51 protein-coding genes and 2 pseudogenes (2 of these 53 cut by a window edge) are annotated in these 55,853 nt (G+C 66.7%); 35 read left to right on the top strand and 18 right to left on the bottom strand.

The genetic code is table 11. The features are described from left to right. Positions 1-144 carry the final stretch of an NUDIX domain-containing protein gene (locus VSR34_RS23450; RefSeq protein ID WP_028209597.1) on the top strand. The gene continues 261 nt to the left of window position 1, outside the view, so only the last 144 of its 405 coding nucleotides appear in the window; its start codon lies off the left edge, out of view; it ends in the stop codon at positions 142-144. Here VSR34_RS23450 and VSR34_RS23445 read toward each other — a convergent pair. Next, positions 141-1,310, bottom strand: a complete 1,170-nt coding sequence (locus VSR34_RS23445; RefSeq protein ID WP_342963681.1) for a pyridoxal phosphate-dependent aminotransferase — start codon at positions 1,308-1,310, stop codon at positions 141-143. The two genes, VSR34_RS23450 and VSR34_RS23445, sit on opposite strands and share 4 nt — an antisense overlap. Positions 1,311-1,643: 333 nt before the next feature. Next, entirely contained in the window at positions 1,644-2,639 is a 996-nt protein-coding gene (locus tag VSR34_RS23440; RefSeq protein WP_028209599.1) for a LacI family DNA-binding transcriptional regulator, read from the bottom strand. A 326-nt stretch (positions 2,640-2,965) separates the two neighbouring features. On the opposite strand from VSR34_RS23440, the gene VSR34_RS23435 reads away from it, so the two are divergent. Continuing rightward, positions 2,966-3,799, top strand: coding sequence for an isocitrate lyase/phosphoenolpyruvate mutase family protein (locus tag VSR34_RS23435; protein ID WP_028209600.1), 834 nt, complete (start codon positions 2,966-2,968; stop codon positions 3,797-3,799). A 13-nt stretch (positions 3,800-3,812) separates the two neighbouring features. Here the strand turns inward: VSR34_RS23435 and VSR34_RS23430 are convergent, their stop codons facing one another. Continuing rightward, positions 3,813-4,775 carry a LysR family transcriptional regulator gene (locus tag VSR34_RS23430; RefSeq protein WP_081715794.1) on the bottom strand — a complete coding sequence of 321 codons (963 nt, stop codon included), beginning with the start codon at positions 4,773-4,775 and terminating at the stop codon, positions 3,813-3,815. Between the two features lie 103 nt (positions 4,776-4,878). Between VSR34_RS23430 and VSR34_RS23425 the strand changes: the two genes are divergently transcribed. After that, complete coding sequence (locus tag VSR34_RS23425) at positions 4,879-5,574, top strand: NAD(P)-binding domain-containing protein (RefSeq protein ID WP_028209601.1); 696 nt, start codon at positions 4,879-4,881, stop codon at positions 5,572-5,574. A 241-nt stretch (positions 5,575-5,815) separates the two neighbouring features. On the opposite strand, the gene VSR34_RS23420 is transcribed toward VSR34_RS23425, so the two are convergent. Continuing rightward, the gene (locus tag VSR34_RS23420) at positions 5,816-6,265 is read right to left on the bottom strand and encodes a hypothetical protein (RefSeq protein WP_028209602.1); all 450 of its coding nucleotides are present in this window, start codon (positions 6,263-6,265) and stop codon (positions 5,816-5,818) included. A 169-nt stretch (positions 6,266-6,434) separates the two neighbouring features. Beyond that, positions 6,435-7,916: a methyl-accepting chemotaxis protein gene (locus VSR34_RS23415; protein ID WP_342963680.1), complete on the bottom strand. Its 1,482-nt coding sequence runs from the start codon at positions 7,914-7,916 to the stop codon at positions 6,435-6,437. 369 nt (positions 7,917-8,285) lie between these two features. Here VSR34_RS23415 and VSR34_RS23410 point away from each other — a divergent pair, with 369 nt between their 5' ends. From VSR34_RS23410 to VSR34_RS23395, 4 genes and pseudogenes are all read left to right on the top strand, one after another. Next, positions 8,286-8,609 (top strand): metalloregulator ArsR/SmtB family transcription factor, encoded by a 324-nt coding sequence (locus tag VSR34_RS23410; protein ID WP_028209603.1) that lies wholly within the window; start codon positions 8,286-8,288, stop codon positions 8,607-8,609. 70 nt (positions 8,610-8,679) lie between these two features. Beyond that, on the top strand, positions 8,680-9,741 hold the full coding sequence (locus VSR34_RS23405; RefSeq protein ID WP_028209604.1) for an alkene reductase: 1,062 nt from the start codon (positions 8,680-8,682) through the stop codon (positions 9,739-9,741). A gap of 286 nt (positions 9,742-10,027) precedes the next feature. After that, entirely contained in the window at positions 10,028-10,222 is a 195-nt protein-coding gene (locus tag VSR34_RS23400) for a DUF3562 domain-containing protein (protein WP_028209605.1), read from the top strand. Positions 10,223-10,476: 254 nt separating this feature from the next. Beyond that, positions 10,477-10,707: pseudogene (locus tag VSR34_RS23395) on the top strand (DUF2866 domain-containing protein); the annotation flags it as partial. 125 nt (positions 10,708-10,832) lie between these two features. Here the strand turns inward: VSR34_RS23395 and dapA are convergent. The 4 genes from dapA to VSR34_RS23375 all read right to left on the bottom strand — a co-directional run bounded on the left by dapA (position 10,833) and on the right by VSR34_RS23375 (position 13,853). Beyond that, positions 10,833-11,687, bottom strand: coding sequence for a 4-hydroxy-tetrahydrodipicolinate synthase (gene dapA, locus VSR34_RS23390; protein ID WP_028209606.1), 855 nt, complete (start codon positions 11,685-11,687; stop codon positions 10,833-10,835). A 310-nt stretch (positions 11,688-11,997) separates the two neighbouring features. Continuing rightward, positions 11,998-12,438 (bottom strand): polymer-forming cytoskeletal protein, encoded by a 441-nt coding sequence (locus tag VSR34_RS23385; protein ID WP_342963679.1) that lies wholly within the window; start codon positions 12,436-12,438, stop codon positions 11,998-12,000. A 52-nt stretch (positions 12,439-12,490) separates the two neighbouring features. Beyond that, positions 12,491-12,847: a hypothetical protein gene (locus VSR34_RS23380; RefSeq protein WP_051390712.1), complete on the bottom strand. Its 357-nt coding sequence runs from the start codon at positions 12,845-12,847 to the stop codon at positions 12,491-12,493. Next, positions 12,840-13,853, bottom strand: a complete 1,014-nt coding sequence (locus VSR34_RS23375) for a M23 family metallopeptidase (protein WP_342963678.1) — start codon at positions 13,851-13,853, stop codon at positions 12,840-12,842. The genes VSR34_RS23380 and VSR34_RS23375 overlap by 8 nt, the downstream gene beginning before the upstream one ends. 439 nt (positions 13,854-14,292) lie before the next feature. On the opposite strand from VSR34_RS23375, the gene VSR34_RS23370 reads away from it, so the two are divergent. Further along, on the top strand, positions 14,293-15,585 hold the full coding sequence (locus VSR34_RS23370) for an aspartate carbamoyltransferase (RefSeq protein ID WP_028209610.1): 1,293 nt from the start codon (positions 14,293-14,295) through the stop codon (positions 15,583-15,585). Positions 15,586-15,660: 75 nt separating this feature from the next. Here the strand turns inward: VSR34_RS23370 and VSR34_RS23365 are convergent, their stop codons facing one another. After that, the gene (locus VSR34_RS23365; protein WP_342963677.1) at positions 15,661-15,864 is read right to left on the bottom strand and encodes a hypothetical protein; all 204 of its coding nucleotides are present in this window, start codon (positions 15,862-15,864) and stop codon (positions 15,661-15,663) included. A gap of 297 nt (positions 15,865-16,161) precedes the next feature. On the opposite strand from VSR34_RS23365, the gene VSR34_RS23360 reads away from it, so the two are divergent. The 8 genes from VSR34_RS23360 to VSR34_RS23325 all read left to right on the top strand — a co-directional run bounded on the left by VSR34_RS23360 (position 16,162) and on the right by VSR34_RS23325 (position 27,193). Continuing rightward, positions 16,162-17,814, top strand: coding sequence for a cyclic nucleotide-binding domain-containing thioredoxin-disulfide reductase (locus VSR34_RS23360; protein ID WP_028209612.1), 1,653 nt, complete (start codon positions 16,162-16,164; stop codon positions 17,812-17,814). Between the two features lie 347 nt (positions 17,815-18,161). Further along, a complete protein-coding gene (locus VSR34_RS23355; RefSeq protein ID WP_342963676.1) occupies positions 18,162-18,872 on the top strand; it encodes a 2Fe-2S iron-sulfur cluster-binding protein in 711 nt (236 codons plus the stop codon). A gap of 16 nt (positions 18,873-18,888) precedes the next feature. Further along, positions 18,889-19,899: a xanthine dehydrogenase family protein subunit M gene (locus VSR34_RS23350; RefSeq protein WP_342963675.1), complete on the top strand. Its 1,011-nt coding sequence runs from the start codon at positions 18,889-18,891 to the stop codon at positions 19,897-19,899. Beyond that, complete coding sequence (locus VSR34_RS23345) at positions 19,896-22,127, top strand: xanthine dehydrogenase family protein molybdopterin-binding subunit (RefSeq protein WP_028230645.1); 2,232 nt, start codon at positions 19,896-19,898, stop codon at positions 22,125-22,127. The genes VSR34_RS23350 and VSR34_RS23345 overlap by 4 nt, the downstream gene beginning before the upstream one ends. 148 nt (positions 22,128-22,275) lie before the next feature. Next, a complete protein-coding gene (locus VSR34_RS23340) occupies positions 22,276-22,863 on the top strand; it encodes a nucleotidyltransferase family protein (protein ID WP_342963674.1) in 588 nt (195 codons plus the stop codon). 182 nt (positions 22,864-23,045) lie between these two features. Further along, positions 23,046-23,195 (top strand): hypothetical protein, encoded by a 150-nt coding sequence (locus VSR34_RS23335; protein WP_167334413.1) that lies wholly within the window; start codon positions 23,046-23,048, stop codon positions 23,193-23,195. 434 nt (positions 23,196-23,629) lie between these two features. After that, positions 23,630-25,177 (top strand): methyl-accepting chemotaxis protein, encoded by a 1,548-nt coding sequence (locus VSR34_RS23330; RefSeq protein WP_028209617.1) that lies wholly within the window; start codon positions 23,630-23,632, stop codon positions 25,175-25,177. 195 nt (positions 25,178-25,372) lie between these two features. Further along, positions 25,373-27,193 (top strand): penicillin-binding protein 2, encoded by a 1,821-nt coding sequence (locus tag VSR34_RS23325; RefSeq protein WP_342963673.1) that lies wholly within the window; start codon positions 25,373-25,375, stop codon positions 27,191-27,193. A gap of 82 nt (positions 27,194-27,275) precedes the next feature. On the opposite strand, the gene VSR34_RS23320 is transcribed toward VSR34_RS23325, so the two are convergent. Together VSR34_RS23320 and VSR34_RS23315 are read right to left on the bottom strand one after the other, a co-directional pair. Next, entirely contained in the window at positions 27,276-27,650 is a 375-nt protein-coding gene (locus tag VSR34_RS23320) for a DUF4148 domain-containing protein (RefSeq protein ID WP_028209618.1), read from the bottom strand. A gap of 149 nt (positions 27,651-27,799) precedes the next feature. Next, positions 27,800-28,552, bottom strand: a complete 753-nt coding sequence (locus VSR34_RS23315) for a Crp/Fnr family transcriptional regulator (protein ID WP_342963687.1) — start codon at positions 28,550-28,552, stop codon at positions 27,800-27,802. Between the two features lie 196 nt (positions 28,553-28,748). Here VSR34_RS23315 and VSR34_RS23310 point away from each other — a divergent pair, with 196 nt between their 5' ends. The 5 genes from VSR34_RS23310 (at position 28,749) to VSR34_RS23290 (ending at position 34,737) form a co-directional block, all read left to right on the top strand. Then, the gene (locus tag VSR34_RS23310) at positions 28,749-30,437 is read left to right on the top strand and encodes an acyl-CoA synthetase (protein ID WP_342963672.1); all 1,689 of its coding nucleotides are present in this window, start codon (positions 28,749-28,751) and stop codon (positions 30,435-30,437) included. Positions 30,438-30,767: 330 nt separating this feature from the next. Further along, entirely contained in the window at positions 30,768-31,085 is a 318-nt protein-coding gene (locus VSR34_RS23305) for a hypothetical protein (RefSeq protein WP_028209621.1), read from the top strand. An 836-nt stretch (positions 31,086-31,921) separates the two neighbouring features. Beyond that, the gene (locus VSR34_RS23300; protein ID WP_028209623.1) at positions 31,922-32,515 is read left to right on the top strand and encodes a YigZ family protein; all 594 of its coding nucleotides are present in this window, start codon (positions 31,922-31,924) and stop codon (positions 32,513-32,515) included. Between the two features lie 160 nt (positions 32,516-32,675). Beyond that, positions 32,676-34,136, top strand: coding sequence for a flagellar filament capping protein FliD (fliD, locus tag VSR34_RS23295; RefSeq protein WP_036017663.1), 1,461 nt, complete (start codon positions 32,676-32,678; stop codon positions 34,134-34,136). Positions 34,137-34,491: 355 nt separating this feature from the next. Further along, entirely contained in the window at positions 34,492-34,737 is a 246-nt protein-coding gene (locus VSR34_RS23290; protein ID WP_042288352.1) for a DUF2964 family protein, read from the top strand. Positions 34,738-34,848: 111 nt separating this feature from the next. Here VSR34_RS23290 and VSR34_RS23285 read toward each other — a convergent pair whose 3' ends face one another. Then, positions 34,849-35,463, bottom strand: a complete 615-nt coding sequence (locus tag VSR34_RS23285) for a hypothetical protein (RefSeq protein WP_028209626.1) — start codon at positions 35,461-35,463, stop codon at positions 34,849-34,851. A gap of 757 nt (positions 35,464-36,220) precedes the next feature. Here VSR34_RS23285 and VSR34_RS23280 point away from each other — a divergent pair. After that, positions 36,221-36,625 carry a helix-turn-helix domain-containing protein gene (locus VSR34_RS23280; protein WP_028209627.1) on the top strand — a complete coding sequence of 135 codons (405 nt, stop codon included), beginning with the start codon at positions 36,221-36,223 and terminating at the stop codon, positions 36,623-36,625. An 82-nt stretch (positions 36,626-36,707) separates the two neighbouring features. Here the strand turns inward: VSR34_RS23280 and VSR34_RS23275 are convergent, their stop codons facing one another. Next, positions 36,708-38,390 carry a diguanylate cyclase gene (locus tag VSR34_RS23275; protein WP_063625061.1) on the bottom strand — a complete coding sequence of 561 codons (1,683 nt, stop codon included), beginning with the start codon at positions 38,388-38,390 and terminating at the stop codon, positions 36,708-36,710. Between the two features lie 126 nt (positions 38,391-38,516). Between VSR34_RS23275 and VSR34_RS23270 the strand changes: the two genes are divergently transcribed. Next, positions 38,517-40,106 carry an inorganic phosphate transporter gene (locus VSR34_RS23270; protein WP_028230651.1) on the top strand — a complete coding sequence of 530 codons (1,590 nt, stop codon included), beginning with the start codon at positions 38,517-38,519 and terminating at the stop codon, positions 40,104-40,106. Between the two features lie 85 nt (positions 40,107-40,191). On the opposite strand, the gene ppk2 is transcribed toward VSR34_RS23270, so the two are convergent. From ppk2 to VSR34_RS23255, 3 genes and pseudogenes are all read right to left on the bottom strand, one after another. After that, on the bottom strand, positions 40,192-41,127 hold the full coding sequence (gene ppk2, locus VSR34_RS23265; protein WP_028209629.1) for a polyphosphate kinase 2: 936 nt from the start codon (positions 41,125-41,127) through the stop codon (positions 40,192-40,194). A gap of 89 nt (positions 41,128-41,216) precedes the next feature. Continuing rightward, positions 41,217-41,597 carry a VOC family protein gene (locus VSR34_RS23260; protein ID WP_036017664.1) on the bottom strand — a complete coding sequence of 127 codons (381 nt, stop codon included), beginning with the start codon at positions 41,595-41,597 and terminating at the stop codon, positions 41,217-41,219. Between the two features lie 372 nt (positions 41,598-41,969). Further along, a pseudogene (locus VSR34_RS23255) lies at positions 41,970-42,623 on the bottom strand (FadR/GntR family transcriptional regulator); the annotation flags it as partial. A gap of 253 nt (positions 42,624-42,876) precedes the next feature. On the opposite strand from VSR34_RS23255, the gene VSR34_RS23250 reads away from it, so the two are divergent. From VSR34_RS23250 to VSR34_RS23200, 11 genes are all read left to right on the top strand, one after another. Further along, positions 42,877-43,671 (top strand): (Fe-S)-binding protein, encoded by a 795-nt coding sequence (locus VSR34_RS23250; protein ID WP_028209631.1) that lies wholly within the window; start codon positions 42,877-42,879, stop codon positions 43,669-43,671. After that, the gene (locus tag VSR34_RS23245) at positions 43,668-44,402 is read left to right on the top strand and encodes an LUD domain-containing protein (protein WP_342963671.1); all 735 of its coding nucleotides are present in this window, start codon (positions 43,668-43,670) and stop codon (positions 44,400-44,402) included. Before VSR34_RS23250 ends, VSR34_RS23245 begins: the two co-directional genes overlap by 4 nt. A 32-nt stretch (positions 44,403-44,434) precedes the next feature. Next, positions 44,435-45,895: a LutB/LldF family L-lactate oxidation iron-sulfur protein gene (locus VSR34_RS23240; RefSeq protein WP_028209632.1), complete on the top strand. Its 1,461-nt coding sequence runs from the start codon at positions 44,435-44,437 to the stop codon at positions 45,893-45,895. 91 nt (positions 45,896-45,986) lie between these two features. Then, the gene (locus VSR34_RS23235) at positions 45,987-47,696 is read left to right on the top strand and encodes a lactate permease LctP family transporter (protein ID WP_342963670.1); all 1,710 of its coding nucleotides are present in this window, start codon (positions 45,987-45,989) and stop codon (positions 47,694-47,696) included. 194 nt (positions 47,697-47,890) lie between these two features. Next, positions 47,891-48,376, top strand: a complete 486-nt coding sequence (locus VSR34_RS23230; RefSeq protein WP_063625062.1) for a hypothetical protein — start codon at positions 47,891-47,893, stop codon at positions 48,374-48,376. A 305-nt stretch (positions 48,377-48,681) separates the two neighbouring features. After that, positions 48,682-51,483: a monovalent cation/H+ antiporter subunit A gene (locus tag VSR34_RS23225; protein WP_342963669.1), complete on the top strand. Its 2,802-nt coding sequence runs from the start codon at positions 48,682-48,684 to the stop codon at positions 51,481-51,483. Then, complete coding sequence (locus VSR34_RS23220) at positions 51,483-51,836, top strand: Na+/H+ antiporter subunit C (protein ID WP_342963668.1); 354 nt, start codon at positions 51,483-51,485, stop codon at positions 51,834-51,836. Before VSR34_RS23225 ends, VSR34_RS23220 begins: the two co-directional genes overlap by 1 nt. Then, a complete protein-coding gene (locus tag VSR34_RS23215) occupies positions 51,833-53,515 on the top strand; it encodes a monovalent cation/H+ antiporter subunit D (protein WP_342963667.1) in 1,683 nt (560 codons plus the stop codon). The genes VSR34_RS23220 and VSR34_RS23215 overlap by 4 nt, the downstream gene beginning before the upstream one ends. Position 53,516: 1 nt before the next feature. Beyond that, complete coding sequence (locus VSR34_RS23210; RefSeq protein WP_028209637.1) at positions 53,517-54,011, top strand: Na+/H+ antiporter subunit E; 495 nt, start codon at positions 53,517-53,519, stop codon at positions 54,009-54,011. Beyond that, entirely contained in the window at positions 54,005-54,280 is a 276-nt protein-coding gene (locus VSR34_RS23205) for a K+/H+ antiporter subunit F (protein ID WP_028209638.1), read from the top strand. Before VSR34_RS23210 ends, VSR34_RS23205 begins: the two co-directional genes overlap by 7 nt. An 11-nt stretch (positions 54,281-54,291) precedes the next feature. After that, a complete protein-coding gene (locus VSR34_RS23200) occupies positions 54,292-54,702 on the top strand; it encodes a Na+/H+ antiporter subunit G (protein WP_342963666.1) in 411 nt (136 codons plus the stop codon). 6 nt (positions 54,703-54,708) lie between these two features. Here VSR34_RS23200 and VSR34_RS23195 read toward each other — a convergent pair whose 3' ends face one another. Next, positions 54,709-55,617, bottom strand: a complete 909-nt coding sequence (locus tag VSR34_RS23195) for a LysR family transcriptional regulator (RefSeq protein ID WP_028209639.1) — start codon at positions 55,615-55,617, stop codon at positions 54,709-54,711. Between the two features lie 147 nt (positions 55,618-55,764). Between VSR34_RS23195 and VSR34_RS23190 the strand changes: the two genes are divergently transcribed. Then, positions 55,765-55,853 carry the beginning of a 3-hydroxyacyl-CoA dehydrogenase NAD-binding domain-containing protein gene (locus VSR34_RS23190; protein WP_342963665.1) on the top strand. 2,035 nt of this gene lie beyond the right edge of the window, so the window shows 89 of its 2,124 coding nt (coding positions 1-89); it begins with the start codon at positions 55,765-55,767; the stop codon falls past the right edge of the window.

The following is a 55,853-nucleotide window of genomic DNA, read 5'->3' as shown; positions in this document are numbered from 1 at the left end:
GTGACGCTGTTCGTCGAGGCCACCGCATCGGGCACGCCGGTTGTCGCCGAGCCCGACAAGTGCGAGCGCTGGGCGTGGTTCACGCGTGGCGCGTTGCCCGCCGACTTGTTCGAGCCCACGCGCCTCTACTTCGAGAACGACTAGCGCTCTTTGACGAACGCCGCGATCCGCTCGCACGCTTCGACCAGCCGCGGTTCCTCCACGACGAATCCAAGCCGCACGTAACCGTTGGCGGTTTCGCCGAACGCGCTCGCATCGAGCACGGAAACCTTTTGCGCCTCGAAAAGCTGCCAGGTGAACGCATGGGTGTCGAGCCCCGTGCCGCGAATGTCGATCATCATGAACATCCCGGCCTCCGGCAGCAGACACTTCAGCCCCGGCACGGCAGCCAGCCGCTCATAGACGATGTCGCGCCTGCGCCGGTAAATATCGCGCATCCGCGCCACGATCTGCGCGCGCTCTTCGAGCGCCGCGAGCGCCGCCTCCTGAATGAAGCCCGGCAAGCCGTAGAGCATGCAGAGCGCGAGCCGCGCCAGATGCGCGATCATCGTTTCCGGCGCGATCACCCAGCCGAGCCGCCAGCCCGGCATGGCATGCGACTTCGAGAGGCTGCCGAGCGTGACCGTGCGCTCCGCCATGCCGTCGAGCGCGGCGATGCTCACATGGTCGCACTCGAACGTGAGATCGGCGTAGACCTCGTCGGAGAGCACCCACAGGTCATGCCGCTTTGCCAGTTGCGCGACGCGTTCCAGGTGCGCGCGCGACATCACGGCGCCGGTCGGATTGCACGGCGTCGCGAAGAAAATTGCTCGCGTGCGCGGCGTGACGGCCGCGTCGAGCGCATCGCAATCGAGATGAAAACCGCTCTCGGGATCGACGGGCACCGGCACGAGCGTGGCGCCGGACGCCCGGATCGCGGCCTCGTAGGTCAGGTACATCGGCTCGGGCACGAGCACTTCATCGCCAGCTTCCAGCAAGCATAGCGCCGACGCGAACAGGCCGTTCTGCGCCCCCGCGCAAAGAATCACGTGCTGCGCGCCGACCGCGCGGCCGCTCGAGAGCGCATGCTCGCGTGCAATCGCCTCGCGCAGCGGCTCGCGGCCCATGATGGCCGTGTAATGCGTATCGCCTTCGCGCAGCGCGGCCACGGCGCGCTCGACGATGGGCGCTGGCGTGCCGAAGTCGGGATCCCCAACGCTCAGCACGATCACGTCTTCGCCGCGCGCCGCGGCCTGCACCGCTGCGTGATGAATCTCCCACGCCGTCGTGCGGCGGCCCTGCAAACGCTCGACCAGATTCGAATACTTCATCTCTCGCGACTCTCCCGAACACGCGGCGCGTCTCTGCACCACGGCATTCAAACCGTACCTGCTGCTCCGTGTGCGCAACGATACCAAGGAACGATGCCGCAGAGGAATGTCGATGCGCAGCGTGTCCAGCCCGAAGAAGCAACGGCGGCAATCGCATGCTTCGCGGCGTTCGTCGGCGTGACCGCGCTCGGCATGCGCGTGGCCGTACGCGTGAGTCTGCCGACGCGCGCCGGGAAAACCGGCTCGCGATCGCGGTGGTCGAGATGGCGCAACCCATCGGCAAGGCGTTCTAACGAGGCTCCCCGAACGCGGCGGCGCGCTTCGCCCACGTGCTCAAGCGCTTTCGCGCGGCACGACGGTGTAGTGAATGCGCGTTTTCGCGGGATGCTGAGGGCTCGCGCCGTCCGCGGCCGCGAGTGCGGCGAGGATGGCCTCGCCCGTGCGCTGGCCGATGCCATAGGCATCGACGGAGACCGTGGTGATCGCCGGATAGCAGCACGCCGCGATCTCGAAGTTGCCGAAACCCGCAACCGCGATATCGCGCGGCACGCTCAGTCCGCGCCGCTGGCACTCCATGATCGCGCCGAACGCCGACATGTCGCTCACGCACATGACGGCCTGGGTGTCGGGCCAGCGCTCGAGCAGCGCGGCCATGGCCGGACCGCCGTGGCTCATCGTGACCGGCGAATCGCCGAGTTGCACCACGCGGTGCCTTTCGAGTCCCAGCGCCTTCATTTCCATCTGGTAGCCCTTGAGGCGATCCAGGCCGCGCCGGTCCAACTCGCCCGCGCCGCCAAGAAAGCCGATGCGCCGATGGCCCTTGTCCGCGAGATAGCGCACGATCTCGCGCGCGGCGCTCACGTTGGAAAAGCCCACGGCCATGTCGATCGGCTCCGCGGGCATATCCCACATCTCGACGACGGGCACGCCCGAGCGCTGCAACAACGTGCGCGTGGCCTCCGTGTGCTGTGCACCGGTCAGGGCGATGCAACGCGGCTGGTGGCGCAGCATCTGGCGCACGAGACGCTCTTCGCGATCGAGAAAATAGTCCGTGTCGCCGATCAGCAGTTCGAGCCCTTGCGGTTCGAGCACGGCAGTGAGCCCGCTCACGGTGTCCGAGAAGTTCGAGCTGGAGAGCGAGGGCACGAGGACCGCCACGAATGACGAGCGCCCCGAGGAAAGCGCCCCGGCCGCGGCGTCGGCCACGTAGCCCAGTTCGTCGATGGCGCGCTGCACGCGCTCGCGCGTGGCCTCGGAGGCGCTGCGCCCCGCCATGACCCGGGACACCGTCATCTTCGAAACGCCCGCGAGACGAGCGACATCGGACATACGGGGCGGCGTGGCTTTCGGGGCGCTGGTTTTGGACATCGCGGCTGAACGGCAAAATAAAAAGAACGCATATGATAACGGCTGCGCCCTTCTTTCTCCGTTTCCACAGCGCCACATTTCCCGTCGTCGTAGGCGCTCATTTAATTCGCGATCCTTATTTTCCGCAAAGCCGCCGTGAGAACGGAAACCGTTCGATCCGGGATTCCACGATTTCAGTCACAATCTGGCGCAAGCGGACATCAGGCACCAGCCAAAGCCCGCACGACGCCGCTCGCATTCCGGCGGAGACACTCCGCCGCCCCCAATCAGCAACGAGGAGACGCTCCATGTCAGGACCCGCCCGCACCATTGCCGAGAAACGCGCCGACTTCCGCGCGTTGCATGCCGCCGGTTGCTTCGTGCTGCCAAACCCGTGGGACGTGGGCAGCGCGCGCTATCTCCAGGGCCTCGGCTTCAAGGCGCTCGCGACCACCAGTTCGGGATTCGCATGGTCGCGCGGCCATGCCGACAACGGCTTGCCGCGCGAGGCGATCCTCGCGCACCTGCGCGTGATCGTCGAGGCCACCGACCTGCCCGTGAACGCCGATTTCGAAAGCGGCTTCGGCGCCGATCCGGCCGCCGTTGGCGAGAGCGTAGGCCTCGCCGTCGACACCGGCGTGGCCGGCCTTTCCGTCGAAGACTCGACCGGCGACGACGCCGCGCCGCTATTGCCCGTCGAAGTGGCCGTCGAGCGCATGCGCGCGGCGCGGCGCGCAATCGACGAGCGCGGCGGCGACACCTTGCTCGTCGGCCGCGCGGAAAACTTCGTGGCGGGCGTGCCCGACCTCGACGACGCCATCGCGCGTTTGCAGGCCTACGCCCAGGCGGGCGCGGATTGCCTCTACGCGCCCGGCATCCAGACCCGCGAGCAGATCGCGGCCGTGGTCGCGGCAGTCGCGCCGAAGCCGGTGAATGTGCTGATCGGCGCGAACTCGGCTTTCACGCTGGACGATCTGGCCGCGCTGGGCGTGCGCCGTGTCAGCGTAGGCGGCGCGCTCGCGCGCACCGCGTGGGGCGGCTTCATGCATGCCGCGCAACGGCTGGCCGAAGGGCATTTCGACGGCTTCGAGGGTGCCGCATCCGGCGCGACACTCAACGCCTTTTTCCGCAGCCAAATGTGAGGTCGCCTCGACGCTAGCGCGCTGCCTGCCGCTTGCGCGCGGAACGACGAACGGGAGTCGACGCCGGCGCCGGGACACCCGGGCCAGCCACGCCAAAGCGCGCCAGCGCCCACGCCACGAAGGCCCGCTGTTTGGGCGCCTGCGAGCGGCGATCGGCGTAGAGAAGATGCATGGGCCGCACCGGCGCGGCATAGGCCCCGAGCAGCGGCACCAGCCGCCCCGCCGCGACCGACTGCGCAAGGTTCGGCTCGCCCGCCAGCACGATTCCCGCCCCCGCCTCCGCCGCCGCAATCAGCGCGCGGCTGTCATTGGCACGGAGCTGGCTGCGCGGCTCGACTTCGATCGACGTGTCGCCGTCCTTGAAAATCCATGTTTGCGGCGCCGGGAAGCTGTCGAACGCATAGGCGAGGCACACGTGCTTTTCCAGTTCGCGCGGATGCGCCGGTGTGCCGAACGTCGCGAGGTACCCAGGCGCCGCGCACAGCACGAGCCGGTATGGCGCGAGCGGCCGCGCGACCAGTTGCGAGTCGGGCAGCGTACCGATGCGAAAGGCGACATCGAAGCCGTCCTGCAGGAGATCGGCCTGCCGGTCACTGAGCACGAGATCGACGTTCACGTCCGGGCAATCGGCGAGAAAGGTCTTGATTTCATGCGCGAGCCGATAGGTGCCGAACGCGACCGGCGCTGTCACGCGCAAGGTGCCTTGCGGGTGGGCGGTCTGCGCGAGCGCGACGGCTTCGGCGGCGGCCGCTTCTTCGAGCACGCGCCGGCAGGCTTCGAAATAGGCGCGGCCCGCTTCCGTCAGCGCATGCCTGCGCGTGGAGCGCTGGAGCAGACGCACGCCAAGCGCCTTTTCCAGCGCATCGACGTGCTTGCCCGCCATCTGCGGCGTCATGGCGAGCATGCGTGCCGCCGCGCTGAACGAACCGGATTCCGCCGTCTTGACGAACACGGCCATGCTGGTCAATTTGTCCACGATTCCAAACCCGCCGTTTCAAGTGTTGCACCCGACCGACCGATTATCGCATGGGAGTTTCGTCGCTAAGCTCGGGTTTCCATTGTGAAAAACGGGAATTCCCATGAACGAACATCGCGAACTCCATTTTCGTGTCGGCATGCTTGGCGCGGGCGAGATCGGCTCCGCCTTGGGCAGGTTGCTCGCGCAGGCGGGCCATGACGTCATGCTCTCGTCGCGTCACCCAGAAGCGCGCGCGCAAGAGGCAGCGGCGCTGGGCTGCCGGATCGGCACGCTGGAAGAAGCCGCTGCGTTCGGCGAGGTCGTGATCGCCGCGCTGCCGCTGCTCGCGCTCGGCGAGATACCGGCACGCCCGCTCGCGGGCAAAGTCGTCATCGATACCATGAACTACTATCCGCCGCGTGATGGCGCGATTGCAGCCTTCGATGACCACCGCATGACCACGAGCGAATACGTCGCGCAGCACCTGAAGGGCGCGCGCGTGGTGAAGGCATTCAACGCGATCCTGGCGTACGACCTGCCGCGCGAGGAGCGGCCGCCGATCGAGGCCGGCCGCCGCGCGCTACCGGTCGCAGGAGATGATGACGTAGCGAAGGCGCTCGTGGCCGCGCTGCATGCGCAGCTCGATTTCGACGTGCTCGACGCAGGCTCGCTCGCCGAGAGCTGGCGTTTCGAGCGCGCGAAACCGGCCTATTGCATTCCGTTGAGTCACACACAACTGGGCGCGGCACTCGCCGCCGCCGAACGCGACAAGGAATTGCCACATGGGTCGTGGCGCCGCAAGCCGCGGCCGGATTGACGCAGCGGGAGCACCACGGCGCGCGAGGTGTGAGCCGCGTGCAGGTCGTTGTCACTCGCGGGAACCTGGAAAATCGCCTGGCATAACGAAACAAATTCGCCATGATCCGGCGCCTAACCGGAACCCATCGCGTTTAGAAGGCGAACGAAGCGCAACGGCGAGCGCCGCCGGACACGGCGGCGCGAAGACGATGCCGGGCAAGGCGGAGCGGCCTATGGCCGATCCGTCCTGGCAGGCGTCTTTAGTCGTAGTCGTGGTGCTTGTGGTGACGCTTGCCGTGATAGCCGTGCGAATAGTCGTGCGAATAGTCGTCGGCGTACGAGTTCGAGCGCGAGATGTTGCCGCCGAGCGCCGAGCCTGCGCCGCCGCCCACGGCCGCGCCGATCAGGCCGCCGGTGCGGCCGCCCATGGCGTTGCCCGCCGCCGTGCCCGCGCCGCCGCCGAGCGCGCCGCCGATGATGGCGCCCGTGCGCTCGCGGCGATTCGACGTGACCGCGCCACCCGCGCCGCCGCCCACTGCGCCGCCGATCACCGCGCCGGTGCTGCCGCCCACGGCGCCACCCACGGCCGCGCCCGCGACGCCGCCGAGCGCGCCACCCAGTGCGTTGTTCATATCGCCGGCCAGCGCCGGCAGCGAGGCCGCAGCGGTCAACGCAGCAACGGCAACCATCTGGATGATTTTCTTCGACATAGTTGTTCTCTTACGTTTTTGAGACGGACCTGAGTATAGCGGCCCAGCGAAAGCGCTTTGTAACGCCATAGGCCGAACGCCGTAAGAGGTGTAACAAATCGCTCAGCGAGCCCAGCGAAGATGCGGACGAGGCAATCGCACGATTTACAGGGTCGCGACGCCAAGCCGCTCAATCGAGCCTGAACACCTTCACCGCACTGGCGAGCAGTTCCGTTTGGCGATGCTGCTGCGCGACCTGCTCGACGGTATCGGCGACATGAGCGGCGTTTTCGCGTATTGCCGCGTCGATGCCGGCTATGTTGTCGCCCATCTGGTCGATGCCAGCGCGCTGCGCGCTCGTGGCCGTCGCCATCTCGTGCACGATGGATGACAAGCGCGTGACGCTCTCCAGCACCTCGCCCACCGTGTTGCCGGCGCTTTCTACGAGACCATTGCCCGAGCGCGCGCGCTCGACCGATTCGCCGATCAGCACCCGGATTTCCTTCGCCGCGGCGGCGCTGCGCTGGGCCAGCGTGCGCACTTCCGAAGCCACCACCGCAAATCCCCGCCCCTGATCGCCCGCGCGCGCGGCCTCGACCGAAGCGTTGAGCGCGAGAATGTTGGTCTGGAAAGCGATGCCGTCGATCACGCCGATGATGTCGGTGATGCGCTCGCAGGAGCGGTAGATGTCACCCATCGTGTCGATCACGGCCTTGATCGCGCTGCGCCCCTGCGTGGCGACCTCGCTCGCCGAGCCGGCCAGCGCGCTGGCGGCCGAGGCGTGATCGGCGTTTTCGTGCACGCTCTGCTTGAGCTGCTCCATCGCCGCGACCATGCCTTCGAGCGAGCGGCGCTGCTGCTCGGTGCGATCCGAGAGAACCACGTTGCGCGCGCTGGTTCCTGCTACGGACTCCGAAACTTCGACTACGCTGTCACGCACCTGCAGCAGCGTCTTGCGCACGGCCGCCAGCGTGGCATGGAACGCGCCGGCGACGTCACTGACGGGCCGGCTCGATTGTTCGCCGAGCGTGATGTAGCCGGACTCCTGCCCGATTCCCTCCGACATGGCGGCGAGTTCGCCCGCGATGTTGGCGTCGCGCTCCTGACGAGCGGAAATTGCCGCAATAAAAAAAGTCTGGAGCCAGAGAAACGCCCAGTGCTGGACCACGATGTCGAAGCCGGTCTGCGAAAAGACCCTGACCGGCCAGCCCCACGCCTGGAAATAGTTGAACGCGAATTGTTGAACGGAGATGAAGCCGCTGGCCACCAGCACGACCCGTACGTCGCGATAGGCCAGCAGCAATGAGAGCAGGATGAACACCACGAAGTGAAACTCGTCCTGGCCGCCTCCGATGTCGATCAAAAGCGCCGCGCCGCCCATGAAGGTCAGCGCGGACGCCATCCTGGTGAGCGCGAGGCCCGGCACGGCGAGCGCGAGCGTCGTGGAGACGAGTGCGAGCGGCAGCCCGACCACGAACACTGGCATGAGCGCATCGACGTGCCAGCCAATGCCGAACGAAGCCGCCAGAAGGATCCAGTTGACCAGCGCGCAAGCCCGATCGGCTCGTTTGCGTGCGTTCGTCAGCGGGCTGTCAATGACGGCTCCGCGGCGCGCGGCACTGGCTGAGGCGTTCGCCCCGCCAAACGGGGCTTGTGCGAGACTGCTTGTCATGAAAATTCCATCTCCTGATTGACAATGCAACTTATAACGCCGAGGCAGAACTTGGGCTGTTGCGAACCTTCTCAGTTATCGACGCACATTCATTCGTCTTAATAAGGGAAATCCATCTCTACTTTCTACTTGACTTATCAACCATATTATCGAGTCGTGGATGCGCCGCGTCGTCGCTAATGGCGCAATCCCCCTTTCCCGGTGCGATCCGGGGCCGCCGCAAGGCTGTGCGGGATGCCTTTCGCCGGGCCTTTAAGCCTTCGACGTTGCCTTGCCTTTCAAAAGAGGAACAACCCTCTTGAAATGAGTGCCATCGCCCATATCGTATAATTCCGATATATACTTCGGACAGTTGCGATTCAGCTGAAAATGAAGAAGCCCTCAACCACCCCGCCCCTGGACGTCGATGCGATCTGCAAGGCGCTCGCCAACCCCGTGCGCCGGGAGATCCTCGCCCGCCTGCGAGAGCCACAAGCGCACTTCGGCGACCAGGAGATTTCGTACGAGCATGGCGTGTGCGCCGGAAAGATCGACGCGCATTGCGAGCTTTCACAATCCACGGTTTCCGCGCATCTGGCCGTTCTGCAGAAGGCCGGGCTCATCACGTCCAGGCGTGTGGGGCAGTGGGTGTTCTTCAAGCGCAACGAGCCGGTCATCGAGGCGTTCATCGCCCACATGAACGCGCAGTTGTGAGCCCATTTCGGCTGTTTCGTTCCCCTAACCGTTTCAGCCCGCGGGCCGTGCCCGCCGACAAGGTAAAACTATGGCAACGCTTTTCGACCCCATCCAGATCGGCGCCCTCACCCTGCCGAACCGCATCATCATGGCTCCGCTCACGCGTCAGCGCGCCGGCGAAGTGCGCGTGCCCAACGCGCTCATGGCGAAGTACTACGCAGAACGCGCGACAGCGGGCCTCATCATCAGCGAGGCGACTTCGGTGACGCCGCAAGGCGTCGGCTATGCCGAAACGCCGGGCATCTGGTCGCAGGAGCAGGTGGAAGGCTGGAAGATCGTGACGGATGCCGTGCACGCCGCGGGCGGCCGCATCTTTCTGCAACTGTGGCATGTGGGCCGGGTGTCCGACCCGGTGTTCCTGAACGGCGAACTGCCCGTCGCGCCCAGCGCGATCGCGCCGCAAGGCCATGTGAGCCTCGTGCGCCCGCAGCGCGCCTACGTCACGCCGCGCGCGCTCGAAACGGATGAAATCGCTGGCGTGATCGCCGCATTCCGCCAGGGCGCCGTCAACGCGAAGGCAGCAGGCTTCGACGGCGTGGAAATCCACGGCGCGAACGGCTACCTGATCGACCAGTTCCTGCAAGACAGCACCAACCAGCGCACCGACGCCTATGGCGGCTCGATCGAGAACCGCGCGCGCCTGCTGCTCGAAATCACCGACGCGTGCATCGATGTGTGGGGCGCGGACCGCGTGGGCGTGCATATCGCGCCGCGCGGCGACGCTCACACGATGGGCGACTCGGACCCGGCAGCGACGTTCGGCTACGTCGCGCGCGAACTGGGCAAGCGCAAGATCGCGTTTCTCTTCGCGCGCGAAGCGCTGGGCGATAACCGCCTCGGGCCGCAGTTGAAGGCGCAATTCGGCGGTCCGTTCATTGCGAACGAGAAGTTCTCGCTCGAATCGGCGCAGGCCGTGCTCGCGGACGGCGAAGCCGACGCCGTCGCATGGGGCCAGTTGTTCATCGCGAACCCCGATCTGCCGCGCCGCTTCGAACTGAACGCGCCGCTCAATGCGCCGAATCCGTCGACGTATTACGCGCGCGGCGAAACAGGCTATACGGACTATCCGTCGCTCGAAACCGCGGCATAACACCCCGCATACAGGCCAGGCAATCGTAGAAAGACTGCGGCCTGTAGACGCACGTCACCGGCGGCCACGGCGAGGCAGAATGCCTGTACCGTGGCCGTTCTGCGCTGGAAAGGCCTGAAGGCCCGGGGGTTGCACGGGTATGGACGATTAACCTCAGACAGATCGCGTGCCCGCTCCCTCCCTTGGGAGCCGTTCGATAGCCGGATTCAATTGGCATCCCGTGCGCGCATATCCTTGAATTCAATACCCGGCCTCCCACCCCTTTTTCGCTGACCGGAGCCAAGTCATGCCGAAAGCCGACATCGCCAAAATCGTGCATACCATCGCCGAAGAAACGAATACACCCGAGGAAACCGTGGCGCGCATTTACGCCGACACCCTCGATGAATATCGCGCCGAAGCGCGCATCCACGACTACCTCACGCTCTTCGCCGAGCGCAAAGTGCGCGCGACGCTGCGGCAAAACAGCACGAAGCACTAGCCGCACACACTGTCGCGCCTGCTTTTTCGCCTGCCGCGTCCGGCCGGCTGTCTCCTGCCACGCTCCCTCCCGCTGCGCACCTCGATCGGGTTCGCGCGGCGTCCCCGCGGCGTCCTTTTCGCACGCAGCGGCGCGCGCATCGTCATCTCTTAAGGTTGGTTTAATTCTTTGCTGCAACCATAGGTTCAACCCCTGTTGAGCCGCCGGATCATCGGCGGCGTTTTTTTGCGCGGCAAATCTAGGAGGAGGAAGTCATGGTTGAAGACGACGTGCTGGTGCACCTGCAGTCCCTGCTGCGCGAGGGCGCCGCTTCGACGGTCGCGTCATGCCGTGTCTCCACGCCGCTCCAGCATCCGTGGGGCCGCGCCTACCGGCTCGTCGAATGGACGACGCCGCTCGACGACGGCGCCCGCCGCCAGGTCGTGCCCGCCGAGAGCACGGCGCTCGAAATCGCGCGCCTCGTCGCGCAGCACGTGCCCGGGCGCCGCATCCTGCTCAACGGCGAACCCGTCGCCGAAGAAGCCCCGCGCACGCGCCGCCGTCGCGCGTCCAGCGCGGCGAATGCCCGCGCGGCGCGCTAGAAGCGCCGCTTTCGGGCGCCGTCGCGGCGTCAGACCGCGAGCCGCGCCAGCGACTCCTCAAATTCACGGCTCGCGCACGTCATCGGTGCGCGCAGTTCATTGCGGATCAGCCCGCGCGCCGCAAGCCCCGCCTTCACCGGACCCGGATTCGGCTCCGCGAATGCCGCGCGCACGAGCGGCACCAGCGTGTGCCAGATCGCGCGCGCCTCGGCGAGACGCCCTTCCTGCAACGCGCGCGCCATCTCCACGAAACGCTCGGCACGCCAATGCGCCGACGCTGCAATCGCGCCGCTCGCGCCCGCGCACATCGCGCCGAACATCTCGATGTCCTCGCCGCATAGCACCTGCAAGCGGCCGTCGAGGATCAGGGCGAGCGTCTTGTCGAGCGAACCGCCGCAGTCCTTCACCGCGACGATGCGTTCGTGCGCGGCGAGTTCGAGCAGGCTAGTCAGCTCGATGCCCACGCCCGTGCGCGCGGGAATGTCATAGACGATCAGCGGCTTGCGGCTCGCGTCCGCGAGTGCTGAAAAATGGCCGATCACCCCGGCCTGCGAAGGGCGAACGTAATAAGGCGCCGACGCCAGCACGCCCGCGATAGGCAACTCGTTGAGCGCCGCGATGCGCTCGCAGACGGCCGCCGTGTGATTGCCGCTCACGCCCGCCACGACCGGCAGGCCGCCGGCCGCGGCGAGCACGGTGGCGAGAACGTCGTCCGCCTCTTCTTCGCTCAGCGCGGCGGGCTCGCCGGTCGTGCCGAGCGCGACGAAGCCGGACACGCCGGCCTCCACGTAATGGCGCACGAGCGCGTCGAGCGCGGCGTGATCGACGGCGCCCGCGTTGAACGGCGTGATGAGCGGAATCCAGATACCCGAAAACTCAGTCATGACTTTCCCTTGAACTCGACCGTATGGAAGGTCCATCAGCGGTGCGCGGGAGGGAAGCAAGCCGGGGTTACGCGGGAGGCAAGGCGCCTTCGACTGGCTGTTCCATCGCAACATCTGACGGAACAGCAGACTCCGGTCAGATGAGCGGCTGTTTTTTGGCTTTGGCTTTCACCCACACCGACGAAGCCTGCGCGAGCGGCGACACCGCGCGCAACGCGGCGGTGACATTCGGCAGATCGTGAGGGAGCGGGTGATGTGGCATGTCGCGCAGTGTAACCGGCTTTGGGCATCGGCGTGCGCAAGCGCGCGCTTATTCGCGCGGCAGCACCTCGAATTCCGGCGCGTCGAGGAGCAGACCCGGCGCTTCGCCCAGGGCGCCGGGATCTCGCTTCGTGAGCTTGCCGTCAACCGAAGCCCCGCAGTCCATCTGCAGTTGCTGGTAGTAGATGCTGCCGACCACATGCGCGTTGGACTGCAGTTCGACGAAGTGATCGGCGATCACGTCGCCCTGGATGCGCCCGTTCACCACGATGTCGTAACCGTGCACGTTGCCCTCGATCGCGCCGCGCTCGCTCAACACGAGCAGCGTCTTCGCGCCGGCCTTGCTCGCGACCTTGCCGCGCACCCGGCCGTCGAGACGCAGCCCGTCGGCATATTCGAGGTCGCCCGTGATCGTGATGTCCTGGGCGATCAGCGTCGCCAGCTTGGTTTGTTCGATGCCGGGCTGCGGCTTCTTCTTGCTGCGGAACATGAAAAGCTCCCGTGAGGGGTGGATGACGAAGAGAGATGGCGCGTGCGGAGTGTCAGCGCGACCCGGCGCCGTGGCTGCGCAGGAACAGCAGCTCGGCCTGCAGCTTCGCGATCGTGGCCTGCGCGCCATCCGCCGTGGACTGGAGCACGGCGCGCGCGGCGCGCTCCTGCTCGAGCCGCAATTGCGTTTCGCTCAGTTCGCGGCTCAACGCATCGGGGGCGACCACGGGGCAGCGCACCTCGCCTTGCGGTCTGAGCAGCCACGCCGCGACGCCCGCGCCGGCCGCCGCCGCGAGCGCGGCCCACAGCAGCGCGCCGCCCAGGCGCCACGCGCGCGAGCGGACCGGTTGCAATTCGTAAGCGCGATCCGCGTGCGTGTGCACGCGTGCGGTGCGTCGCGCGTCAGCCATTGAGCGGCGCCGCGAAGAGCGCGAGGTAGTCGGCCGGATCGACGGGCTGTCCGTTCACGAGCACTTCGAAATGCAGGTGCGGGCCGGTCGAGCGGCCGGTCGAGCCCACGTCCGCGATGTGCGCCTGCGGCAGCACGATCTGGCCCACCCGCACGTCGATCTTCGACGCGTGGCCATAACGCGTGACGAAGCCGTTGCCGTGGTCGATCTCCACTGCGTTGCCGTAGCCCGCGTTCGGGCCCGCGAAAATCACGCGGCCGCCCGCGGCGGCAAGAATGGGTGTGCCGGTCGGCGCGACCAGATCCATGCCCGGATGAAAGCTCAGCCGGTGCGTGAACGGGTCGATGCGATTGCCGAACGGTGAGCCGTCGCGACCACCGTCCACTGGGCGGCGGCCAGGAAATGCGGCCCACGCGGCCGTGTGCGCGGCCGTGGCCTGCTCGAGAGCGGAAAGCGTCGCGGCCATGCAGTCCAGTTCACCGTTGACGCGCTTCGCATTCGCCCGCGCAGCCGAGCCTTCCGCGCAGCGGCGCGGCGCGAGCGCGGGGCCGCCCTCGCCGTCCGCGTCGTTGCCCGTCTCGCCTGCGTCACCCTGATCGCCCGAGCGGCCTGGCACGGCAGAAGGCGTGGCGCCTCGCGCGGGCCGCGCGCGCAGTCGCTGATCGAACTGCCGCAATTGCGCAAGCTCCGCTGACAGGCGGCCGATGCGCGGATCGAGCAAGGCAATTGACGCGTCCATCCGTCCGATTTCGCCGACGACGTAGTGGTGCTGGCTTGCCCCGGGCTGGCTTGCCCCGGGCTGGCTTGCCCCGGGCAGGCTCGCCCCGGCGACGCCCGACATGACTGGCGGCCGCGTGAAATGGCCGATCGCGACGCCGCCGGCGAGCGCCAGCACGGCGGAAGCGCACGCCGACGCGATCGCGGCGCGCCGAGCCGCGTGGTGCGTGACAAAGCGGACATCGCGCTTCGTCAGATCGTCGGCGGCACTGGACCAGGGGAATTTCATGAGCAGCCTCCTGGGGCGCGCACGCGCTGCATAGGCGCGCTCCGGAAGCGAAGTGGCGGAGCTAATGCGGACATCTTCGGCTGACATAGCCGGCATACGCCGGCCTGGAAAAATCAAAGCGCCGATTATCGTCGCGTCGCAAAAAACCCCATCCCAATTTAAATTGCGCGTCGCGCGCGCCGCCTGGAAAGGACCGGGCGAACGAGCCCCGCGGCGCGGTCTTGCGGGCGATAAACCCATGCCCGGACAGGCGAAAACGACTCGCACCGCTCGCGTCCTTCGCTGACTGCGTGGTATTGACGCACCGCTGCCGCAGCGCGTGAAGCGGCGCCTGGGCACTCCCACGGCAGGGCCGCTTTTTGGCAAAAGAACTTGACTTCTCGCGCCGCCGAACTAATATACGCACCGCGTACATCAACCAGCCATCACGGGTGCCAGCATGAGCGTTCCGCAACAAGCCTTCCTCCGTGACGCCATGCGGCGTCTGAACATGACCCGCGATGCGTTCGCGAGCCGCATCGGCGTCTCGCGCCGCGCGCTCGATACGTGGCTGCTGCCCGAAGAGTCGCAGGAATCGCGCGCCATGCCGGAAATCGTCGAGCGCTTCGTCTCGGAAATCGTCGGCAGCGCCGAGCCGCGCGAAGGCTATACGCAAAGCGTAGATTCACAGTCGCTCGCGAGCCAGATGCAGTTCGAAGGCAAACCGCAGCTGCTTTCCGTCGATCAGTTCTCGCGCGACGCCGTCGAGAAGCTGTTCCGCGTGGCGGACATCATGCAGCCCATCGCGCGCCGCCGGAAAATCTCGCGCGTGCTCGAAGGCGCGGTGCTCGGCAACCTGTTCTTCGAAGCCAGCACGCGTACGCGCGTGAGCTTCGGCGCCGCGTTCTGCCGGCTGGGCGGTTCGGTGTGCGACACGACGGGCTTCACGTTCTCCTCGATGGCGAAGGGCGAATCGATCTACGACACGAGCCGCGTGATGGCCGGCTACGTGGATGCCATGGTGATTCGGCATCCTGATCAAGGCTCGGTGGCCGAATTCGCGCGCGCCGTGAACATTCCCGTGATCAACGGCGGCGACGGTCCCGGCGAGCACCCGAGCCAGGCGCTGCTCGACCTCTACACGATCCAGCGCGAGTTCTCGCGTCTGGGCAAGATCGTCGACGGCGCGCATATCGCGCTCGTGGGCGACCTCAAGTACGGCCGCACGGTGCACTCGCTCGTGAAGCTGCTCGCGCTCTATCGCGGCATCAAGTTCACGCTGATTTCGCCGCCGCAGCTGGAAATGCCGGCGTACATCGTCGACAAGATCTCCACCAACGGCCACGTGGTCGAGCAAACGCACGACCTGCGCGCGGGCCTGCGCGGCGCAGACGTGGTGTACGCCACGCGCATCCAGAAGGAGCGTTTCGCCGACGAGTCGTTCGAAGGCTACACGCCCGAGTTCCAGATCAACCAGGCGCTGATGGACGAGTGCTGCAGCGCCGAGACGCTCGTCATGCACCCGCTGCCGCGCGACAGCCGCCCGGGCGCGAACGATCTCTCGACCGATCTGAACCATGATCCGCGCCTCGCGATCTTCCGCCAGACCGACAACGGCATTCCGGTTCGCATGGCGATATTCGCGGTGCTGCTGGGCGTGGAGAATCTCGTGCAGCACTCGATGCGCGACGCCGTATGGCGTCCGCCTGCGTACCTCGGCCCGGACGACGCCGTGTTTCACGGCATCGACTGAGCCTCGTTGCGCTCACAACGCAATCGGCCCGCACGCGTCACGCTGCGGGCCGTTTGTTTTAGCGAGTACCGCCCGTTACGACGTGCAGACCGTCACGCACGTCAGCGCTTCCGCTTTTTCGGCGGCATCGATCGCGGTTTCCAGCGCTTCGAGCGGATGGTGCTCCAGCTCAATGGCATCGAGCGGCACCTGCCCCGACCGCACGAGCGCGATCAGCGCCCGAAAGTCCGCGCCGCTGTACATGAAGTGCCCCATCAGCTCCCAATTGTTGATCAGCATCTACCGATACGTGATGGGCAAGTCCACCTCCATACTGCCCATGAGCACCATGCGGCCGTTGCAGCACAGGCTGCGCAGCGCGGCGAGCGTAGCGTTCGGATCGGTGGCGTGACCATGTCGAAAGCGAGGTCGGCGCCGCCGTTCGCGGCGGCTCGGATCGCCTCGACGTCGCGCGCCATTTTGGGCGCCATTCATCAGTCGATTGAATCGGCGAACGGTTCGCATGCGCGCCGCCTATACTGCATGAGCGTCGCCCTTCCCTCGTCGTTTGCTGCTTGCACGCTACCTTGCGAAGCCATGCTGACCTTAGACGAAATCCGCGCGGTCCCGCTTTTCTCCTCGCTCCCCGAAGCCGAACTCGAGCGCCTCGCCAATTCCTCTGCAGACTTGCACCTGTGCCCCGGCGAATACGCCGTCCATGAAGGCGGCGAGCGCGCGCTCTACGCCGTGCTGTCCGGCAAGATGGAGGTCGTCAAGCTGTTCGACGGCGTCGAGCGCACGCTTGGCTGGCGCACGCCCGGTACGATCTTCGGCGAAGTGCCGCTCGCGCTGAGCTCGCCGTTTCCCGGCGCCTATCGTGCTGCCGTTCCCTCGCGCGTCATGCGCGTGGACGCGCAGCACTATTACGCGCTCGCCGCCGCCTCCTCCGAAGTCGCCACCCGCATGGGCGCGCTCGCGCGCGAACGCATAGGCGGCTTGCAAGGCCTTTCCGCGGAACCGCCGAAAACGCGCGTCACCCTCGTGGGCGCGCGCTGGGACCCGGCTTGCGCAAACCTGCGCCAGTTCCTCGCGCGCAACCAGATCAGCTGCGAGTGGATGACGCCCGACGCACCCGATCTCAACTCCCGCTGGAGCGGCCCCTGCCCCGAGGAACGGGACTGCCCTGCTTTGCGCCTCGCCGATGGCACGGTGCTGAGCCGCCCTGCCACGCGCGAGCTTGCCGAGCGTCTCGGGCTGCAGACCAAACCGCGTCTGATGGAATACGACACGCTGATCATCGGCGGCGGGCCCGCAGGGCTCGCCGCTGCCGTCTATGGCGCATCCGAAGGACTCCATACCATTGTGGTCGAGCGCGAAGCGCCAGGCGGTCAGGCGGGCACCTCCTCGCGCATCGAGAACTATCTGGGCTTTCCAGGCGGCATATCCGGCGACGAGCTGGCGAGCCGCGCGTTGCAACAGGCCAGACGGCTTGGCGCCGAGATCCTCGTCACGCGGGCCGTCGATCGCGTGGATGCCGCTGCGCGCGAAGTCCACCTCGACGGCGGCGACGTGGTGCGCGCGCGCACGCTCATTCTCGCAACGGGCGTGACGTGGCGGCGCCTCGCGATCGAAGGCTTCGACCGCTTCATCGGCAAGGGCATCTACTACGGCGCGGCACGCAGCGAGGCAAGCGGCACGCATGGACTCGACGTGTATCTGATCGGCGGCGGCAATTCATCGGGGCAAGCCGCACTGTACTTCGCGAGTCATGCACGCGCCGTTACGCTCCTCGTACGCGGCGACTCGCTCGAGAACAAGATGTCGCGCTACCTGGTCGAACAGCTCGCGGGAAAGACGAATGTGCGCGTCGAACTGAACGCCGAAGTGGTCGGGGTGCATGGCGATACGCACCTCACCGCCGTCGACGTTCGCGACACGGCGAGCGAGAGCGTAAGCCGCCGCGAGTGCGGCGGCCTGTTCGTCTTCATCGGCGCGGACGCGGAAACGGGCTGGCTGCCGCCGGAGATCGCCTGCGACAAGCGCGGCTACGTGCTGACCGGCGACGATAACGTAAAGGCCGGGCGCTGGGCGCACCGGCGCGACCCTTATCTGCTCGAAACGAGCGTGCCCGGCATCTTCGCCTGCGGCGACGTGCGGCTGAGCCCGGTGAAACGCGTGGCCTCGGCCGTTGGCGAAGGCAGCATGGCCATCGCCTTCGTGCATCGATATCTTCAGGAAGAGCGCGCGTAGCCTTTTCGCAAAACAGGATCGCGCGCGCCATCTTTCAAAGCGCTTTTTTCGGCCTTCAGAATTGCAAATCTGTCCGCAGCGACAGCTGCGTGCCACGCTCGCGTCAGCCACGCGACAGCGCTACGACAGTCAACCCTCTGCACTGAAAAATTCACACGTTAGCGCTTTACTTTCGCGCTCTGGAAGTGCAATTTTCAGTTCCTGGCGTGCCCGGCCGATCAACCGCGGCACCGGAATTGCTGCGCAAAAGAGGCGCGACGCTGTGAAGAAGAAGCCCTGCGCATTCATGCGCAGCTAGCGCTAGAAGTCCCGGTTCACGTTATTCATCCTGGAGTCCGCAGACCGCCATGTCCAACGAACGTCCCCTCGATGCGCCGTGCGACTGCGACGACGCCTCTCAAACTCCCAACTCGCGCGCGCCCGCCGACGTCGCGCGCCGCCGTTTTCTGCAATCGGCCGCTGCCGCTGCCGCACTGGGCGCAGCGCCTCATCTGCGTGCGCAGAATGCGCCGGGCGCCCAAACGCCAGCGCCAGCGCCCGCGCCTGCACAACCGGTCAGGCTCGACATCAACGGCCGCGAATATGTGCTGCATATCGAGCCGCGCGTCACGCTGCTCGATGCGCTGCGCGACTATGCAGGCCTCACCGGCACGAAGAAAGGATGCGACCGCGGGCAGTGCGGCGCATGTACGGTGCTGGTGGAAGGCCGGCGCATCAACAGTTGCCTCACGCTCGCGGTGATGCATGAGGGCGAGCGCATCACCACGGTCGAAGGCCTCGCCGGCGCGGCCGCGCTGAGTCCCGTGCAGCGCGCCTTTATCGAACGCGACGCCTTCCAGTGCGGCTTCTGCACGCCAGGTCAGCTGTGTTCGGCAACGGCGTGCCTGAGCGAATTCAAGACTGGCGCAGCCAGCGCCGCAACGCCCGACGTTCGCACGCGCCCCGCGCAACTGAGCGATGCGGAAATACGCGAGCGCATGAGCGGCAACCTGTGCCGATGCGGCGCCTATGTCAACATCGTGGCCGCAGTGCGCGACGCGCACGCCGCCAGCGCGTGAGAGCGGAGGCACGGCCATGGATGCCATCTCTTACCAGCGCGCCGCCGACGTCGATGGCGCGATCTCTGCCGCACAGCGTCCCGGTGCGGCTTTCATTGGCGGCGGCACGAATCTGCTCGATCTCATGAAGGGCGGCATCGAGCATCCGGTGACGCTCATCGACATCACGCGCATCGAGGCGCTCGATCGCATCGATACGCTGCCTGATGGCGGCCTGCGCATCGGCGCGCTCGTGCGCAACAGCGACGCAGCCAATCACACGCTCGTGCGCACCCGTTATCCGCTGCTCTCGCAGGCCCTGCTCGCGGGCGCCTCGCCGCAACTGCGCAACATGGCGACCGTGGGCGGCAATCTCATGCAGCGCACGCGCTGCGCGTATTTCTACGACACCGCTTTCGCTCAATGCAACAAGCGCGCGCCAGGCAGCGGCTGCGCGGCAGTCGGCGGCTTCAACCGCATGCACGCGATCCTCGGCGCGAGCGCGCAATGCGTGGCCGTCAATCCGTCCGACATGAGCGTCGCGCTCGCGGCACTCGACGCCACCGTGCAGGTGCGCGGCCCGCGCGGCGCGCGGACCATCGCGTTCGGCGCATTCCATCGCCTGCCCGGCGACCGGCCCGATCTCGACACGACGCTTCAATCAGGTGAACTGATCACGTCTGTCGATTTGCCGCCGCCCTTGTTCAGCGAGCATGCGCACTACCTCAAGGTCCGCGACCGCGCGAGCTACGCCTTCGCGCTGGTCTCGGTGGCCACCGCGCTCCAGCTCGACGGGCATCGCGTTCGCACGGCGCGCATCGCGCTCGGCGGCGTGGCGCATCGGCCCTGGCGCGCAAACGTGGCGGAGCAGCATCTCGCGGGCCGCACGCTCAGCGCTTCGACGCTGCGCGAGGCGGCCGCGGCGGAACTCGCGCAGGCAAAGCCGCTCAGCGGCAACGCCTTCAAGGTCGGGCTCGCCCAGCGCGCGATCATCCGCTCGACGATGCTCGCTGCCGGGCAAGGCAACCGCGATGGAGACTTCGCATGAGCATGCTGACCGGACAACCCATGGACCGTATAGACGGCGTGCTCAAGGTGACGGGCGGTGCCCTCTATGCGAGCGATTTCCCCGAAACGCGGCTTGCGCATGGCGTGCTGGTGACGAGCACGATCGCGAGCGGCACCATCGCGTCGATCGACACGAGCCGCGCGCAGTCCATGCCGGGCGTGCTGCTCGTCATGACGTACCGGAACGCGATGCGCCTGCCCAACGGCGGACGCACACCGCTCAAACCGCCGGCAGGACGACACCTCACGCTGCTGCAGGACAACGTCGTGCGCTACAGCAACGAACCGGTTGCGGTCGTGGTGGCCGACACGCTGGAGCACGCCACCGACGCCGCGCATCACGTGAGCATCACCTACGCTCCCACGCAGGCCACGCTCGACTTCGACAGCGCGAAAGGCGAGGCCCATGCGCCGCCGAGCCCGATGGGGCGGCCCGTCGAATCGACGCGCGGCAACGTCGAAGCGGGCTTGCAGGAAGGCGCGGTGCGCGTCGAGGCGGTCTACACCACGCCCACGCAATTCCACAATCCCATGGAGCCGCACGCGACGATGGCGCACTGGGATGGCCCCGACCTCACGCTTTACGACGCCACCCAGGGGGTGAGCGGCGCCCGCACCGCCGTAGCGGCCGTGTTCGGCATCGCGCCCGACAACGTGCGCGTGATCTCGCCGTTCCTCGGCGGCGGCTTCGGCTGCAAGGGTTCGTCGTGGTCGCACGTGAGCCTGTGCGCGATGGCTGCGAAGCAGACGGGGCGCCCCGTGCGGCTGGCGCTCGCGCGTCCCCAGATGTTCGGTCCGGTCGGCTCGCGCCCGCACACGGAACAGCATCTCTCGCTTGCCGCACGCCCGGACGGCACGCTCACCGGACTGCGCCACGACACGCTCGCCCACACCTCCTCGTTCGAAGACTGGCTGGAGATGTGCGGCCTCGTCACGCGCATGATGTACGCGGTGCCCAATTGCAGCACGAGCCATCGTGTCGTACCACTGAATGTCGGCACTCCGACCTTCATGCGCGCGCCGGGTGAAACGACGGGCTCGTTCGCCCTCGAATCGGCGATGGACGAACTCGCCTGGCAACTGAAGATGGACCCGGTCGCGCTGCGCCTGAAGAACTACGCCGAAAGCGAGCCCCAGGATGGCAAGCCGTGGTCGTCGAAGGCGCTGCGTCAATGCTACGAAACGGGCGCGCAACGCTTCGACTGGTCGCGCCGCATCGCGACGCCGCGCGCCATGCGCAACGGCAACACGCTCATCGGCCTTGGCATGGCGAGCGCGACCTATCCCGCGAACCGCAGCGAGGCGGCCGCCGTGGCGCGCATCCTGCCCGATGGCACGGCGATGGTCGCATCGGGCACCCAGGATATCGGCACGGGCACGTACACGGTGATGACCCAGGTCGCCGCCGACGCGCTCGGCTTCCCGCCCAACCGCATTCGCTTTGCGCTGGGCGATTCGACGCTGCCGCAAGCGCCCGTCTCCGGCGGCTCGCAATCGGCCGCGAGCGTCTCGCCGGCGGTGCAGGCCGCTGCCACGGCGGCGCGCGACAAGCTCATGGCGCTTGCGCGCGCCGATCGCGCATCGCCCGTCTACGGTCTCGCCGCCGATGACGTGACCGTGCAGGACGGCTGGGTCGTGAGCCGCAGCGACAGTGCGCGCCGCGACCCGGCCGCCGCCGTCATCGCGCGCGCGGGCGGCCAGCCGATCGAGGCTCAGGTGGCCGCGAAGCCGGGCGCGGAAAAGCAGCAGTACGCGTTTCACTCATTCGGCGCCGTGTTCGCCGAAGTGCATGTCGATGCGGATATCGGAACCATACGGGTGGCGCGCATCGTCGGCGCCTACGACGTGGGGCGCGTGCTCAACGAAAAGACGGCGCGCAGCCAGCTGATGGGCGGCATGGTGTGGGGCGTGGGCACGGCGCTACACGAGGAGGGCCTCTTCGACACGCGCATGGGCCGCATCGCCAACAACAACCTCGCGGAGTATCACGTGCCCGTGAACGCGGACATCGGCGAACTCGACGTGCTGTTCGTCGGCGAGCCGGACCTGCGCTTCAACCCGGTCGGCGTTCGCGGCATTGGTGAGATCGGCATCACCGGCGTGCCGGCGGCCATCGCGAACGCCGTGTTTCACGCCACCGGCGTGCGCGTGCGCGACTTGCCGATCACGCTCGACAAGGTCGTTCCGCAGATGAATTCGCTTGCATGATCTGCACTGAGGCGGCTGCAGTGCAGGACCTGCACTCGCGCGGTGCATGAGGTGTCGGCGAATGCCGAAGTATTCGCGCGCGCCACTTGCCTCACGCGCGCGCGCGCCGCACAATCACTGATCACCCTCTTCGCGGCGTTCCACACCCATGGCCTATGCTTCGCTCGCCACCGGCGTGCTGCTCGCCGCCGGCACCGGTTCGCGCTTCGATCCCCACGGTCTGCGCAACAAGCTCCTCGCTCCCCTTCCCGAGGGCACCTGTGTCGCCCGCGAATCCGCGCAGCGGCTGTTGCGCGTCGTGCCCAAAGTCATCGCGGTGGTGCGCCCCGGTGCGGAGACGCTCGCGCATGTGCTCAACGACGCCGGTTGCGACGTGGTGTTCGCGCCAGACGCCGGGCGCGGCATGGGCGCAAGTCTTGCCGCGGGTGTGGATGCCGACCATGAAGCGGAGAGCTGGATCGTCGCGCTCGCCGACATGCCGTGCATTTCGGTCGAATCGATCGAAGCCGTGGCGCGTTCGCTGGACGGAGGAGCGCCCCTCGTCGCGCCGTTTTATCGCGGGCAGCGCGGGCACCCGGTGGGTTTCGGCTACGCGCACCGCGCGGCGCTCGTCGCGCTCGACGGCGACGCGGGCGCCCGATCGCTGCTGAGCTCGCACCTGGTCACTCGCGTCGAAGTGGACGACCCCGGCATTCTGCGCGACATCGACACGCCCGCCGACCTGAACGGGCTCTGATCGATTGCCGGGCCCATGTGCGGCGCGATGTTCCGATTGCAGGCGCGCGTGACTGAAAAGCGCTGAAGATTGCGATTGATAACCGCCGCCCCGATTGTCCACCAGGCATGACATCGATCGCCTAGGCTATAAGGTGACGCGCACAACGCGGCGAAACGCTTTTAGCGCAAGAGGAACTCGCGATGATCTGTTCGCATACGAATCCGCTTCCCGATCCGCTCGCCGATCCGACGCGGGACCCCGAGCGCGACCCCCTCACCCCGCCGCCACCGGGACATCACAACGACGAACCCCAGCAGCCCGAGGGGCCGCCCGACAAAGACCCGGTGTGACCGCCTGCCCGGTCTCCACGACCGGGCGTTGCATTCCTCGCGAGAAACGGCGCTTGCCGGCGCAATGCACGAGCGCCGCGGTTCTTCTTGTGGTTCGCGTCGCATGCATTTCCGAAACGGCTGGCGAGCCGGGATTTCGCATGAGCGTGCCGATGGTGCGCCTGCACCGCTGGTTCGCTCCCGGCACCGCAGGTTTCCGCTCCCGATTCCGACGATGCCCCTCGTCCATCCGCCGAAGTCCGTAGGCGCGCTCGCCGATGTTTGCTCCACATCAAAGTTTGTTGTTTTGTATGAGGAAAAGCTGCCTGGGCAAGGGTTCCCCCTGGGTCGCGCGCACGTTTGCGCGAGCCGTTAACACAGGCTGACGGCCTCGTTCGCACCCACGTCCGGACCGTCAAGCAGCCCATCTCGACACCCGACCGACCATGCAGAAGATGACCCTCAACAAGAAACTCCGCTCGATGATCGCGATTCTCTGGATCGGCCTGATCTTGATCGTCGCGTTTGGCGCCTGGCAAAGCCGCGAGGCGATGATCCGCGAGCGCCGCGCGCAGCTCACCACGCTCGTGGAAGAAGCGGCGAGCGTCGCGAACTACTACTACGGCCTCTCGCAACGCAACGCGCTATCCGAAGCCGACGCCCAGAAGACGGCGCTCGCCGTGATCGGCTCGATCCGCTACGGCTCCGACGGCTATCTGAGCGTCAACAACTCGCAGGCGGTCATGCTGATGCACCCGATCAAGCCCGAGCTCAACGGCAAGGACCTCAGCGCCTCCACCGACCCCGCGGGCACCCACATATTCACTGGGCTCGTGAACGCGGCGAGCGGCCCGAACGGCGGCTTCCTCGACTACCTCTGGGCCAAGCCCGGGCAGAGCGAACCGGTGCAGAAGACGAGCTACGGACGCCGCTTCGCGCCGTGGGACTGGGTGATCGTGACCGGCATGTACATGGACGACGTGCGCGCCGAGTTCTACGACAGCCTGCTGCACTGGCTCGGCGTCACCTTCCTGCTGGGCGCCGCCGCCACCGCCGTGATGGTGTTCGTGGTGCGCAGCGTGCGCAGCAGCATCGGCGGCGAGCTCGAAGGGGCGGTGGACGCGGCCAACCGCATCGCCAACGGCGACCTCAGCCTGCATGTGCACGTGGAAGGCTCGAACGAGCACAGCCTGATGCGTGCGCTCGCAACGATGCAAGCCTCGCTCGTGCAAACCGTCTCGCGCGTGCGCAGCGGCGCGGAGAACATCAACGTGGGCGCCAACGAGATTGCGGCAGGCAACACCGATCTCTCGCAGCGCACCGAGGAGCAGGCGGCGGCGCTCGTGCAGACCGCCTCGAGCATGGACCAGATGACGGCGAACGTGCGCCAGAACGCGGACAGCGCCCAGCATGCGGCGACGCTCGCGAGCGAGGCCGCCAACGTCGCGACGCGCGGCAGCGCCGTGGTGGACGACGTGGTGCGCACCATGGGCGAGATCACGACGAGCTCGCAGCAGATCGGCGACATCATCGGCGTGATCGACGGCATTGCGTTCCAGACCAACATCCTGGCCTTGAACGCGGCCGTGGAAGCCGCGCGTGCGGGCGAACAGGGCCGCGGCTTCGCAGTGGTGGCCGCCGAGGTACGCAGTCTCGCGCAGCGCTCGGCCACGGCCGCCAAGGAGATCAAGGCGCTGATCGAAAAGTCCACCGGCACCGTGACCGAAGGCCAGCAGCTCGTGACCAATGCGGGCTCGACGATGACCGAGATCGTGCAGTCGGTGCGGCGCGTGCACGAGATCCTCGAGGAAATCAGCAACGCCTCGCGCGAGCAGAGCGCCGGCATCGAGCAGGTCAACCGCGCCGTGGGCGAGATGGATCAGGTGACACAGCAGAATGCGGCGCTCGTCGAACAGGCCGCGGCCGCTGCGCATTCGCTCAAGGATCAGGTGAACGTGCTGCGCGAGTCGATCGCGAGCTTCCAGTTGCCGGCGCACGCTTGACGCCGCGGCGCTGATTCCCCCGCCTTCCTGCCGGGCCGCGTTCGCGGCCCGCTTCGTTTTCCGCCTCCCCTGTTCGCCCCCAGCCGCATGACGGCCCGCCACGCGCGCCCGGCCGCGTGGCGCGCGTGCGCGCAGCATTTCAATTAAATTACACAATGTTTACAATGTGACGCTGCCCCCCACCCCGCCTTGCCGATGATCCGCTCCAGGAAACCGCCGCGCGACCCGCACGCGGCCGCGACCCGTCACCCGATGCTTGCGCCGCGCCTGCCCGCGTGGCGCTCCAGGTTCATCGTGTTCGTCACGTTCGCGGCCTTCGCGGCGCTGGCGGGGCGCGCGTTCTGGGTACAGGTGGCCAATCACGGCTTCTACGTGAAGCAGGGCCAAAAGCGCTACCAGCGCACGCTGGAACTCGACGCCATGCGCGGGCGCATCGTCGACCGCAACGGCGCGCTGCTGGCCGTGAGCCTCGCGACCTTCGAAGTCTGGGTGAATCCCAGGCTGCTCGATGCGGCCGCGCACGCGCCGCTCGCACGCCTGCTCGACATGCCGCTCGCGGAGCTGGCCCGGCGCGTCGGCAACGACCGCTCCTTCGTGCTGCTCAAGCGCCAGGTGGACGCAGAAACGGCGGCGCACATCGACGAGATGGGCACCGGGGGCATCACCCTGATCGCGGACTCGAAGCGCTACTACCCCGAGGGCGAATCGGCGGCGCACGTGGTGGGCTTCACCGATATCGAAGACGCGGGCCAGGAGGGCGTGGAGCTCGCCGCCAACGCGCGGCTGCGCGGCACGCCGGGCCAGCGCGAAGTCATCCGCGACCGGCTCGGGCGCGTGGTTTCGGAGCCCAGCTCACGCGTGCAGCCGCGCAACGGCGAAACCGTGCAACTCACGATCGACCGCCGCGTGCAGCAGCTCGCCTACACGCAGCTCAAGGCGGCCGTGGCCAGACACCACGCCCAGGCAGGCAGCGTCGTGGTGCTCGACGCGCAGAACGGCGAAATCCTCGCGCTCGCGAACTGGCCTTCATTCGACCCGAACGACCGCGCGCGGCTCACCGGCAATCAGTTGCGCAATCGCGCCGTGGTCGACACGTTCGAGCCCGGTTCGACGATCAAGCCCGTGGTGGTCTCGCTCGCGATGGATCTGCGCAAGGTCAACGCGAACACGATCATCGACACATCGCCGGGCACGTACCGCATCGGCCCCGCAACGATCCACGACACCTCGAACCACGGCCGCATGACCGTGGCCGAGGCCATCCAGAAGTCGAGCAATATCGCGCTCGCCAAGCTCGCGCTGAATCTCCCCGCGCAGACCATCTGGGACAAGTATCAGGCGTACGGCCTTGGGGAGAAGCCCGGCGTCACGTTCCCCGGCGTGGCGGCTGGCCGCGTGCGGCCGTGGGCGCGCTGGCGGCCCATCGAGCAGGCGACGATGGCGTACGGCTATGGCCTTTCCGCGTCGCTCCTGCAGATGGCGCAGATCTACACGGCCTACGCCGGGGACGGCACGCTGCATCCGGTCACGCTGCTGCGCGATGGGCAAGGCGACCCGGGCAGCGCGCAAACGCCAACGCAGGCCAGGGGCCCGCGCAGCGTCACGACGCCGGCCACGGCGGCCGCCATGCGCAAGATGCTGGAGATGGCGACGAGCGACGGCGGCACGGGGCGGGCCGCCAACGTGGACGGCTATCGTGTGGGCGGCAAGACGGGCACGGCGCGCAAGCAGATCGGCGCGGGCTATGCGAAGAACCGCTATCGCGCGCTGTTCGTCGGCATGGCGCCGATGAGCGCACCGCGCGTGATCGTGGCGGTGATGATCGACGACCCGGCGGGCAAGGCCTTCTATGGCGGCACGGTCGCTGGGCCCGTGTTCGCGGGCGTGACGGCCGGCGCGCTGCAACTGCTCGGCGTGCCGCCGGACATCGCGGCCAGCGCGGAGGGCACCTCGGCATCCCGGATGGCGGCGTGCGGCGCGGCCGATACGAACTGCGCCGCCCGGTCGACACGCTGATTGGGGCAGTGCGCGTCGGCATCCCGCGCACGGCTCGCGCACGGTTACCGAGCGGAGCGTCTCTTAACGTCGAACGGCGCTGTCAATGATGGCGATACACGCGCGACGGCTCGCCGCCTGACACGGTAGCGGGCCCGCCACTTTCCACGTTCACCGCAGGCGGGTCGCCATAACCGGATTGCGCGACCGGTTCCTGGCGCTGCCGCTCTTGCGCGAGGCGCGCTTGTTCGGCGCGCTTTTCCGCGAGGCGGCGCATGGCGAGCTCCACGTCGTCGGGATACGTGGCGTTGTTCGCCGCCGAAGGGTTGTAGCCCACCGACTCCAGATCGATCAGCTCCTGGGACACCTGAGCGCGCGTCACCGGGCCATTGCCGTTGCCGGCGGACTGGGCAAACGACACAGCGGGCACGATCGCCATCATAGAAACCACCGCCGCGCGGAGCATTACATTCTTCACCTTGCTTTCCTCTTTGTTCAAGGACTCACGGCCCGTGTGGCGCGATGAGTCGATGCGCAAAGTCTACGCAGAGGTGCAATGGGCAAAAACCGGCTCGCGCGGGAGAGAGTCTTCTATTCCGCGCAAGATTGGTGAGGACTTCTGTGCGCTCAGATCTGATCGCGGCCGAATGCGCGCAGCCCATCGAGATCGAGCACATCCACGCGGTTGTACGAGAGCGAGACGAGCCCGTGCCGCTCGAGCGTCTGCAAGGCCTGGTTGATTCGCTGCCGCGACGCGCCCGCCAGCATGCCGATCTCCTCCTGCGAGATGTCGAGCGCACGTCCCGTCTCGGGGTAGAGATCGGGATTGAACATTTGCGCGAGCGACTGCGCGACCCGCGCATCCACGTCGAGCAACCGGCTGTTCTGGATCAGCGCGATGAACTCGCCCATGCGGTTGTTGAGCTGGTGGATCACGAAGCGGTTGAACGGCAGGCTGCAGTCCATGAGCCGGTGAAAGGTGTCCGCGGGCACGGCCATGACGAGCGACGGCTGCAGCGCGATCACGTCGTACTTGCGCGGCTCGCGCTTGATGACACTGCCCTCGCCGAACCAGCCGCCATGCGGCACGCCCGAGAACGTGCAGCCGCGCCCCGAAGCGTTGAAGATCGCGAGCTTCACGAGACCCTGGCTCACGCCGAGCCACCAGTCGGAGGGCGCTTCGCGCGCGGCGACGATGGCGCCCGCGGCATAGCCGTGGGCATGCGAGGAAGCCAGCACCCAGGCGCGATGCTCGGGCGCGAGCGCGCGAAACCACGTGCAGCGCTCGAAGAGCGCGGCAAGACGCGGCGCGTTCGCGGCGTCGATGCGTTCGCCCTCGCGCCATGAATCGCGCTCGGGCGGCGCCGGGTCTGGGGGCATAATGGATTGCGACATCGCGCTTTCCTGGGTTAAGTCAATTTTTGGCTGGATCGTATCGATCGGGATCGTGCAAAGCGGCCTGCTCTGTCGTGCCGGCGACAGACTGGCAGGCGCGCCCCTGCTACGGTAGCGCGAATCATACCTATAAACCGATAACCGGCCGCCCCGGCCCAATCTATCGTCTGGAGACATCGCCATGTTGCACCCGTACGAAGAAGGTCTCGCGCAGTGCGAGGCCAATTATGTGCCGCTCACGCCCATCGATTTCATCGCCCGCGCCGCCGAAGTCTATGGCGACCGGCTCGCGGTGGTCCACGGCGACGTACGCCGCAACTGGCGCGAGACCTACGCGCGCACGCGGCGGCTGGCCAGCGCGCTCGCGCAGGCGGGCATCGGCCGCGGCGACACCGTGGCGGCACTGCTGCCCAATATCCCCGCCATGGTCGAGGCGCACTTCGGCGTGCCCATGGCGGGCGCCGTGCTCAACACGCTCAACACGCGACTCGATGTCGCAACCATGCTGTTCATGCTGCGTCATGGCGAAGCGAAGGCGCTGATCGTCGATACCGAATACGCCGCGCTCGCGCAGCGCGCGGCAATCGCGTTTCCTAACCTCAAGATCATCAGCGTGGCCGACATCGCGCCCGCCGATCCCGAGAGCTTCGCGCGTGCGACCGACTACGAGGCCTTCCTCGAACAGGGCGACCCCGAGTTCGCCTGGACGCCGCCGAGCGACGAATGGGACGCCATCGCGCTCAATTACACCTCGGGCACCACGGGCGACCCCAAGGGCGTGGTCTATCACCATCGCGGGGCCTACCTCAACGCGGTGAGCAACATCCTCGAATGGGATCTGCCCAAGCACGCCGTGTACCTCTGGACGCTGCCGCTCTTTCACTGCAACGGCTGGTGCTTCGCTTGGACGATCGCCGCGCGCGCGGGCGTGAACGTATGCCTGCGCAGGTTCGACGCGAAGCTCGTGTTCGACCTCATTCGCAGTGAGCGCGTCACGCACTATTGCGGCGCGCCGATCGTGCAGGGCGCACTCGCCGACGCCCCCTCCGAATATCGCGAAGGCATCGCCCACACGGTGCACACGATGGTCGCCGGTGCGCCGCCCGCACCCGCCGTGATCGCGAAGATGAAGTCGATCGGCATCGAGCTCACGCATGTCTATGGGTTGACCGAGGTGTACGGCCCCGCGGCGGTGTGCGCGGTGCAGGAAAACTGGAAGACGCTGCCCGAAGACGAGCAGGCGCGCCTCGCCGCTCGCCAGGGCGTGCGCTATCACCTGCAAAGCGGCGTGAGCGTGCGCAACGCACAGACAATGGAGCCCGTGCCGGCGGACGGCGAAACGCTCGGCGAGATCATGTTCCGCGGCAACATCTGCATGAAGGGCTACCTCAAGAACGAGCGAGCGACTGAAGAGGCGTTCCGCGGAGGCTGGTTCCACACGGGCGACCTCGGCGTGATGACGCCCGACGGCTACGTGCGCATCACCGACCGCAGCAAGGACATCATCATTTCGGGCGGCGAGAACATTTCGAGCATCGAAGTCGAAGACACGCTGTATCGCCACCCGGCCGTCGCGCTTGCCGCAGTCGTGGCGATGCCCGATCCGAAGTGGGGCGAAGTGCCTTGCGCGTTCGTCGAACTGCGGCCCGGCGCGAGCGCCACGGCCGAGGAGATCATCGCGCACTGCCGGCTCTTTCTCGCGCACTACAAGGTGCCGCGCGCCGTGAGATTCGGCGAGCTGCCGCGCACGGCAACGGGCAAGATCCAGAAATATGAGTTGCGCACGCAACTGAATTCGCAAAGCGCAATCGATTTGAGCAGCGCAGAAGCGGCGCAAGCTCCGCAATCGCCGCCTCAGACGAACCGGTAAAAAAGGCATTGTGAGTCTTTGCGGCATGCATCGACTGCGATCCACGAGACATTCGGGCGGCCACCGCAGCCCGAATGTAACGTCAGTTGACAGCCCGACCCTCGGGCGCTTTCCGTCATTTGCGAAGGGCGGCGTTTAATCCTTTCTGCATCAAGGGCCGATTGTCAGATCGGCCCTTTTGCGCCTTTTGTGCAGGAAGAATCGTATGAAACGAAAGCTTACAAGTAGTCACGCATTGCCCCTCTTCCGACCGATAAGCTTTGAACCGTGGTCGCAACGCAAGGCACATCGCTGCCGTGCGACGACGCAATCGAAGAGGAGGTAACTGCAATGAATACGAAGAGCTGGAAGACCCCCGCCCGCGCTATCGCTGCTGCGCTCGTCGCCGGCGGCGCCTTGCTGGGCGCATCGAGCGCGTTTGCTCAGTCCGCGCCGTTTGGCGCGCGTGCCGATTCGGCACACCAATACGGCGCGCCGCACATGATGCCGGTGGACGCACACGTGTCGATTGGCTGGCACGAGGGCCGTTACTACGATGGCCACCGCTACTGGGAGCACGACGAGTGGATGCACCGTCATCCGCATGATCCGGGTCCCCCGCGCTACCGCGACGACGACCGTCGTCCGCCACCCCCGCCGCGTTACTGATCCGTGATCCAGAAGCCGCGCTCGCTCGCGGCGCCCGATAGCGGCACACCGAGGCCGGTCCTCCCGAGAGGGAGACCGGCCTCGGCACATTTCCGGGCCTGACTTCTCCGCGCGTGGATGTTGGCGAAAAAATCGTTCGCTATCCGAATCGTTTTTCCGAAACGGGCCGCCATACAGTGCATCCAGCGCGCGATGCAAACGCGGGCCGGCGCCGCGAAAGGTCGCGGTCAGTAATGGCGGGTAATGCGCGTGCGTTGCCGGCCGCGCGGGCGGCAGGTACCGTTAATGGGCGTTTCGTTCCCCGGAGCGCACCGTGTATTCTCATTGCCCGGCAGCGATGGCCGGGATTTTTTGCGCGCTCGCGGCGGCGCAACGCCGGACACTAGCGCGCTTCAGGCGCCACGCGCACCAGGTTTTTTTTCCGATTGCGCCAACCATTTTGCGGACGTAAGGTGCAACTGCCTCTTGAGAACAGGCGAGCCTTGTAACCCCGGTCGTGAGACATTCCGACCGGGGATTTTTTTGCACGCCTGGCGCCTGGCTATTCGTCCGACGGGCGTGGGCGATGGGAGGCTTGCGCGTCGGCGCCGGAACGGCGCCGCGAGAGAAGGGATATGACGGATCACCGAATGAGGAGTTCGGCTTCGCTCCAGCCAGAGCTAGATCCGTCATGGCGAGCATTATCAGGCCACAAGGCCGGTGCGTCACTAGCACCTGGCGCAAGAAACCCTTACATAAATTGGCACGATAGGGGGACGGACGAGGAAAGCCGCCCGTGCGCATCGGTTAACATGGTGGCTTAGCCCGCGTCACCCACCTGCCGTACCAACCCGCCTGTGCCTACTTTCACGCTCGCCCATCCCGTCAGCGCGGAACTCGAGATCCGCAAGAGCCGTTTCATCGCGCACGCCATTCCCGTTGCCAACCGCGAAGCGGCCATGGCGGAAATACACCGTCTGCGCGACGAACACCCCACCGCCACGCACGTCTGCTGGGCGCTGCTCGCGGGCGGCCAGTCCGGCATGTCGGACGACGGCGAACCTTCGGGCACCGCGGGACGGCCGATCCTCGAAGTCCTGCGCCACCACGACCTCGACGGTGTGCTCGCCGCCGTGGTTCGCTACTACGGCGGCGTGAAGCTCGGCGCGGGCGGCCTCGTGCGGGCCTATACCGACGCCATCGCCAGCGCGTTGCATGGAGCCGTGCGCGTCGAACGCATCGAGCAGGCGCGCCTTACCGTCGAGATGGGCTACCCCGACGAAACCCGCGTTCGCCACTGGATCGAGCAGGCGCAATTCGCGCTCGTCGAGAGTCAGTACACGATGACCGTCCGCCTCACGATCCAGTTGCCCGCCAGCGCCATTGGCACCGCCCGCGACGCGCTGCGCGACCTCACGCAGGGCCGCGCGGGATTTCCGGAGCACGTCTGAGGCCGCGTCGCGCGCGATGCCGCGCGACGAAGCGCGTGATTCTTTCAACTTACTTTCGCTACTTACATAAAGTTTCCAGCAAGCTTGCCGTAATGAAAGCATGGCCGCGCAATCGCGCGTCCCGTCGATCCGACGCACCAGGAACGAACGGACCTCTTTCATGGCAAGCACGATCACGAACACCACCAACGCCACCAACGCCACGATTGCCAGCGCGAACAGCGCCTTGAGCGACGCCGCGCAATCGATCATCAGCGGCGCCACCCACTCCTCGCTCGACGTCAACCAGCTCGTCAAGGCGCTCGTCAATGCGAAGATCGCAGGGCCGAGCGCGATCCTCGTCGCGAAGCAAAACGCCAGCAACACGACGCTGTCGGCGCTCGGCACGCTGAAGTCGGCGCTCGCCTCGCTTCAGACCACACTCGAACCGTTCAAGGACGGCGCCGCGCTGCAACGCTTCACCGTCGCGACGAGCGAGAAAGACAAAGGTTTGAGCGCGGTGGCCGGCAAGGGCGCCGTGGCGAGCCGCTTCACCGTGGAAGTCGATCATCTGGCGACGGCGCACAAACTTGCCTCGGATGCATTCGACACCAGCGAGACGCTCGGCGAGGGGAGCCTCGACATCTCGGTGGGCGGCAGCGCCATGCGCCTGACCCTCGCCGCGGGCAGCAACACGCTCACGGACGTCGCCGCGGCGATCAACCGGGCGAAGGATAATCCGGGCGTCACGGCGTCGGTCATCAACGGCTCGGACGGCCAGCATCTCGTGCTGACCTCGAACAAGACGGGCGTGGTCAACGCCATCGAGGTGACGCCGGGGTCGGGTGTCGACGCGCGCCTTGGGTCCGCACAAATGCGCGAAGTCGTGGCGGCCGGCGACGCCGAAGTGCGCATCGACGGCACCCGCGCGACGAGCGCGAGCAACACGCTGGAGGACGTGGTCAGCGGGCTCACGATCAAGCTCGAAAGCGCCTCGGCGGGCACGAAGCAGACGCTCACCATTGCGCCCGACACCGAAGCGACGGGCACCGCTATCCGCAATTTCGTGAAGGCGTACAACAGCTATGTCGATGCCCTCAACGGGCTGACCTCCTACACGGCCGGCACGGGCTCGACTGGCGCGCAGGCGGGCGCGCTGCTCGGCGACTCGATTGCGCGCACGCTCGCGGCGGCGCTGCCCGCGGTCGTTGCGGCGGGTGCGAAGGGCAGCGACGGCACGCGCCATTCGCTAGGCGAGCTCGGCATAAAGCTCGACAAGAGCGGCAAGCTGGAGATCGACGACGAGACGTTCAAGACAGCGCTGCAACCGGGCAACAGTGCCATTGCCGCGCTGTTCCGCAGTGACGGCATGGCCGCGAAGATGAACAGCGCCATCACGCCCTACGTGCAGTCGAGCGGCATCATCGAGCGGCGCAGCACGGCGATCAACAAGGAGATCGAGGACACCAGGAAGCAAGCGGCCACGCTCGATGCGCGCGCCACTCAGCTCACCGCGCAATTCAACCGCCAGTTCACCGCGCTCAATACGCTGATGTCGATGATGAACCAGAGCCAGCAATACCTGACGCAGCTTTTCGGCGGCGCCAACAGCGCGGGCGCGCTGGCGACCAACCACAAATAGCGCTTGCCGGAACGCGGCGTCGAGCAACGTGGCAAGCGCGCGGCTCGACGCCGGCAAACCCGAACCGCACGCAAAAAAAAGCCGCCGAACTTTTCGGCGGCCAACAGGGGACGTGAAGAACAACTGCGAATCGAACTATCGAATCGAACTATCGAAGCGACCCGACGAGCCGATCATGGCGACCCAAAATTAAGACAAACTTAAACGCGCGCAAAAAACGATCAAGAATTCCGGCGCGGTGACACTGAAAAGCGAATGAACGCGTGATAATGGGCTCGCTATAATTCGTTTTGGGTCTGGCCGCTCGTTCAATCGCGCCTGCATGGCCGCCCATTACCCTACCGGAAAAGACGCCATGTTTGATCGACTGCATCGGTTTATCGAAGGCGCAGGTCCCGAGCGACGCCATCGCGTGTGGAGCAAGATGCGCATTTTCGTGGCGGCCATGGGCACGCTTGGCTCTGCCGCCGGCATTGCCATCGCGGTGGTCGGCCTCATCAACTTCGACCGCCAGAAGGTCATCACCGGCGTGGCGGTCATCATCGTCTGTACGGCGATTTACGTCACCATCCTCGTGCGCGATCGCAATCGCGTCGATTAGCGTCGCCTGGGGTTCGCCTGGGATTCGCCTGGCGTTGATTAGCGCGCTTCGGCAGCGGCACCGAGGCCAAAGCGCGCAACGCCACTCGATCAGGCGCACTCCGGCGTCACCTCACTGCACGGGCTGGCCACCGCGCGTGACCTGCACCGCCGTCGCGCCCACATAGTCGGCGCGAATGCTGTCACCCACCTTGATCGACTCGAGCGGCACGTCCGGCGGCGCCACCACCACGACCGTGCGATTCGGCCCGCGCAACGCGACCTTGCGGCTCTTGCGATCGATCTTCTCCACCGTCGCGACCACCTGCACGCTGCGCGCGGTCGCCGCAACGCCACCGGAAGCGGGCGTGGTAGCGACCGTATCGACGCGCGAGCGTATGCCCCTCGTCGCCACCTTGTCGGCACGCAGCAGCAGCGCCTCCTTGTAGAGGATCTTCACTTCGTCGCCGGGCTTGAGCTTGCTCACGTCGCCCACCGTGGGATCGACCGTGACCGTCACCTGCTTGCCGCGCGCGCCGCGCAATGTGACCGCATTGTTGGCGGCATCGATGCTCACGACTTTTGCCGTAGTCTGGACTTCGCCGATCTGGAGCGTGGCGCCTGGCGCACTCTCGGGCGCGGCTTCCGATGCCGTCTGCGCACGCAGCGGCACGTTCGGCGACACGCCAAGGGCAAGCACGAGCAGCGCGCCGAGCAACGGCGAGGACGAACGATAGCGCAACATCATGGGAGGTCTCCTTCGGTGGACCATCAATGGCAGTACCGCATAATCAGCCCCACCCGGTTCCCGGGGCGATGCGAATCCGACGTGTTTCGTTCATTTCGAACGAATCCAATCCGCATTGAAATCGATTCCATGGATTTGCCAAAACCATTTTGCACAGAAAAATCAAATCGCTCCCTGAAACTGCCCCACATTTACCCGCATTGATCATTAGTCCGTCAATATGTCACAGCATGCAAGAAACGCTAACAAACATCTTTAAAAATGCATCGCCTATATTTAATTCGCATTGAATGGCGACGGACCTCGCGGGACACGTCCCGAATCGCGCGATTACTCATACAAAACGGCTCGGGGTTGAATCCTTGAGCGAAACAGTCAAGCTATAGCGCGGCCCGCGAAGGAAGGATCGCATTGCACCATCAAACGGGAAACGGCCACGCCCATTGTTGAGCGATCCGGGTCGGTTGATTTTTCTCATTAGTTCAGGATTATCCACAAGTCAAGCAGACTATTTTTCCGCTAGCTATACACATTCCCTACAAAAACAATTATTAATATCCGCTGCGGAACACGGAGGCGTTTCGCAGAATGCGCCCTTTGTCCGGGCGTCGATTTCGCCGTCCGTCATGGTTTCTCGCGTCACCGCACCCGCGCGGGAGCCATGGCAAGCGACAAGACCCGCATGCAGGAAAAGGGTTACAGGAGCGGCACGTCCTCATTGCCGCATGACCGGAATCTTTCGTCGACGAGTGAACACATGCTTACCCGAACCGAGAACCTGCCGAGCGTCGCGAGAAGAATGGCCGCCGGCCAGATGTTGATGGAAGGCGCGACGGTGAATTCCGTCGCCGATTCATTGCACCTTTCCGCCCAGACGGTGAGGCGCTATAAGTCGATCGTCGAGGACGGCGGTCTCGCCGCGCTCCAGCAGATGAGCGTGGGCGGCCGACCTTCGGTACTCGATCAAGCCGCGCTAGGCTGGATCGCGAGCGCCCTGCACGGCTCCGCGCGCGACCACGGCTTCCCGAGCGACGCATGGACCAACAGCCGCGTGCGCGAGCTGATCGGCCGCCAGTTCGGCGTGCACTATTCGCGCGTCTATACCTGGCAGATCGTCTCGAACCTCGGCCTCGGCCACCGGCTGTCGAAATCGGCCCGCTGACCGGCGCGGCCCGGCGCCGCGCGCCGCTCACAAGGCGGCGCGCCTTGGGCTGCCGCAGGTTGCATAGTCGCATCGCGTGGCATCAGGTGGCATCAGGTCGCATCGCGCTGGGGCGCCTCGCGCCTCGGGCTCCGGCTGCGGAGTCCACCAGCGGCTGCACCGTCTCGCCCGTCCACTGCTGCGACCGGACCTGATTGCGGCCCGCGTCCTTGGCCTCGTAGAGCAGGCGGTCGGCGGCGGCCAGCAGTTGCGCGCCGCTGCCGCCTTCCGGCGGATTGCAGCTCGCGCACCCCGCGCTGACCGTCACGCACCCGCGTTGCGTACCGCTCAGCGTGAGATTGGCCGACTCGATGCCTTTGCGGATCTTCTCCGCGATGCCCGTCGCGGCGTCTAGCGGCGTGCCCGGCAGCACCACGGCGAACTCCTCGCCGCCAATGCGGGCGGCCAGGTCCGTCGCGCGCCGCGATCCCGAAGCAATGCGCTCGGCCACGAAAGTCAGCACTTCGTCTCCGGCGGCGTGGCCGTACGTGTCGTTGAAGAGCTTGAAATGATCGATGTCGAAGAACAACAGCGACAACGGCGTGCGCTCGCGCACCGCGCGCCGCCATTCCTCCGCGAGACGCATGTCGAGTGCGCGCCGGTTCGGAAGGCCCGTGAGCGGGTCCGTCACCGCGAGGCGCGTAAGCTCCGCCTCGGCCCGCACCTTGCCGCGCAGCGCGAACGCGAGCATCCACGAAACCACGACCCACGCGCCGCCGAACACCGTAGTCATCACGAGCGCGATACCGCTGCGCCGCCGCCACTCGGCAAGCACATCCTGCACGGCGGGCGCCGCGACGACGATGAACGGCGAGTTGTCCACGTGCGCAAAGGTGTAGATGCGCTCCACGCCGTCGAGCGCCGAACGCGACGTGAACGTGCCGCCATCGTGTCGGGCGTCGCTACGCCGGGCGTCGCCACCTCGCGCGTCGCCATGCCGGGCAAAGACCGCGTAATTCGGCAAGCCCGACTCATTCGCCCCGGCGCCCTGCGGCAGTGCCGGCTTGCTCGCGAGCAGCGTGCCGTCGTGCATGAGGATGAACAGATTGCTGCCCGGCCCCAGGTCGACGCGCTCCAGCAACTGCTGAAAATAGTCGAGGCGCACGCCGAGCAGCGCAACGCCCGCGAACGCGCCATCGGGCGCGTCGATGCGGCGCGTGAGGCCGATGGTGAGCAAGCCGCCGCGCAGGCGCGAACGGTACGGCCTGGAGAAGAAGAGCCCCGCGTGCGCGTCGCGCTGCTCCGCGATGAAGTAATCGCGGTCGGCGAACGAGACGCTACCCGCCATGGGCTCGGCCACGCTGCTCTGCGACGCTTTCACGTGGCCCTCGGCGTCGATCACATAGGCGCCGCCCAGGTTCGACGCCGCCGTCGCCCGGTCGAACAACATGCGGTAGCGCAGCGCCTCGGGCATCTGCCAGGTCGCCGGTTGACGGGCCGCCGCGACCACGGCTTGCAGCGACAGATCGTAGATCTCCACATTGCGCGCAATGTCGTTGCTGATGAGCTGGACGACGTTGCGCGAGTTGTCGGCCGCGTGGCGCAGCGCTTCGGCGCGGCCCGCATAGATCGCCGCGTAAGTCAGCACAGCCATCACCGTCGCGATGAGCGTGCCGGAAAGCCCGGCGAAGAAGGGATGGTTGCCGATCAGGCGCGTCGCCGCCCTCGCCCGCGCGACGGCCCATCGACGCATCAGAATACGCAGCGAAAGAACCCGTTTTGGCATCTGCGCTAACCCTCGATCACGATTGATAGGGCATGGGTGGCACAAAACCGTCATCAAACCGACACCTCAGCGGTTCACGATCGGTAACGAACCTCTGTCCGTCTTCACCCCGGGAGTCCGACTGCCATGCCAGATCTTTCCCTGTCACCGCAACCGGACACCGCCCCGGCGCGCGGGCGCAACGTCAGCCTGCTCGTCTTCCTGATCGTCGTCGCCGCCGGCGCGGTGTACGTCGGGATGAATCTCGCGAGTGACCTCTCGCCCGTGCGCGAAAGCTCTGCGCTCCCGTGGCTCCTGCTTGGCATCGCGCTCCTCATCGCGCTCGGCTTCGAGTTCGTGAACGGCTTCCACGATACCGCGAATGCGGTCGCAACCGTGATCTATACGCATTCGCTTTCGCCCAACGTCGCCGTGGTCTGGTCGGGCGCGTGGAATTTTCTGGGCGTGCTCCTGTCGACGGGCGCGGTGGCTTTCGGCATCCTGCAACTGCTGCCGGTCGAGCTGATTCTGCAGGTGGGCAGCAGCGCGGGCTTCGCGATGGTGTTCGCCCTGCTCATTGCCGCGATCATCTGGAATCTGGGCACGTGGTATTTCGGACTGCCGTCGTCGAGCTCGCATACGCTCATCGGCTCGATCATCGGCGTGGGTCTCATGAACCAGCTCATGCACGGCGCGAATGGCACGAGCGGCGTGGACTGGAGCCAGGCGCTGGGCGTGGGCAAGTCGCTGCTCTTTTCGCCGATCATCGGTTTTCTGCTGGCCGGCTTGCTGCTGCTGATCCTGAAAGCCGTCGTGCGCGTGCCGGCGCTCTACGCCGAGCCGAAGGGCAAGGAGCCGCCGCCGTTCTGGATCCGCGCGCTGCTCATCCTCACCTGCACGGGCGTTTCCTTCGCACACGGCTCGAACGACGGTCAGAAAGGGATGGGCCTCATCATGCTGATCCTGATCGGCACGGTGCCGACCGCCTATGCGCTGAACCGCGCCGTGACGGCCGAGCAGACGCAAACCTTCATCGCCGTTGCGCACGACGCCACCCGCGCGCTCGAGCGCTACACGAACGGCGTGGCCGCACCGGCCGACTCGCGCGGCGAAGTGGAGCGCTTCATCGGCACACGCTCGCTCTCCAGCACGACGGTGCCCGCGCTCGCCGCGCTGTCGAACCAGGTGGCGGAGCAGGTTCGCGGCTACGGCTCGCTTGCGGCGGTGCCGCAATCGGTCGTCGACAACGTGCGCAACAACATGTACGTGGTTTCCGAAGCGATCCGCCTGATCGACAAGCAGAAGGCCGTGCCCTTCCCGGCCGAGGACGCGAAGGCGGTCCTCAACTTCCGCAAGCAGATCGACCACGCGACCAAGTTCATCCCTACGTGGGTGAAAGTGGCCGTGGCGATCGCGCTCGGCCTCGGCACGATGGTGGGCTGGAAACGCATCGTGGTGACGGTGGGCGAGCGCATCGGCAAGCAGCATCTGACTTACGGCCAGGGCGGCTGCGCCGAGGTCGTGGCGATGGTGACGATCGGCGCGGCGGACGTGTATGGCCTGCCGGTCTCGACCACGCACGTGCTTTCGTCGGGCGTGGCGGGCACGATGGCGGCGAACGGCTCGGGCCTGCAGTGGAACACCGTGCGCAGCCTCGTGATGGCGTGGGTGCTCACGCTGCCCGCTTCGATCGTGCTGGCGGGTGCGCTGTACTGGGTGTTCAAGCACCTCTTCTGAGCCCGAGCGAACCGCATAAAGCAAAGCCGCGCTCTCCCGATGGGAAGCGCGGTTGTCCTCGTGGCACGGCACAAGCGTCAACGCCTCAATAGATCTCCGGAACGAACATGTCCTGCGGCACCGGCTGACGAATGTAGTCGGGATGATGCACGCGCGCCGGCAGCGTGACATGCGGGTGCTCGATCTCGTGATACGGCACCTGGGTCAGCAGATGGTGAATGCAGTTCAGGCGCGCACGCTTCTTGTCCACGCCCTGCACGACCCACCAAGGCGCCTCGGGAATGTGCGAGCGCTGCAGCATCACCTCCTTCACGTGCGTGTAGGCCTCCCAGCGGCGGCGGCTTTCGAGGTCCATCGGCGAGAGCTTCCACTGCTTGAGCGGATCTTCGATGCGGCTCTGGAAGCGCACCTCCTGCTCGTCGTCCGTGATCGAGAACCAGTACTTGACGATCTGGATGCCGCTCCTCACCAGCATCTTTTCGAACTCGGGCACCGAGCGGAAGAATTCTTCGTATTCATCGTCGGTGCAAAAGTTCATCACGCGCTCCACGCCCGCGCGGTTGTACCAGCTGCGATCGAACAGCACCATTTCGCCGCCCGCCGGCAGATGCTGCACGTAGCGCTGGAAATACCATTGGGTGCGCTCGCGGTTGTTCGGCGCGGGCAGCGCGGCCACGCGGCACATACGCGGGTTCAGGCGCTGCGTGATCCGCTTGATGACGCCGCCCTTGCCCGCCGCGTCGCGCCCTTCGAAGATGACGACGAGCCGGTGCCCCGTGCTCACGATCCAGTCCTGCAGCTTCACGAGTTCGCCTTGCAGGCGGATCAGCTCGCGGAAGTAGACCCGGCGCAGCGCGCGCGCCTCGTCGCTGATCTGCAGGCCGCTTTCCTGCAGGCGATCGTCGACCTCCATTTCGAGTTCTTCGTCGTACGCATCGATGAGCTCTTCGTCCAGTCGCCGACGGCGATGCACTTCGGAATCCCGCAGTTCGGCGTCCAGCGCGCGGTCGATTTCATTCATGGCGACTCTCTCCTTGGTCGGTATGCTGACAACTCGCGCCACTATCGGCGCGGCGAGTGTCACGAATATTTCAAATGCCTCGCGGCGGCTCACGCGAGCGGCTTCGCGAAGCTCAGTTCATGGCCGTCCGGATCGAGCAGATGGAAGTAGCGCTCACCCCACGGCGCGTCGCGCGGCGCGAATTCGGGCTGGGCTCCCACGGCCAGCGCGTGGGCGTAAAAAGCATCGACGTCGGCGACGTGGAAAATCACGCGCCCCCAGCCGCTCACCGCGCCATGCGCACCTTCGAGCAGGTTCAGATAGCAGACGCCCGCCGCGCCGCCCAGCTCGAACGATGCGAAGCCCGGCATGGCAGGCCCGGCTTTGCGCACGAAGCCCAGCGCCGCGTAAAAGGGCGCCGAGCGTGCGACGTCGCTGACGGTCAGCGTCACGGCGCTCAACGACAGGATCTGCGCGGCGCGCTCGTTCATGTCTCCCTCCAGCCGTTGCCTGGGCCTACGCGGCCCGATCAGCCGACTTTAGCAGCGTTCGCGGGCCACGGCCGCTGTACTGGCGCAGCGCAGGGACCGTCGCCTGCCAAAAGCGATTCAGGTGCCGCCAGACGGTGTACGGCGCCGCGCGCGCGTTGCATCCATGGTTCGTCCCCCCGGCGCTTCGCGCGTCGCGGCGCTCGCGCTGCGGCTCCCCCTGGCGCGCTTTTCCCGGGTTTCGTCGACATCCGTGGCATTCGACGATTTCGGGGCGCGCCCGCCGCTGGTCCTGCGCCCACTGTCCGGCCACGCCGGCGCCGGCACCGCATCGCCACTGGTTGGACCACTTTCCGGCCAGCCGATCTCCTCGCCTACCCGCGTGCGCACGAAGTCGATGTGCGTCTGCATCGCCGTGCGCGCCTCCTCGGGACGCCGGGCGGCGATCGCGTCGCACAGCGCCCGGTGCTGCTCCAGCAACCGGTCGGGCGCGTCCTCGTTCTGCACGCGCAACCCCGTGCCGTTGATCGTGATGTGCTCGCGTAACACGCCCAGCACGCTCGTATGCAGGTGCAGGAACATCGCGTTGTGCGAGGCCTGCGCAATCGCCTCGTGCAGTTTCGCGTCGGCGTCGGCCTCCGCAGCCTTGTCGTCCACTGCGCGCGTGCGCTCCAGTTCCTCCATCAGCGCGCGGATGCGCGCAAGCTCGTCGTCGCTCGCGCGCAACGCCGCGAACCAGGCGGTGGCGCCTTCCAGCACGCGCCTGAATTCGAGGATGTCGTCGCGCAAGGCGGGATGATCGGCCACGAGTTGTCCCCATGGTGAAGCAAACCCCGTGCGCAACTGGTCGGTGACGAACACGCCCGCTCCCGGGCGGCTCTGCACGAGGCCGCGCGCGGCGAGCCGCTGGATCGCCTCGCGCACCGTATTGCGCGCCACCTCGTATTCCACCGCGAGCACGCGCTCCGAAGGCAGCTTCGTGCCCGCGCGCCAGGTGCCGTCGAGCAGCGACGTCTCCATCTGGCGCATCACGGTTTCCACGCGTCCGCGCGAGCCTGCCCTGCTCCTCATTGCCATAGCCATGCCACCCCGTGCCGTCCCCGAATTTCGCTGTCTAGGGCGGCCGTGGTCCAACCAGTTTGAACCGCGCGCCCGAAGCGGGAATTATGCGCTCAAACCAGCGCCCTTCCCCAAGCTGCGGATCCCGCCAACCCAGGCGGTCGCACAGGCTCAGCGGGCGCTACACGGCGTGCACCAACGCGCCAGGACACCGGAGCGAGACATGAAGCCACGGCAATACCCCAGCGCAAAGCGCCCCACCGACGTCTATCTGTTCGCTACCTGCCTCGTCGACCTGTTCGTGCCGCAAGCCGGCCTCGACGCGGTGAAGCTGCTCGAACGCGAAGGCCTCACGGTCCATTTCCCGCGCAGCCAAAGCTGCTGCGGCCAGCCCGCATACAGCAGCGGCAACCCGCGCCAGGCGCGCGAGGTGGCGCTCGCACAGCTCGGCCTCTTCGAAAATCCGTGGCCCGTGATCGTGCCCTCGGGCTCGTGCGCGGGCATGATGCGCCACCACTGGCCCACGCTGTTCGACGACGATGCGGCGAACGCCCGGCGCGCCGCGGCGCTTTCGGAGCGCGTGTACGAGCTCACGGAGTTCCTCGTGCGCGTGCTGAACGTGGATTTCAGTGCGTACGCTGCCAAGGGTTCCGACGGGCAGGCCACTGAAAGCATCGTGCTTCACACCTCATGCGGGGCACGGCGCGAGATGGGCACGCGCGTGCACGGCGTCGAAGCCGTGGATGCGCTGCCGGGCGTCACGCGTATCGAGCACGAACGCGAGTCGGAGTGCTGCGGCTTCGGCGGCACGTTCTCGCTCAAGCATCCCGACATTTCCGGCGCGATGGTCGCCGACAAGATCGCCTCCGCCTGCGCGACCGGCTGCGAGCGCCTCGTTTCCGCCGACTGCGGCTGCCTGCTCAACATCGGCCACGCGGCGGCGCACAAAGGCGCGCCCCTCGCCGTGGAGCACCTCGCCTCGTTCCTCTGGCGCCGCACCGGCGGGGAGGCCGCATGAGCCTCGACACGACGAGCGCGCGCTCGCGCATGTTAGGACGCCTGCGCAGCCACGCGCCGGCTGCGCCTGCCACGACGGTCGAGGCGCTCGATGCGAGCATCGACGCGCATTTCGCCGCGCGCCGCGCACACGCGCCGCTTGCGCTGAACGAGCGTATCGCCCAGTTCCAGCAGATGCTCGAAGCCGCGCACGCCGAGGTGATCCGCGCCTGCACCGCGAGCTGGGCCGCCGACCTCGCGCAGCGGCTCGCCGCGGCAGGCGTGCGCAGCCTGCTGCTCGACACCGCATGCGCCGAAGGCCAGGCGCTCGCGGCAGCGCTCCCCGCCGCCGTGCAGGCGCGCAGCTACGCACAGCCGATCGAGCAGTGGAAAGCCGAACTCTTCGACACCGTCGACGCGGGCTTCACGGTCGCGCGTTCGGGTCTCGCGGCGACGGGCACGCTCGTGGTCGCGCCCGACGCGAACGCGCCGCGCACGGTCTCGCTCGTGCCGCCGCTGCACGTCGCGCTGATCCACGCGCGCACGTTGCACGCCGACCTGCATGCCGCCGTGGCGGCGGAGCGCTGGAGCGAGGGAATGCCCACCAATCTCGTGATGATCTCTGGACCGTCCAAGACCTCGGACATCCAGCAGACCACGGCCTATGGCGCGCATGGCCCGCGCGCACTGTGGGTCGTGATCGTGACCGATGACACAGGCGTTGCCAGCGCGCAGCCCGGAGCCGCCCAATGAACACGAGCACGAACATGACGGCGATCCCGCAGATGCCCCGCGCCCAAGGCCAGGAAAACACGCTCCACTTCGTGCCGACCGAGCAATTCCGTCAGCGCGCACGCGCGGCGCTGGACGACCCGCAACTGCGCAAGAGCTTTCGCGGCGCGATGGACTTCCTGCAAGGCAAGCGCGCCGCGCAGTTCCCCGAAGCCGACGAGCTCGAAGCCCTGCGCGACCTCGGCGAAGCGGTGCGCCAGCACGCGCTCGCGCGCCTGCCCGAATTGCTCGAGCAACTGGAAGCGAGACTGCGCACCAACGGCATCGAGGTCCACTGGGCCGAAACCGCCGACGAGGCGAACCGCATCGTTCACGCCATCGCCCGGCAGCATGCGGCCACGCGCGTGATCAAAGGCAAGTCGATGGCGAGCGAGGAAATCGAGCTCAATCATTACCTCGCGGAGCGCGGCGTCGACTGCATCGAGTCCGACATGGGCGAGTACATCGTCCAGCTCGCGGGCGAGAAGCCCTCGCACATCGTCATGCCCGCCATCCACAAGACGAAGGGCGACATCGGGCATCTCTTCGAAGAGCACATTCCGGATACGCCGTACACCGAAGACGTCGACACGCTCATTCAAACGGGCCGCCGTGCGCTGCGCCGCGCCTTCGTGGATGCGCAGATCGGGCTCTCCGGCGTCAACTTCGCCGCCGCCGACACGGGCACGCTCTGGCTCGTGGAGAACGAAGGCAACGGCCGCCTTTCCACCACGGTGCCCGACGTGCATATCGCGATCATGGGCATGGAAAAAGTGGTGGCGAAGCTCGAGCACATCGTGCCGCTTTCGAGCCTGCTCACGCGCTCGGCAACGGGCCAGCCGATCACGACGTATTTCAACCTGATCAGCAGCCCGCGCCGCGAAGGCGAAAAAGACGGCCCGCGCCACGTGCATCTCGTCCTGCTCGACAACGGCCGCAGCCAGGCTTACGCCGACGAGCAATTGCGCGCCACGCTGCAATGCATCCGCTGCGGCGCGTGCATGAACCACTGCCCCGTGTATACGCGCATTGGCGGGCATGCTTATGGCACGACGTACCCGGGCCCGATCGGCAAGATCATCTCGCCGCATCTGCTCGGGCTCGACGCGACCGCCGAACTGCCCACGGCATCGAGCCTGTGCGGCGCGTGCGGCGAAGTCTGTCCGGTACGCATTCCGATTCCGCAACTGCTCGTGCGACTGCGCACCGAAGCGAACCGCGACCCCGAGGAAAGCGTCGCGCATCCGCTGCGTGGACAAGGCGCGAATCACAGCAGGAGCGAGCAGTTCATCTGGCGCTTCTGGAGCGGCGCGTTCGCGCACCCGCGCGCGTATCGCGCGCTGCGCTGGGCCGTCACGCGCTTGCGCGGCCTCGCGCCCTCGCAGCAGATGGGCTGGACCCAGCATCGAACGCCGCTCAAGCCCGCACCGCGCAGCCTGCACGACCTGCTGCGCGAGCGCGACCAGCCGCAATAGCGCCCGGTTGATCTGGCATGCGAAACAAATCCCAAAGCATGCCTGACGACCACGGATACATTTTCTACCCGCATTATCGGAGGAGACCGAAGTGCAACCCTGGCACCAGACCTATATCCCACTCGGCAGTCTATGGCTTTCCGCGCTCGTAGCCGCCGTTCCCATTCTGTTTTTCTTCGTCGCGCTCGCCGGCCTGCGCATGAAGGGCCACGTCGCCGCGGCGATCACGCTGTTGCTCGCCCTCGCCGTGGCGATCTTCGAGTACGGCATGCCCGTGCGCCAGGCGCTCACCTCGGCGGGCTTCGGCTTCGCGTACGGCATCTGGCCGATCGCGTGGATCATCGTCACGGCGGTGTTCCTCTACAAGATCGTCGTGAAGACGGGGCAGTTCGAAATCATCCGCGCGTCGGTGCTCTCGATCACCGATGACCAGCGCCTGCAACTGCTCTTGATCGGCTTCTCGTTCGGCGCGTTCCTGGAAGGCGCGGCGGGCTTCGGCGCGCCTGTGGCGATCACGGCGGCGCTGCTCGTCGGCCTCGGCTTCGAGCCGCTCTATGCCGCGGGCCTGTGCCTCATCGCCAACACCGCGCCGGTCGCGTTCGGCGCGATGGGCATTCCCATCATCGTCGCGGGGCAGGTAACGGGCATCGACCCGTTCCTGATCGGCGCGATGGCGGGCCGCCAGCTGCCCCTACTGTCGCTCTTCGTGCCCTTCTGGCTCGTCTTCATCATGGACGGCAAGCGCGGCGTCAAGGAAACTTGGCCCGCCGCACTCGTCGCGGGCGGCAGCTTCGCTGTTACGCAGTACTTCACGTCCAACCACATCGGGCCTGAGCTCCCTGACATCACCTCGGCGCTCGTGAGCCTCGTCGCGCTCGCCGCGTTCCTCAAGGTGTGGCAGCCGCGCCGTGCCGCGCAAGGCGCGAACGTGCGGGTTGGCGGCGGCGCGGTGGCGCTCGGCGGCTTCGGCGGTGGTATCGGCGGTTCGCGCGTGGCGGCCTCGAGCCGCCAGGCTTCGCCGTACAGCGTGGCGCAAACCGTGCGCGCGTGGTCGCCGTTCATCCTGCTCACCGCCATCGTGACGGTGTGGAGCGTCAAGCCGTTCAAGGCGCTCTTCGCAGCGAAGGGGCCGCTCGGCGGCACCGTTCTGAGCCTGCACGTGCCGGGGCTCGATCAGCTCATCGTCCGCACGGCGCCGATCGTCGCGTCGCCCAAACCCTATGAGGCCGTGTTCAAGCTCGACTGGCTCTCCGCCGTGGGCACCGCGATCATGATCACGGCGATCCTTTCCGCCATCCTGCTGCGCATGAAGCCGCGTGCGGCCGTGGCCGCGTTCTTCGAGACGCTCGGCGAGCTGCGCCGCCCCGTGCTCTCGATCGGCCTCGTGCTCGCTTTCGCGTTCGTCGCGAACTACTCGGGCATGTCGTCGACGCTGGCGCTAGCACTAGCCGGCACGGGTGCCGCGTTCCCGTTCTTCTCGCCGTTCCTCGGCTGGCTCGGCGTCTTCCTCACGGGTTCCGATACCTCGTCGAACGCGCTGTTCTGCTCGCTCCAGCACACCACGGCGCACCAGATCAACGTGTCGGACACCCTGCTCGTGGCGGCCAACACCTCGGGCGGCGTGAGCGGCAAGATGATCTCGCCGCAGTCGATCGCGGTGGCGTGCGCGGCAACGGGCCTCGTCGGCAAGGAGTCGTCGCTGTTCCGCTTCACGCTGCGTCACAGCCTGTTCTTCGCTGCCGTGGTGGGCGTGGTGACGCTGATACAGGCCTATGTGCTCACGGGCATGATTCCGCAGTAATCGCGAAGTCGCTATTGCAACGCGCCGTAATGAAAGCCGGTGCCCGCCGTATGCGGGCACCGGCTTTTTCGCCTGCAACGGGCCGAAGCGAAAACACCTTGTTTTAAGGCACTTTTAAGCCGCCCTGCCTACCCTCTATTCATCCGGCACGCATTCGCGCCGGCATTCGGTCAACGAAACGATGGAGGTCAAAAATGAAAGCACGTTCAACTCCGTGGATCGGCGCGGCGCTCGCGCTCGCCGTGGTGGTCGGCACACCGGGCGCGTGGGCGGCTACCCCGGCAACCGGGACGAACGGCGCAAGCGCAAACGACACGGCCGCGACCGCCGGCGTCCTCCCGCCCGCGCAGCACATGGGCGACATCGCGTATGTCTCGGGCGGCATCGGCAGCGACCAGTCCGCGGCATTCAAGGCGGCGATGCCTCGATACCCGCTCTCGCTCGAATTCGCGCAGCACTCGGCGGACGGCAACGAGTATCTCGCGGACGTCCCCGTGAAGATCGCCGACATGCATGGCAACCCCCTTCTCTCCACGCGCACGCGCGGCCCGTTCATGCTCGTTTCGATTCCCGATGGCCGCTACATCGTGACCGCGAGCCACGACGGCAATACCGAACGGCGCACGGTGGACATCGGCAAGACGACCCGCGCTCACGAGACCTTCGTCTGGCCGATGTGATGGATCGAGCGTAATACAGCCGGCTCTTCGCGCGGCGTGTCCCGCCGAAGGGCAGCTTTGACGTGGACGCCATGCGCTTGAGCGAGGCGTACACCCACCACGTCAATGGCCTTTCCATCGCCACACCCGCTCGAATCGCTGATGCGTCGCGAGACCCTCTGCGAGATCGCCTGACCCGCTGCACTGCATGGAGCGCCGCGCGTGTGCATCCATGCCACATGAATGAACTCCGTCCCCGATTGCGGCTATGATCGTGAACTGCGGCGCGCCGGCGCGCCGCCCAGTGGGATTCCGGGGGAGTGCGCATGGCAATGGGGTGGCTCGTCGTTTTACCGTTCGTCGCTGCGGCGCTCGTCGCGTTCGCGGGACGTCACGCGCCCGCCTCCGGCACATGGATCGCGTTCGCAGCCGCGCTTCTCGGGCTCGGCCTGCTGGGCAGCGAACGGGTGGGCATGGACAGCCACGGCGTGCTTCAATGGCAGGCCGAATGGATCCCGCAGCTCGGCCTCTCGTTCTCGCTGCGGCTCGACGGTCTCTCGTTCATGTTCGCGCAGCTCGTGCTCGCGATCGGCCTGCTCGTCTTCATTTACGCGCGCTACTACCTCGCGGGCAGCGATTCGCTGCCGCGCCTCTATGCGCTGCTGCTCCTCTTCATGGGCGCGATGCTCGGCATCGTGCTGTCGAACAATCTCCTGCTGCTCGTGATCTTCTGGGAACTCACGAGCATCGTGTCGTTCCTGCTGATCGGTTTCTGGCCGTCGCGCCCCGAGGCGCGGCGCGGCGCGCGCATGGCGCTCACCATCACGGGTGCGGGCGGACTCGCGCTGCTTGCCGCCGTGCTGCTGCTCGGCCGCGTATGCGGCAGCTACGATCTCGGCGTGGTGCTCGCGCATGCGGGCGCAGTCCAGCGCGATCCGCTTTATCCGGCCATTCTGCTGCTCGTGCTCTTTGCGGCCTGCACGAAGTCGGCGCAATTCCCGTTTCACTTCTGGCTGCCGCACGCCATGTCGGCGCCCACGCCCGTCTCCGCCTATCTGCATTCGGCGACCATGGTGAAGGCGGGCGTTTTCCTCATCGCGCGTTTCTACCCGGTGCTCGAAGGCACCGACTGGTTCTTCTATGCCACGAGCCTGATCGGCCTCGTCACGCTCACCAGCGGCGCGGCGCTCGCGCTCGTGCAGCGCGATCTCAAGGGGTTGCTCGCGTATTCGACCATCAGCCATCTCGGACTCATCGTGCTGCTGTTCGGCCTCGACACGCAGCTTTCCACCGTCGCGGCGCTCTTTCACACCTTCAATCACGCGGTGTTCAAGGCCTCGCTCTTCATGGCCGCGGGCATCATCGACCACGAAACCGGCACGCGCGACCTTGGCCGTCTGCGCGGGTTGGGGCGCTTCATGCCGCATACCGCCGTGCTCGCCAGCGTGGCGTCGCTCGCCATGGCAGGCGTGCCGCTGCTCAACGGCTTCCTCTCGAAGGAGATGTTCTTCGGCGAAACGCTCGCGCAAGGGCTGCTCGGCGATTTCAACTGGGTCATCCCCGCACTCGCCGTCATCGCCGCCGGGCTCTCGGTAGCTTACTCGCTGCGCTTCGTGTGGGGCGTGTTCTTCGACGGCGAGACGCCGCACGACCTCCCGCACTATCCGCCGCACGAACCCCCGCGCTTCATGAAGTTGCCCGTCGAGATACTCGTCGTGATCTGTCTGCTGGTCGGGCTCCTGCCGGAGCGGACCATCGGCCGGATGCTCGATTCCGCCGCGTGGGTCGCGCTGGGCGGCGTCGTGCCCTCCTACAGCCTGAGCCTGTGGCACGGCATCAATCTGCCGCTGCTCATGAGCGGCGTGTCGTTCGCCGGCGGCGCGCTGCTGTTCTTCTTTCGCCGCGACGCGTTCCGCCATCATCGTTCGCGGCTCTCCGAGATGAACGCGAGCGAAGGTTTCGACCGCTTCGTCCAGCAACTCGAGAAAGCGGCCGCCGTTGTCGTGAGCCTCTTCGAAACGCGCTCGCTGCCGTCGTATCTTGCCTGGATGATCGCCGCGATGCTGATCGTGCCAGGCGCGGCGCTGCTCGCGCTGCCCTCGCTCGATGGCGCCTACCGTTCACTCCCGCTCGACGCGATCACGCTTATCGGCCTCGTGCTGATGGCGCTGCTGGCCGTGGGTGTCGTGCTCGTTCGCGCGAATACGCTCTACGCGCTCGTGATGCTGAGCACCTGCGGGCTGCTCGTCACGCTCGCGTTCGTGCGCTTTTCCGCACCGGATCTCGCGCTCACGCAGATCTCCGTGGAAGTGGTGACCGTGCTGCTGCTCGTGCTCGCCATCTACTTCCTCCCTGTCGTACAGCGCGCGCAAGAGTCCCTGACCGCGCGGCTGCGCAACGCCGTGCTCGCCGTCGCGGGCGGCGCAATGATCGCCGGGGTGGCGTACGCCGTCATGACGCGCGCGCCCGTGGCCGGCGTGGGCCGGTACTTTCTCGCGAACGCGCTGCCCGGCAGTGGCGGTCACAACGTCGTGAACGTGATTCTCGTGGACTTCCGCGGCTTCGACACGATGGTCGAGATCAGCGTGCTGGTGGTGGCTGGGCTCGCCGTGAAGGGGCTGCTGCGCGGCCTGCGCCTGAAAGCGCCCGACACCGGGCCGGGCGGCCTGCCGTGGTCCTCGCAATCGCACCCCCTGCTGCTCGCCATTCTGGCGCGCCTCATGTTGCCGCTCACCACGCTCGTTGCCGTGTTCATCTTCCTGCGCGGCCATAATCTGCCCGGCGGCGGTTTCATCGCCTCGCTCGTGATATCGATCGCGCTCCTGCTGCAATACGTGGCGAGCGGCGTGCTGTGGACGGAGTCGCGCATCCGCATCAGCTATGGCGCGCTGGCCGGCCTCGGCATTCTCGTTGCGGCCGCAACGGGTGCCGGTGCGATCGTGCTCGGCCAGCCGTTCCTCACGAGCGCGTTCGGCCATTTGCATCTGCCGCTGATCGGCGAAATCGAGCTGAGCACGGCCATGCTGTTCGACCTCGGCGCGCTCGGCGCCGTGGTCGGCACGACGCTCACGATCGTCTCGCATCTGGGCGTGCGCGACAAGGACATGCAACACGTGGAGAAAAGCTGATGGAAGCCGCCTTCGCCATAACGCTCGGCGTGCTCTGCGCCTGCGGCATCTACCTGCTGCTGTGCGCGCGCGTGCTGCCGGTGATACTCGGCATCACGCTGTTCTCGTATGCGGTCAACCTGTTCCTGCTCGGCATGGGCCGGCTCTCCACCGGCAAGCCGCCCGTGATCGCGCCAGGCGGACAATATGCCGACCCGGTGCCGCAGGCGCTCGTGCTCACCGCCATCGTGATCGGCTTCGCAATGACGGCCTTCACGGTCGTGCTCGCGCTGCGCGCGCTCGCGATCGACGGCACCGACCATGTCGATGGCGGCACGCGCCAACGAATCGGCACGGAGATGCGCGGCGAATGAACCACGCTCTCGTCCTCCCGATCCTGATCCCGCTCTTTGCCGCCGGCGCGATCGTTGCGCTGCCGCTGCGCGCGAAGCGCCTGCAGCGTGCGATCAACGTAATTGCCACGCTCGCGCTGCTGCCGCTCGCGGTGGCATTCGCCGAACACGCGGCGCAAGGCGGGATTTCCAGCTATGCGCTCGGCGCGTGGCCGGCGCCCTTCGGCATCGTGCTGCAGATCGACCGGCTCGGCGCGCTCATGCTCGTGCTGACCGCGCTCCTCGCGTGCTGCTGTCTGCTCGGCACGACGAGCGCGGACGCGCGGCGCGGGCGCTACTATCGCGCGCTCGTGCAGTTCGAGCTGATGGGCCTGAACGGCGCGTTTCTCGCGGGCGACCTCTTCAATCTGTTCGTGTTCTTCGAGCTGCTGCTGATCGCCTCCTACGCGCTGCTGCTGCACGGTGGCGGCCGCCGCCGCGTGCGCAATGGCCTCCATTACATGCTGCTGAACCTCGTGGGCTCGTCGTTCTTCCTGATCGCGCTGGGCGTGCTGTACGGGCTCACGGGCACGCTCAACATGGCCGAAATGGGTGAGCACCTCGCGCATCTGGACGTCGCCTCGCTGCCGCTCGCCCGGTTCGCGGGCGCGACGCTCATGCTCGTGTTCGGCCTCAAGGCGGCCGTGTTCCCGATGTCGTTCTGGTTGCCGCAGGCGTATCGCAGCGCAATCGGGCCGGTGGCCGCGCTGTTCGCGATCATGACCAAGGTGGGCATCTACGCGATGCTGCGTTGCGACGCGCTCGTGTTCGGTGCAGCGGGCGGTCCCGCGGGCTCGGGCGGCATGCTCGACGCGTTCATGCATGACTGGGCATGGTGGCTCGCGATCGCGACGATCGTCTATGGCGCGCTCGGCGCGCTGGCGGTGTCGAGCCTCAAGACGACGACGGGCTTTCTCGTGCTGGTCTCCGTTGGCCTGCTGATCGCCGCCGTGACGCTGCAAACCGTGCTCGCATGGAGTGCGCTGCTCTACTATCTCATCAGCACGACGTTATGCACGGGCGCGCTGTTCCTGCTCGCCGATACGCTGGAGTCCGAAACAATCGAACCGGTCGCCGTGGCGGCCGCCGCCGAAACGCGCGAACCCGCTTCGCTCGAATCGCTCGATGACGCCACCGCACCCGCCATCACGCCCGAGGCCGACGAGGAGCCGGTGACGACGCCGCCGACAGCGGTGGATGTGGAAAAGAAGCCCGCGCCGTGGCCCTCGAACGCCGCAGGCATGCTCTATCTCGCGGCAGCCGTGGGCGCGGTCGGTCTGCCGCCGCTGTCGGGCTTTCTCGGCAAGGCCATGGTGCTCGCCGCCACACCGCTTTCGCAGGCCTTCGTGCTGTGGCCCGCCGTGCTGCTCTCGGGCCTCCTTTCGATCGTCGCGCTGAGTCGAACCGGCACGCGCCTCTTGTGGGCGATCCCCGCATCGCGCGCTTACACAGGCGTGCCCGATGTCGCGCCGCACGGCAGCCGCGCCAAACTCGGCGCGTGCGCGCTATTGCTCGCGGGCGTCGTGGCCGCAACGGTGCTGGCGGGCCCACTCAAGCACTATCTCGACGCCACCGCCGCGCAATTGCTCGACCGCGAAGCCTACGTCCAGGCGATCCTGCCCGCGCAGGCGCCGCAACCCTCGCAGGGCGGAGGAAGCTGAAATGCTGAAGAGGCTCTTTCCGCACCCCTGGCTCACGATCGTGCTGCTCGTTTGCTGGGTATTGCTGATGAACGACGTTTCGCCCGGCAACGTGCTGCTCGGCTTCGTGCTCGGCACCGCAATCGCCTTCCGCGTGGGCGAAGGCCTGTGGCTCACGCCCGTGCGCTTCGGCAAACCGTGGCTGCTCGTGCGGCTCTTCGGGCACGTGCTCTACGACATCCTCGTGGCGAATCTCGAAGTCGCCCTGCTCGTGCTCGGCCCGATGAAGCGCCTGCGCCCCGCGTTCATCGAAGTGCCGCTCGACAGCACCCACGAAATCGCGCTCACGGCGCTCATCAGCATCGTTTCGCTGAGCCCCGGGACGCTGTGCGCCGAACTCGCCGACGACCGCACTCGCCTCGTCGTGCACGTGCTCGACCTCGAAGACGAAGCCGCGCTCATCGCCTCGATCAAGTCCCGTTACGAAGCACCGCTCATGGAGATCTTCGCATGCTAGCCATCGTCATTCCGGTGTCGTTCGCGATCCTCGGGCTCGCCTTCCTGCTCACGCTCGTGCGCCTCGTGCGCGGGCCCTCGCTGCCCGACCGGCTAGCCGCGCTCGACACGCTCAACATCAACGCGATCGCGCTGATCGTCGTCTACGGCATCATGCTGCGCTCGACGGTCTTCTTCGAGATCGCGTTGCTCATTGCGGTGATGGGCTTCGTCGCGACGGTTGCGTTCACGAAGTACCTGCAGCGCGGCGATATCATCGAACTGAACTAGCGGGGCTCGTCATGCAAACCTTCATCGAAGCCATCGTCTGCGTGCTGCTTTTGCTGGGCAGCGCGTTCACGCTGATCGGCGCGATCGGCCTCGCACGCCTTCCGGACTTCTATATGCGCCTGCATGGCCCGACCAAGTCGACCACACTCGGCGTGGGTGGCGTCGTGCTCGCTTCCGTGGTCTATTTCAGCGCGCATAGCGATTTCGCCAGCCTTCACGAAGTGCTGATCCCGGCGTTCCTGTTTCTCACCGCGCCCATCAGCGCCCACATGCTCACCAAGGCCGGCATTCAGCAGCGGGTTGCGATTTCGGCCGTCACGCGCGGACGGCCGGCCGTCACCGGCGCCAGCGCCAGCGCTAACGCAAGCGGCGAACGCGCGCGAGACGCAAGCATGGATGAGAAACCGGCGCGCGACGCCTGACGCCCGTCACGCCGCCGCGCCGCGCCCGGTCTTGCGCGCCTCGCCCAGCACGTAATCGATGAAGGTGGATGCCGCCCGCGTGTGGTGGCGGTTCGGCATGTAGAGCATGTACATGTGCGTGCCGAAGATGCTCAAACGCCACGCATCGAGCGACGTGACGGCCGCGCCCTGGCGGATGTCGTCATGCATCACGTAGTCGGGCACGATGCCCACCCCGAGCCCGGCGAGAATCGACTGGCGCAGAAACAGGAAGTTCTCCGAAATGATCGATGGCTCGAGCAGCACCTCGTGCCGGTCCTCGTTCAGATAGCCGGCAAGGCGCAGTTGCCGCCCCACCACCGTTGCCGTAATGACGGGCGCGCGCGCGAGATCTTCGAGGGTTTGCGGCATGCCGTGCCGCTCGGCCCACGCCGTGCAGGCGCACGCGATGTACTTCACCGGCCCCATGTCGCGCGCCACGAGATTTTGCGGCGGCTCGTGCATCACGCGCACGGCGATATCCACTTCGTCGCGCAGCAGGTCTTCCACGCGATTTTCGAACATCACGTCGAGCACGATGCCGGGATACAGGCGCTTGAACTCGATGAGCCAGTCCGACATGACGAGCTGCCCATAGCCGCTCGGCACCGAAAGACGCACGCGCCCCTGAAGGCTCTGGCCCAGGGTGGAAACCGATTCGCGCGCCGCGAGCAGCGCGTTCTGGATGGCGCGCCCGTGCTCGTAGAGCTTAAGCCCAATCTCGGTCGGCTCGACGCGGCGCGTCGTGCGGCGCACGAGCTGCAAGCCGATCGACTTTTCCAGGTGATTCAGGTGATAGCTCACGTTCGCGCGGCTCATCTTGAGCCTGCGAGCGGCCTCGCTCAGGTTGCCCGCGTCGAGAATTTCGACGAGCAGGGTCAGCGCATTGACGTCCATGGCAAGTTCGCTGTCAAAGGTTCTTTGACAGTCTGTCAATCAACGATGGGATTGTCAATTAGCCCTGACGCGCCGAGAATCGACCCGAACATAGAACACTTGCGGCCTGGCGCCCCAGTCCGGCCCTCATTCTGGAGACAGCATCCCATGGCATCCGATCCGCTGAACGCCTCGCCCGTCACCCACGAACTGCGCGGCAAGGTGCTGCTCGTCACCGTCGACAATCCGCCCGTCAA

Source organism: Paraburkholderia sp. JHI2823 (genome assembly GCF_038900695.1).
GTDB classification, from domain to species: Bacteria; Pseudomonadota; Gammaproteobacteria; order Burkholderiales; family Burkholderiaceae; genus Paraburkholderia; species Paraburkholderia mimosarum.
Note: the sequence above shows the minus strand (reverse complement) of the source record. Positions and strands in the feature narration are given on the sequence as shown.

Excerpts from the sequence above, each read along its gene's own strand:
- VSR34_RS23445 (WP_342963681.1), bottom strand. The coding sequence starts at position 1,310 with ATGAAGTATTCGAATCTGGTCGAGCGTTTGCAGGGCCGCCGCACGACG.
- VSR34_RS23440 (WP_028209599.1), bottom strand. The coding sequence starts at position 2,639 with ATGTCCGATGTCGCTCGTCTCGCGGGCGTTTCGAAGATGACGGTGTCC.
- VSR34_RS23435 (WP_028209600.1), top strand. The coding sequence starts at position 2,966 with ATGTCAGGACCCGCCCGCACCATTGCCGAGAAACGCGCCGACTTCCGC.
- VSR34_RS23425 (WP_028209601.1), top strand. The coding sequence starts at position 4,879 with ATGAACGAACATCGCGAACTCCATTTTCGTGTCGGCATGCTTGGCGCG.
- VSR34_RS23420 (WP_028209602.1), bottom strand. The coding sequence starts at position 6,265 with ATGTCGAAGAAAATCATCCAGATGGTTGCCGTTGCTGCGTTGACCGCT.
- VSR34_RS23415 (WP_342963680.1), bottom strand. The coding sequence starts at position 7,916 with ATGACAAGCAGTCTCGCACAAGCCCCGTTTGGCGGGGCGAACGCCTCA.
- VSR34_RS23410 (WP_028209603.1), top strand. The coding sequence starts at position 8,286 with ATGAAGAAGCCCTCAACCACCCCGCCCCTGGACGTCGATGCGATCTGC.
- VSR34_RS23405 (WP_028209604.1), top strand. The coding sequence starts at position 8,680 with ATGGCAACGCTTTTCGACCCCATCCAGATCGGCGCCCTCACCCTGCCG.
- VSR34_RS23400 (WP_028209605.1), top strand. The coding sequence starts at position 10,028 with ATGCCGAAAGCCGACATCGCCAAAATCGTGCATACCATCGCCGAAGAA.
- dapA (WP_028209606.1), bottom strand. The coding sequence starts at position 11,687 with ATGACTGAGTTTTCGGGTATCTGGATTCCGCTCATCACGCCGTTCAAC.
- VSR34_RS23385 (WP_342963679.1), bottom strand. The coding sequence starts at position 12,438 with ATGTTCCGCAGCAAGAAGAAGCCGCAGCCCGGCATCGAACAAACCAAG.
- VSR34_RS23380 (WP_051390712.1), bottom strand. The coding sequence starts at position 12,847 with ATGGCTGACGCGCGACGCACCGCACGCGTGCACACGCACGCGGATCGC.
- VSR34_RS23375 (WP_342963678.1), bottom strand. The coding sequence starts at position 13,853 with ATGAAATTCCCCTGGTCCAGTGCCGCCGACGATCTGACGAAGCGCGAT.
- VSR34_RS23370 (WP_028209610.1), top strand. The coding sequence starts at position 14,293 with ATGAGCGTTCCGCAACAAGCCTTCCTCCGTGACGCCATGCGGCGTCTG.
- VSR34_RS23365 (WP_342963677.1), bottom strand. The coding sequence starts at position 15,864 with ATGCTGATCAACAATTGGGAGCTGATGGGGCACTTCATGTACAGCGGC.
- VSR34_RS23360 (WP_028209612.1), top strand. The coding sequence starts at position 16,162 with ATGCTGACCTTAGACGAAATCCGCGCGGTCCCGCTTTTCTCCTCGCTC.
- VSR34_RS23355 (WP_342963676.1), top strand. The coding sequence starts at position 18,162 with ATGTCCAACGAACGTCCCCTCGATGCGCCGTGCGACTGCGACGACGCC.
- VSR34_RS23350 (WP_342963675.1), top strand. The coding sequence starts at position 18,889 with ATGGATGCCATCTCTTACCAGCGCGCCGCCGACGTCGATGGCGCGATC.
- VSR34_RS23345 (WP_028230645.1), top strand. The coding sequence starts at position 19,896 with ATGAGCATGCTGACCGGACAACCCATGGACCGTATAGACGGCGTGCTC.
- VSR34_RS23340 (WP_342963674.1), top strand. The coding sequence starts at position 22,276 with ATGGCCTATGCTTCGCTCGCCACCGGCGTGCTGCTCGCCGCCGGCACC.
- VSR34_RS23335 (WP_167334413.1), top strand. The coding sequence starts at position 23,046 with ATGATCTGTTCGCATACGAATCCGCTTCCCGATCCGCTCGCCGATCCG.
- VSR34_RS23330 (WP_028209617.1), top strand. The coding sequence starts at position 23,630 with ATGACCCTCAACAAGAAACTCCGCTCGATGATCGCGATTCTCTGGATC.
- VSR34_RS23325 (WP_342963673.1), top strand. The coding sequence starts at position 25,373 with ATGATCCGCTCCAGGAAACCGCCGCGCGACCCGCACGCGGCCGCGACC.
- VSR34_RS23315 (WP_342963687.1), bottom strand. The coding sequence starts at position 28,552 with ATGCCCCCAGACCCGGCGCCGCCCGAGCGCGATTCATGGCGCGAGGGC.
- VSR34_RS23310 (WP_342963672.1), top strand. The coding sequence starts at position 28,749 with ATGTTGCACCCGTACGAAGAAGGTCTCGCGCAGTGCGAGGCCAATTAT.
- VSR34_RS23305 (WP_028209621.1), top strand. The coding sequence starts at position 30,768 with ATGAATACGAAGAGCTGGAAGACCCCCGCCCGCGCTATCGCTGCTGCG.
- fliD (WP_036017663.1), top strand. The coding sequence starts at position 32,676 with ATGGCAAGCACGATCACGAACACCACCAACGCCACCAACGCCACGATT.
- VSR34_RS23290 (WP_042288352.1), top strand. The coding sequence starts at position 34,492 with ATGTTTGATCGACTGCATCGGTTTATCGAAGGCGCAGGTCCCGAGCGA.
- VSR34_RS23285 (WP_028209626.1), bottom strand. The coding sequence starts at position 35,463 with ATGATGTTGCGCTATCGTTCGTCCTCGCCGTTGCTCGGCGCGCTGCTC.
- VSR34_RS23280 (WP_028209627.1), top strand. The coding sequence starts at position 36,221 with ATGCTTACCCGAACCGAGAACCTGCCGAGCGTCGCGAGAAGAATGGCC.
- VSR34_RS23275 (WP_063625061.1), bottom strand. The coding sequence starts at position 38,390 with ATGCCAAAACGGGTTCTTTCGCTGCGTATTCTGATGCGTCGATGGGCC.
- VSR34_RS23270 (WP_028230651.1), top strand. The coding sequence starts at position 38,517 with ATGCCAGATCTTTCCCTGTCACCGCAACCGGACACCGCCCCGGCGCGC.
- ppk2 (WP_028209629.1), bottom strand. The coding sequence starts at position 41,127 with ATGAATGAAATCGACCGCGCGCTGGACGCCGAACTGCGGGATTCCGAA.
- VSR34_RS23260 (WP_036017664.1), bottom strand. The coding sequence starts at position 41,597 with ATGAACGAGCGCGCCGCGCAGATCCTGTCGTTGAGCGCCGTGACGCTG.
- VSR34_RS23250 (WP_028209631.1), top strand. The coding sequence starts at position 42,877 with ATGAAGCCACGGCAATACCCCAGCGCAAAGCGCCCCACCGACGTCTAT.
- VSR34_RS23245 (WP_342963671.1), top strand. The coding sequence starts at position 43,668 with ATGAGCCTCGACACGACGAGCGCGCGCTCGCGCATGTTAGGACGCCTG.
- VSR34_RS23240 (WP_028209632.1), top strand. The coding sequence starts at position 44,435 with ATGCCCCGCGCCCAAGGCCAGGAAAACACGCTCCACTTCGTGCCGACC.
- VSR34_RS23230 (WP_063625062.1), top strand. The coding sequence starts at position 47,891 with ATGAAAGCACGTTCAACTCCGTGGATCGGCGCGGCGCTCGCGCTCGCC.
- VSR34_RS23225 (WP_342963669.1), top strand. The coding sequence starts at position 48,682 with ATGGCAATGGGGTGGCTCGTCGTTTTACCGTTCGTCGCTGCGGCGCTC.
- VSR34_RS23220 (WP_342963668.1), top strand. The coding sequence starts at position 51,483 with ATGGAAGCCGCCTTCGCCATAACGCTCGGCGTGCTCTGCGCCTGCGGC.
- VSR34_RS23215 (WP_342963667.1), top strand. The coding sequence starts at position 51,833 with ATGAACCACGCTCTCGTCCTCCCGATCCTGATCCCGCTCTTTGCCGCC.
- VSR34_RS23210 (WP_028209637.1), top strand. The coding sequence starts at position 53,517 with ATGCTGAAGAGGCTCTTTCCGCACCCCTGGCTCACGATCGTGCTGCTC.
- VSR34_RS23205 (WP_028209638.1), top strand. The coding sequence starts at position 54,005 with ATGCTAGCCATCGTCATTCCGGTGTCGTTCGCGATCCTCGGGCTCGCC.
- VSR34_RS23200 (WP_342963666.1), top strand. The coding sequence starts at position 54,292 with ATGCAAACCTTCATCGAAGCCATCGTCTGCGTGCTGCTTTTGCTGGGC.
- VSR34_RS23195 (WP_028209639.1), bottom strand. The coding sequence starts at position 55,617 with ATGGACGTCAATGCGCTGACCCTGCTCGTCGAAATTCTCGACGCGGGC.